Consider the following 55,227-nt stretch of genomic DNA (forward strand, 5'->3'; position numbering starts at 1 on the left):
AAGGTGAGGGCATCCGCCGTCCACATCGTGCCGTAGGTGTGGAATCCCTGGGACAGGTCGATGCCCGCGGAGACGGAGCGCGTGTCGTAGGCGTGGTCGCCGTTCGCGTCGGACCAGTGAGCTCCGACATAGTATGTGGAGGGGTCGTTCCCGAGCAGTTCCAGCACGTCGATCTCCGGTGGCCAGTTGCCGCTCTGCGGCAGCAGCCAGAAGGCGGGCCAGAGACCCTGGCCGGCAGGGACCTTCGCGGAGATTTCGAAATAGCCGTAGGTCTGCGAGAAGGTCCCGTAGGTGTTGATGAGCCCCGACACATAGGGCAGACCGTCGGTCAGCTTCGGGTTAGGGGAGACGTTCGCCGTGATGGTCAGGATGCCGTCCCCGGACTCCATCGGATCCGCCGTGATGCGGAACGGGTCGAGGTATGGGTACTTCTGGATGACGGTCGTCGAGCGATCGGCGAAATACTGCATCTCACCGTTGCTCGCGAGGCTGCGCCCGCCCCACCAGTATTTCGTGCCCCAGACCGAGGTGTCGAGGTAGCTGCCGTTGAACTCGTCCGAGAAGGTGAGTGAGTAGCCGTCGAGATTGAGTGTCATGTGCGCCCCCGCGTGGACGGCCGCGAGGCCGCCGAGGGCAGGATCCACGTCCTAAGGTTAAGGACATCCTTCAGGGCGACCGGCCCAATTGTCGCATGGCTCGCTCATTGCTGCGGGCCCCGGAGATCCGACCTCAATCAGCGAGGGCGGCGTCCGGTGAAGCCCGGTGCCGTTGGCGCTTGGCCTCGCTGCAGCGCCTCGAAGGCATCCTTGTTGGCCCGGCCCTCCGCAATCGCCTTTTCCCAGCTGCCGTTGCGCTGCATGGCTTCTACCTTGCGAAGGACTTCGTCCCGGTCGGTGCCCGACCCCTTCTCGGCCATGGCCGGTCCCGACAGGGACACGAGGCCGAGGACCACGAGCAGAATCTTGCGCACATCAATCTCCATGGGCGTTCTGGCGACACTTTCGAAGAGAATTTAGTGATTGCGCGTGAAACTTTTTAGGAGCGATGCAGGCACACTTTCCTGTGAGTGCGCCTGCGCATATCCGACAATGCGTCGGGTTCATCCGGCGCATGGCGAACTTCAAATCGGGCCCCGATTTGGTCTAGAATGGCAGGAGGCGTCCCTGCCCGGGGAGGAGGCCATGACCGAGGCTTTCGACTGGCGGCCGGTCTATCGCTTCTGGTTCCCGCCCGATGTGCGCTCGACCGACATCGCGGACCATTGGCGGCTGCTGCAATGGTGGATGGGCGGCGGCGCGAATGGGGAGCTCGCACGCTTCGCGCCGGTGCTCGAGGCCGCAAAGGCGGGCCGTCTCGGCCAGTGGCTTGCGGAGCCGGAAGGTCGATTGTCCCTGATCATCGTTCTCGACCAGTTCACGCGCGGCCTGCTCGCGGACACGCGAGAGGCCTTCGCGTCCGATGCGGAAGCGCTCGGGATCTCCCGGGAGGGACTTGAGAACGGGCACTACAAAGCGCTCGCGGGCCCGTGGGAGAGATTCTTCTTCCTCCTGCCCTTGGCGCATGCGGAGGGCCCGGATCACAGCGACCGGATGGAGCGCGTCGTCGCCATGTCGGAAGAGGCGCTGGCGAGGGCTCCCGCCTTTCTGCGGCCGGTCTTCGCGTTCTCGCTGAGCCAGGCCCGCGCCCATCGCGACGTGATCGCCCGCTTCGGCCGTTTCCCGCATCGCAATGCGGTCCTCGGGCGCGTCTCCACCCCCGAGGAGCTGGCCTATCTGGAGAAGGGCGATTTCGTCTACAACCGCCGTCCGCCCGTTTCCTGAAGCGTCCTACTCCGCCGCCTGTTTCGGCCCGTAGCCGAGACGGGTGTTCAGCTCGTCGATCAGGTTCACGGCCGCGTCCGCAATCACGGTGCCGGGCGGGAAGATCGCCGACGCGCCGGCCCGGATCAGGGCATCGAAATCCTGCGGCGGGATCACGCCGCCGACCACGATCATGATGTCCTCGCGACCATACTTGGCGAGTTCGGCGCGCAGCTCCGGCACGAGGGTGAGGTGGCCGGCCGCGAGCGACGACACGCCGATGATGTGCACGTCGTTCTCGATGGCCTGGCGGGCCGCTTCCGCGGGCGTGGCGAAGAGCGGGCCGATATCGACGTCGAAGCCCAGATCCGCGAAAGCCGAGGCGATCACCTTCTGGCCGCGGTCGTGCCCGTCCTGGCCCATCTTGGCCACGAGGATGCGCGGGCGGCGCCCGTCGTCATGCTCGAACTGCTCGACGAGGCGACGAATCTTCTCGACCGCCGGCGATTCCATGCCGACCTCCCGCTTGTAAACGCCCGAAATGGCCTTGATCTCCGCCCGGTGGCGGCCCCACACCTTCTCCAGCGCGTCGGAGATCTCGCCCACGGTTGCCTTGGCGCGGGCGGCCTTCACGGCGAGGTCGAGCAGGTTGCCTTCGCCCGAGGCCGCGCCCTTCGAGAGAGCGTCGAGCGCCGCATCGACGTCGACTTGGTTGCGCTCGGCGCGCAGCTTCTTGAGCTTCTCGATCTGCTGTGCGCGAACGGCGGCGTTGTCGACCTTGAGGATGTCGATGGACGCCTCGTCCGTCGGCCTGAACGCGTTCACGCCGATGATCTTCTGGTGGCCCGAATCGATGCGCGCCTGCGTGCGGGCGGCCGCCTCCTCGATCTTGAGCTTCGGGATGCCGGCCTCGATGGCCTTCGCCATCCCGCCCAGCGCCTCGACCTCCTGGATGTGGCCCCACGCCTTTTCGGCCAGCTCCTGTGTCAGGCGCTCGACATAGTAGGAGCCGCCCCACGGGTCGATGATGCGCGTGGTGCCGCTCTCCTGCTGCAGGAAGAGTTGCGTGTTGCGGGCGATGCGGGCCGAGAAGTCGGTCGGCAGCGCCAGCGCCTCGTCGAGGGCGTTGGTGTGGAGCGACTGGGTGTGGCCTTGCGTCGCCGCCATCGCCTCGATGCAGGTGCGCGCCACGTTGTTGAACACGTCCTGCGCGGTGAGCGACCAGCCCGAGGTCTGGGAGTGCGTGCGCAGGGGCAGCGACTTGTCGCTCTGCGGGTTGAAGCCCTTCACGAGCTTCGCCCAGAGCAGGCGCGCGGCGCGCATCTTGGCGACTTCCATGAAGAAGTTCATGCCGATCGCCCAGAAGAACGACAGGCGCGGCGCGAACTGGTCGATGGTGAGGCCCGCCTGGAGGCCGGCGCGGATGTACTCGACGCCGTCCGCCAGGGTGTAGGCGAGTTCGAGATCCTGCGTCGCTCCCGCCTCCTGCATGTGGTAGCCGGAGATCGAGATCGAGTTGAACTTCGGCATGTTCGCGGACGTGTAGGCGAAGATGTCCGAGATGATGCGCATCGATCCCTTTGGGGGATAGATGTAGGTGTTGCGCACCATGAACTCTTTGAGGATGTCGTTCTGGATCGTGCCCGAGAGCTTGCTCGCCGGCACGCCCTGCTCCTCGGCGGCCACGATGTAGAGGGCGAGAACGGGGAGCACCGCGCCGTTCATCGTCATCGACACGCTCATCTGGTCGAGCGGAATGCCGGCGAAGAGGGTGCGCATGTCGTAGATCGAGTCGATCGCGACGCCCGCCATGCCGACGTCGCCCGCCACGCGCGGATGGTCGGAATCGTAGCCGCGATGGGTGGCGAGGTCGAAGGCCACCGACAGGCCCTTCTGGCCGGCCGCGAGGTTGCGCCGGTAGAAGGCGTTGGAATCCTCGGCCGTCGAGAAGCCCGCATACTGGCGAACCGTCCAGGGCTGGTTCACGTACATGGTCGGGTAGGGGCCGCGGACGTAAGGCGCGATGCCCGGATAGGTGTCCACGAAGGCGAGGCCCGCCCTGTCCTCCGGGCGGTACGATGCCTTGACGGCAATGCCTTCCGGGGTCAGCCACGGCTCGGCCTTCGGCGTCCCTTGAGCGAAGGGAGACGCGGTTTCAGCCCAGGTGACGCTGGAAAAGTCCGGGATGCGTGTCATGGTCGAGACGGGTGCTCTCAAAGGCCTGCAACGGTTCGATGATGCCTTATTCTAGGACATCCGGCCGGATGCGGCTATCGGAGCTTAGTCGCGGCTCACCCCCGCTTCTCCGCGTTCCAGTTGCCCGAGCACACGCGCCCGCCCGAGGTGCTCCAGGTGCCGGAGCCGAAATTGCCCGACAGGCGGCCACGCACGTTCGCCCGGTCCTGTCCACGGGAGATGCTGGCCGAGACCGTGCCGTTGGACTGCACCTGTCCCCGGATGTCGAAATTCTCCGGGCCGCCGTAGCGGGCCCGGCCGTTCTCCACGATCACGCGATAGCGATAGGCGCGGTCGCAGGCGCCCTGCTCGGTGACGACCTCCACGCTCCAGGTGCCGTCGAACCGTCTTGTCTGAGCCAGGGCAGGGGGCGCCAGAAGGGATCCGAGGATCGCCGCTGCGGCGAGGCAGGAAAGGGCACGCATCGGATGCTCCACCATCGTTATCGAAAGGCGTGGTTCAACGTGGGGTCTTTCGCCGGAGTTCCGGCGCGTCCGGTCAGCTTCCCGTGAGCACGAAAAAGCCGCCGCATGGGTATGCGACGGCGAAAGGGAATTGTTGTTGTTTATGGTTCCTGGTCGCAGGCGGGTGCGTTAGGCGCGCTTCTGCGCGTTCCAGCGCCCCGAACAGCCGAGCATGCCGAGCGTCCAAGTGCCCGAACCGGACTTGCCGTTGAGGCGTCCCTGGGCATCGACCTTCGCAATGCTGCGGCGGATGTCGAGATCGACGTTCCCGTCCAGGCCGATCCGGCCGGACACGGTGGTCGGCGAGTCGCCCGGCGCCTGGAGGTAGCGGACGTTGCCGTTCTCAATCGCGATCGAATAATTGTAGCTGGCGTCGCAGACGCCCGAATCCGTCACCATGCTGACGCTCCAGGTGCCCTCGTGCCGTGCGGCCGGAGCCGCCCAGGCGCTGCCGATCAGGGTCATGCCAAGGCCCAGCGCCGTGGCGGTTCGTGCTGCAAGCTTCATGCGGTGCTATCCTCCCGGCGTCGCACCGGGAGAAACCGCTCGGCTCAGGCGCAGGCCGCGTCGAGGGCTTCGCTCAGAACCTTGAGGGTGTCGCACCCGGCATAGATGAATGTGGTGATGCCCGCCGCGGTGAGCGTCGTCTCATTGTCTCCCGCGCGGCCTGCCAGGAAGATGGGGGATGATCCGGCCTCCCGCAAGGTCCTGGCGGCGTCGATGGCATGTTTTTCGTAGATTTCATCTGTCGAGCAGATGCAGGAAAGCTTGGCTTTGCTTGAAACGAATGCTTCACGAAGCTTGTCCGGATCGGAAAACCCGTCGTTCGTTGCAGCTTCTATTCCTGCGGCCTCGAAGAAGTTCTTCGCGAAGGTCGAGCGTGCCGTGAAGGCCGATATGGGCCCCAGATTGGCCAGGAAGACCTTCGGGCGCGAGCCGGTCTTCGCCATGTAGGCATCGGACAGGTCGCGCAGGCGCTCGAAGGGTTCGGCCATGCGGGTCGAGGGCAGGGGGGCGACAGCGACCGGCGCAGGGCCGGCGGCCGTGCCGGCCAGCCGGGACAGGTCGGCTCCGTCGGCGGCCATCGTCACCACCTTGGCGAACGAGGTCTCCACGGCCGCAGCGGGAACAGGCTGCTGTGTCGTTGCGGCGTCGGGCTTCGGGGCGGGCATCGGCAGCAGCACTGCCACGTCCGCCTCGTTGATGTTCGGGAACTCGCTCGTGCCGGTGATCGGCTCCTTTCGGGTGGCGACGGCCTTGTCCCGCTGCGCCCGCACGACGGCGATGCGGTCCTGCAGGGCGCTTCGCTTCAGGCTCTCCAGGATACCGCCCTCTCGCTCGATCTCCTGGAAGAGGCTCCAGGCCTTCTCGCACAGGGCGTCGGTGAGCGCCTCGAAGCCGCCCGCGCCGGCGGCCGGATCGGCGACGCGCCAAAGGTTGGATTCGTCGAGGAGGATCAGCTGCGCGTTGCGCGCGACCCGCCGCGCGAAGGCGTCGGGCAGGCCCAGCGCCGTCGTGAAGGGCAGGGCCGTGATCGCGTCCGCGCCGCCGATGCCGGCCGAGAAGGCCGCGACCGTCGTGCGCAGCATGTTGACCCACGGGTCGCGCCGCGTGGTCATGCGCCAGGCGGTCTCGGCATGGAGGCGGATCGGCTTGGGATCGAGCCCGCAGGCCTGCTCGACCTTCGCCCAGAGGCGGCGCAGGGCACGGAACTTGGCCACGGTGAGGAACTCGTCCGCATCGGCCACGAGCAGGAACGCGAGGGCATCGCGTGCCGCATCGAGCGAATGGCCATGCGTTTCCAGGGCGCGCAGATAGGCGAGGCCCGTGGCGAGCACGGCGGCCAGTTCCTGCGCCTCGCTGGCCCCTGCCTCGTGGTAGACCCGCCCGTCGGCCAGGAAGGTCCGGCCGCCGAAGCCGCGGCCGGACAGATCCGCCAGGGTGTCGCCCATGCGGTGCGCGACCGCGTCCCAGGCGGCCGACATCCGGCCCATGCCGGCCATGGCGCCGATCGGGTCGAGCCCGAGGTCGAGGGACAGAGCCGACAGGTCGTGGCCGCGGCGCTGGGCGAGCGCCAGCAGCATCGCGGCCATCTGCCGGCCGTGGCCGCCGGCATCGAGGCGCAGGTGGATGAGGTCGAGCATCACGCCGGAAAGCGCCCGGTCGAGACCGTCGAGGCTCTCGATGCGGACCCCGAAGCCGCGGGCGGCGGGCGCCTTGCGGGTCACGAGGGTGAGGGCATCGGCGCCGCCTTCGAGGTCGAGGAGGGCGAGCTCGCTGGCCTTCTCCGGATCGGGATGGTCGACGCGCTGCGACACCCGCCAGCGGCCGCTCTCGGCGCGGGCGATCCGGGGCGCATCCTCGGCCTTCGGGTAAAGCGGCTGGATCTCGATCCCGTCATGGGTGCGGGAGACGAGCTTCTTCTGGAAGTCAGCGCCCTTCAGCACGCCCTCGACCAGCTTGAGCCATTGCTCGCGGGTCGGAGCCGGAAAATCGGCGGCGAAGTTCAGATCGTCCATGGGGTAAGCCTCACCCGAAGCAGCCTGCGGTCTCTTGCGCCGGGTATACCGGCTTCGTCGGGCTCTGGGAACGCCGACCATCGTCGGCGGGCCGAAAAGCCGGAGCGCGTCGCCGGCCCTTTGCGGGCCCGTGCCTCCCTGGAATCGAGCGGCGGGATGAAGGGGGGCGAACGGCTGGTCCGTGATGATTTAGAGGACTCAACCCGGCGTGGCGTTCATAAGGTGAAAACCAACTTGTGCGAAGATGTTCCTCTCAACAGAGGGGCTGTTTACGCAAATGACCGAAGACGAAGTGGAAGCAATCGCCGAACTCCTCGCGAAGGTGAGCGGCAATTGGTACCCGGAACGCACGCGCCCCGCCCTTCGAACGATCAACAAGCGTCATCGGGATGTGGCCCAGCTCATCCTGACCGAGCTCGAGCAGCTCAAGGGCGCGGACGAGGATGGCGGGTCGACGGCAGGCCCGGCCGAGGAACGTCCCGACGACGCGAACGCCTTCAACTTCGCGGGCGACGACCAGCTCTATGTCGGTGCCGCCGTCGTGTATCGGCCTCCGGGCGAGAAGCGGGCGATCACCTGCTGGATCGAGAAGATGGAGAAAGGCCGCGCCTTCCTGGTTCCGGCGCAGCGGGAGATCGGCTGGGTGTCCACCAAGACGCTCTCGCTTCCGAAGCCCGGATCGTCCGGACATTAGATTAGTCAACAAGCCTGAATGGAGCCGAGGCGAAGGGCTTGGCGGGCTGCGAGGGAACGCGAATTGACCGAAGAAGAAATCAAACTTGTGGCAGAGGTGCTCGCCAAGATCGGCGGCAATTGGTACCCGGAGCGGGCAGGATCAGCCCCGAAAGCGGTCAGCAATCGCCACCGCGAGGTCGCCAGGGTCATCGTCGGGGCCGTCGAGCGCCTCAAGGAGGCCAACCGGAGCGCCGCGGACGACGCGTCCGCTGCCGAAGGCTCCCTGGAAGACCAATCCCTCGACGGCGCCGGAGAGGACGAGCTCCATGTCGGGGCGAGCGTCCTGTACCGTCCGCCCAACGACAAGAGAACGCTCGCCTGCCGCATCGAGGAACTGGAGGACGGTCGGGCCTATGTGGTTCCTGAGCTTCAGGAGATCGGTTGGGTGTCGACCCACTCGCTCCTCCCGCTCAACAAGGCCAGCCGGGACAACGGACCAGGGGCCTCGCGCCCGGCCGCTCCCGCAGTCTCGGCAGATGGCACGGGCGCGCAGCCGCAGGCTGCGCCGCAACCCCTGATCCTGCCCGAGCGAAGCCTGGAGATCGTGGACCTCTCCGCGAAGGTGAAGCATTACTACAGCTCGTCCGGGGAGTGGATCGCGTTCCGCCGTTCGGAAACCGACCGCTACCTGTTCGACCGGAAGGGAAACTGGATCGGCTGGTTTCCTTGGGACGACAAGGACATCGTCGACATCGAAGGCAAGTATCTGGGCACCGTGCTCTATGGCGAGCGCATCTACCGGAAGAAGGAGCCGGCGCCGGACCGGCGCGAAGCAGGGTTCGTGATGGATCCGGGCCCCGCGAAATATGTCGGTTATCCGGGCTTTGCGGCGCATCTTGCGCCGCCCTACGGCTTCAAGGATGTCGACATGGCGCAGATCCTGACCAGGAGGCGCTCCTGGCTGACGGCCCGCGACCCGGCCTCTGCTTCGGGCGCACCGAGCGCATTCCAGGTCTGGATGGCGAAGATCGGCCTCGGCGGCGTGGCGCGCGCCATCGAGGGCATGATCCGGACCGGAAAGTAGGTCGGGCACCGGCCCGCAGGCTCATGAGGACCGCAACGACTTGCAATCCTCACCGACTCGGCCGCCCCGTCCCTTGACCCTGCAAGGGACGGGGCGGGCGACTGCACTCACACGAACTGCGACAGGCCGGGAATCGAGCCGACGATCGGGCCCATCACGTCCTCGCCGGCCTTCTCACGGCCATAGGCGAAGAGCTCGCGGCCGAGCGGCTGCATCTGGCCCATGGAGACGCCTGCGCCCATGAGCTGGCCGCCGAGCGCCATCACGCCGCCGCCCATGGCGCCCATCATGCCCATGATGCCGCCGCCGCTGCCGCCGCCCTGCGCGTTGGCGATGGCTTCGTCGGCGCCCGGCAACGCTGCGATGAGCTGGTTCACCTCGTTGGCCGGCCCCTCCTTCTGGAGATAAGCCAGAATGAGCCCGATGGCCTTGCGGGCCACGGAGGCCTCGAGGCCGGTCTTCTGCGTCACGCGAGCGATGAGCTCATCCATGTGATTCTCCTGACATGGGTTGGAACGGATAGTTCATATATAAACTGTTAAATCGAGAAACCTAGAGTGGAAACTGCCGAAAGCCTGTCTAAGATCCTTGGAGGATTCTGGAGAGACACGATGCTCGAAGACGGAAAGATCTTCCTCGGCAAAAGCACCAAGCCCGAATATCTCGACCTGCGCCTCGCCAACCGGCACGGCCTGATCACGGGCGCGACCGGCACCGGCAAGACCGTGTCGCTCCAGGTGCTCGCGGAAGGCTTCTCCAATGCGGGCGTGCCGGTCTTCGCGGCCGACATCAAGGGTGACCTCTCGGGCGTCGCGGCGCCCGGCACAGGCAAGGAGGCGCTGGTCAAGCGCGCCAAGGAAATCGGGATCGAATACGCGCCGGACAAGTTTCCGGTGGTGTTCTGGGACCTTTTCGGCGAGCAGGGGCACCGGGTGCGCGCGACCGTGTCCGAGATGGGACCGCTCTTGCTCTCGCGCCTGCTCGACCTCAACGACACGCAGGAAGGGGTGCTCAACATCGCATTCCGCATCGCGGATGAGCAGGGGCTGCTTCTCCTCGACCTGAAGGACCTGCGCGCGCTGCTGCAGCTCGTCGCCGACAACGCGAAGGAGCTCACCACGGCCTACGGCAACGTGTCGAAGGCGACCATCGGGACGATCCAGCGCCAGCTTCTCGTGCTGGAGAACCAGAAGGGCGACGAGTTCCTGGGCGAGCCCGCGCTCGCCATCAAGGACCTGATGCGCACCGACCGCGACGGCCGCGGCGTGATCAACATCCTCGCCGCCGACAAGCTCATGAACAACCCGCGTCTCTACGCCACCTTCCTGCTGTGGCTGATGTCGGAGCTGTTCGAGGAGCTGCCTGAGGTGGGCGACCTCGACCAGCCCAAGCTCGTGTTCTTCTTCGACGAGGCGCATCTTCTGTTCAGTGATGCGCCCAAGCCCCTCGTGGACACGGTGGAGCGCGTGGTGCGGCTCATCCGCTCGAAGGGCGTCGGCGTCTACTTCATCACCCAGAACCCGGTCGACGTGCCGGAGACCGTGCTCGCCCAGCTCGGCAACCGGGTGCAGCATGCGCTGCGCGCCTACACCCCGCGCGAGCAGAAGGCGGTGCGTGTCGCGGCCCAGACCTTCCGCCAGAACCCCGCCTTCGACACCGAGAAGGCGATCACCGAACTCGGCGTCGGCGAGGCGCTCGTCTCGACCCTCGAAGGCAAGGGCTCGCCCTCCATGGTGGAGCGCACGCTGATCGCGCCGCCGATGGCGCAGGTCGGGCCGATCGACGCGGAGGAGCGGCGGCAAATCGTGGCCGCGAGCCCTCTGCGCGGTAAATACGACCAGGCGATCGATTCCGAATCCGCCTACGAGATGCTGGCCAAGCGCGCCGAGCAGGCCGCCGCCGAAGCGAAGGCGGCGGAGGAGGGGAGCGGCGGCATTCTCGACATGCTGGGAGGCCTGTTCGGCACCGGCGGCCCGCAGCGCAAGGGCACCATGACCACGACGCAGCGGGTCACCCGCGAGGTCACCCGAACCATCGTCAACCAGACGGTCGGCAACATCGCGGCCGAGATCGGCAAGTCGATCGGCGGCCGCCAGGGCAGCTCCATCGGCCGCGCCATCGTGCGCGGGACATTAGGCGGATTGCTGCGGCGGTAATGAGCAGGCGCTGGTTCTCGATGAGGTAAGAACCCGCCCGGCATGCGGGCGGGTTCGTGCATGGCAGGCGCGGACCTTCACTCCGCGCCCATCACGAGGCCTTCGATGTCGTGCTTCTGGGTGACCGGCACGAGCTTCTCGACCACGCGGCAGACCAGATGGTCGCGCACGGATTGCGGCAGGGCGTCGTAGTAGTCCTGCGTGACCATCATGTCGTGGAGCGCCGCGTGGCCCGCGCCGGGCGCGTCGACGCCGAGCACCATCACGGGACGCGCGATGGGCGACGGATGGGCGGTGCCGCGGTGCACCGTCAGGGCAGAACGGCAGGAGATGTCGCCCATCTGCGGGTACTTGCGCACGCCGCGCTCGGCGAAGCGGGGCCAGAGCTCTTCAGCCGGGAACATCTCGTGCTTCCACTCGCGGCCGTCGTCCCACTGGGTGCCGGGCGCGACCTCGAAGGGGCCCATGTCGGAGGTCACGTCGACGCCCGTCAGGTTGAAGGCGAGCGACGTGATGCGGTGCTGCTCGTACGACTCGGGCGGGGAGGGGAAGTCCCGGTGCCAGGGCTGGTACTTGGCGCCCTGGAACGGCGTGTCGAAGCCGATCTCGACGATCTCGTATTTAGGGCCGCACACGGCCTCGCACATGGACACCACCCACGGATGGGTGACGAGGTCGACGAAGCCGCGGAAGTCCTGCGGGTGGATCTCCACGTACCAGCGCCGTGGGCCGCGGCCCACGGCGCCGCCGGGACGCTGGATCGCGTCCCAGAAGGCCGTCATCATGTCCTCGCGCATGGCCTCCGCCCATTCGCGCGAGAAGGCCCCTTTGAGGGCGGTGATGCCGTCGCGGTAGAGCGTCTCCACATGCTCGGTGACGTCATAGGGCAGCTTGTCGACATCGGCGGCGAACTTGGCCTGGGCAGTCATGGGTGTCTCCTTCCAGCGTGGTGGTGTTTGTCGTTGGCTCGGCCGACACGTCGACCGGCTTGCTTTGCGGCGGCGATGATCGGCACGAGGCCGGCCCGCCGCGATACGCAACTCGAAGACTCGCACATCCTCCCGGTCGGAGCGGCCCGCGGCCGCTCTCTCACGCCGGGCTCGGAATATCCTGAACCAGGCTGCTCCATGAGAAGGCCCGGTGAACCGGTTTCGACGTCGGACCATGGAAGATCCGCTCGGAGGCCCGCGCCACGACGGCTTCGAGGTCGGGGCAGGGCGCGCTTACGGACCGGCGCGGAACCAGCGGGCAGTCCATCTTGAGCTGGATCGGCCGCCTGCCGCCGCTCGCCACCGTGTCGATGAGGGTCTCGGCGGCCCAGCGGCCCATGTCGTAGTTGGGCAGGACGCAGGTGGAGAGGGCGGGCCGCGTGTAGCGCGCCAGCTCCTGGTCGTCGTAGCCCATGATCGAGATCTCACCCGGCACGTCAATGCCGAGCTCGGCCAGCGCCTCCATGGCGCCCACCGCCATGAGGTCGTTGGCGCAGAAGATCGCGGTGGGCGGCTGCCTGAGGCGCAGGAGCTCGTAGGTGCGGCGGTAGCCGGCGTCCGGCATCCAGTCGCCGTTGCGCACGAGTTCCGCATCGAAGGGAATGTCGGCGGTCGCAAGGGCCTGGCGGTAGCCTTTCAGGCGGTCGCGGGAGGCGTCCATCCAGGGCTCGCCGTTGATCAGGCCGATGCGGCGGTGGCCGTGCTGGAGCAGGAACTCGGTCGCCGTGAAGCCGCCAGCGATCTCGCTCGGAATGACGGAGGGTTGCCGGCGGTGCGCCGTGTAGCAGTTGAGGAGCACGGTCGGCACGTTGTCCAGCTCCGGCGGCAGCTCGACCTTGCGGGTGAAGATCGTCGAATAGATCACGCCGAGAAGCGCCGTGTCGGCGAGGCAGGCCCGCAGGGTCGCAGCTTCCAGCTCGCGGTTGGCCCGCGTCACGTGGACGGATATCAGGTGGCCGGCCTCCCAGGCGGCATCGCGCGCGCCGTCGACGCTGACGACCGGATGCGGGCTCGTGGAAATCTCGTCCACCAGATAGGCGATGATCTTGGGCTGCGCCTCGTCGCCGTCGAGGCGCCGGCGCGGCAGCCGGTAGCCGATGGCTTGCGCGGCCTCCAGCACGCGGCGGCGCGTGCTCTCGGCGATGCGCGCGCCCGACATGTTGTTGAGCACCAGCGACACGCTCGACTGCGACACGCCCGCGAGGCGCGCCACGTCGGTCATGGTCGGACGACGTCCGCCCTGGCGAGGCCTGCGCTCGCGCTTGGGATCGGGGCGGTCGTCCTGCCTCATGGTCACCTCTCAATTGCCCGTGACGGCAGATATATCATGACTTGACTAATAAAATTAGCAAGCGTTCAATCCTGCGTAGTGAGGTGACACAGAAGCACCCCTGTCAAAACCCGGAGGAATCGATGCTCAGAAGAACGTTTCTCATGCTCGCGGCCGGTGTCGCGACCCTTGGCGTCAGCGCCGCCGCCGTGTCGGCGCAGGAGCTTCCCAAGCTGAAGCAGAAGGACAAGTACAAGGTCGGCTTCGCGCAGACCGAGTCCAACAATCCTTGGCGCATCGCGCAGACCGAGAGCATGAAGGCGGAAGCCGCGAAGCTCGGCTATCAGCTCGTCTACACCGATGCCGCTGGCTCCGCCGCCAAGCAGGTCGCCGACGTCAACTCGATGATCGCTCAGGGCGTCGATCTCATCTTCCTCGCGCCGCGCGAGGAGAAGCCGCTGATCCCGGCCGTCATGGCCGCCAAGAAGGCCGGCATTCCGGTGATCCTGCTCGACCGCAACGTGGACCAAAGCCTCGCCAAGGCCGGTAAGGACTACGTGACCTTCATCGGCTCCGACTTCGTCGAGGAGGGCCGCCGCGCGGCGGAAGCGCTCGACAAGGCGACCAACGGCACCGCGAAGATCATCCAGCTCGAGGGCACCACCGGATCCTCGCCGGCCAACGACCGCCGCAAGGGCTTCGAGGACTACATCAAGAACAAGCCCGGCATGAAGATCATCGCGTCCCAGTCCGGCGACTTCGCCCGCGACAAGGGCCGCCAGGTCGCCGAGACGCTGCTGCAGGCCCACCCGGACGCGACCGCGATCTACGCCCACAACGACGAGATGGCGATCGGCGCGATCTCGGCGCTCGAAGCGGCCGGCAAGAAGCCCGGGCAGGACGTGCAGATCGTCTCGATCGACGGCACCCGCGATGCGCTCCAGGCGATCATCGACGGCAAGATGCTGGCGACGGTGGAGTGCAATCCGAAGTTCGGCCCGAAGGCCTTCGAGACCATGGCCCGCTACGCCAAGGGCGAGCAGATCGAGCCGTGGGTGGTGAACACCGACCGCTTCTTCGACAAGTCGAACGCCAAGCAGCTCATCGCCGACGCCTATTGATCCGCGACGGCGCCGCTCCACGACGGGGCGGCGCCGCATTGCTGGCCGGGCTCCTCTCAGCCTCGATAGGCGGGTGACGCGTCATGACCCTGCTTCTCTCCATGCGCGAGATCGACAAGCGCTTCGCGGGCGTGCCGGCGCTCGCCTCCGCTTCGCTCGAGGTCGAGCCGGGCGAGGTCCATGCGCTCATCGGGCAGAACGGCGCCGGCAAGTCGACCATGATCAAGATCCTGACCGGCTACTACGCCAAGGATGCCGGCGAGATCCTGTTCGACGGAACGCCGGTGGAGTTCTCCTCGCCGCAGGAGGCGCAGCGCTCCGGCATCAGCACGATTTACCAGGAGATCAACCTCGTTCCCTATCGGTCCGTGACCGAGAACATCTGCCTCGGCCGCGAACGGCGCCGTTTCGGGCTCCTCGACTGGTCCGCCATGCATGCGGAGGCGCAAGCCCTGCTGTCGCGCTTCAACATCCATATCGACGTGCGCCGGTCGCTGATGACCTATCCGACCGCGATCCAGCAGATGGTCGCCATCGCGCGGGCGATCGGCTTCGAGGCCAAGCTCGTGATCATGGACGAGCCGACCTCCTCCCTCGACGAGAAGGAAGTCGAGGTCCTGTTCGACGTGATCCGCCAGCTGAAGGCCGCCGGCGTCTCGGTCATCTTCGTGAGCCACAAGCTCGACGAGCTCTACGCGGTGTGCGACCGGGTCACGGTCATGCGCGACGGACGCACCGTTCGCGTCGCCCGGATGAGCGAGCTTTCCAAGCTCGATCTCGTCACCGCCATGCTCGGGCGGGAACTCAGCCGCGTGCTGCACGACGAGGGCGCCCACCATGCGCAGGCGGCGTCGCGCGAGGCCCTCCTGACCGTGGAGCATCTGGCCGTCGGCCGCAGGGTCCGCGACGTGAGCTTCGACATCCGTCCCGGCGAAATCGTGGGGCTGGCCGGACTCCTGGGCTCGGGCCGCACGGAGACCGCGCGCGTGGTCTTCGGCGCCGACCGCGCGGAGGCCGGACGCGTCGCCTTCGGCGACATCGCCGAGCCTGCGGCAGAGCCGGCGGAGGCGATCCGGGCCGGCATGGGCTTCTGCTCGGAGGACCGCAAGTTCGAGGGCATCATCCCCGACATGTCCGTGCGCGAGAACCTGACGCTGGCGCTCATGCCGCAGCTCGCCCGGCGCGGCGTCGTCGACGAGGCGCGCAGCCGCGAGATCGTGGACCGCTTCATCCAGCGCCTCGGCATCCGCTGTGCCGGCCCGGAGCAGCCCATCCGCGAATTGTCCGGCGGCAACCAGCAGAAGGTCCTGCTCGCCCGCTGGCTCTGTATGAACCCGCGCCTGCTGATCCTCGACGAGCCGACCCGCGGCATCGACGTGGGCGCGAAGGCGGAGATCCTGAGCCTCGTGCGGGAGCTGGCGGGGCAGGGGCTCGGGGTGCTGATGATCTCGTCGGAGCTGGAGGAGGTGGTGGAGGCCGCGAGCCGCATCTTCGTCCTGCGCGACGGCCGCAGCGTCGCGGAGCTCGACGGCGATGAGGTGAGCGAGGAGGCCGTCATGGCCGCCATGGCGCACGGGCACGAGCCGGTTCAGGAGGGGGCCGATGGCTGACACCGCCACGACGCATCCGCCGGCCCCGGCCCGCAGCACGGCGCGGCCGGACCTGCGCATGTTCCTGACCCGTCACGGCGCCTGGGTGGCGCTGGCGCTGCTCGTCCTGTTCAACCTCGCGGTCACGCCGAACTTCGCCACCTGGCAGACGCTCAACGTCAATCTCACCCAGGTCTGCGCCATCGTGATCGTCGCCGTCGGCATGACCCTGGTGATCGCCACCGGCGGCATCGATCTCTCGGTCGGCTCCCTCATGGCCATCGCCGGCGCGCTGGCGCCGCTCATCTTCATGGGCAAGCTGTTTCCCCTGCCGCACCTTTATGTCGGCATCGCGCTCGCCTTCGTGGTGCCGGTCCTGGTGGCAGGCGCCTTCGGCTGGTTCAACGGCTTCCTCATTACGCGCCTGCGCATCCAGCCGATCATCGCGACGCTCGTGCTCTTCATCGCCGGACGGGGCATCGCCCAGGTGATGACGAACGGCAACCTTCAGGTCTTCAAGGTTCCGGAGTTCCAGTATATCGGCCTCGGCCGCCTGTTCGGCGTTCCGTTCCAGGCGCTGCTGATGCTCGTCATCGTGCTCGCGGCCGCCTGGATGCTCCGGCGCACGGTGTTCGGGCGCCAGATCCTCGCGGTCGGCGGCAACGAGCGCGCGGCGCGGCTTTCGGGCATTCCGGTCGTGTCGGTGAAGCGGCGCGTCTATCTCATCAGCGGGCTCCTGTCGGGCATCGCCGGGCTCATCGTGATCGCGCGCAACTCGGCCGCGGACGCGAACCTCGTCGGGCTCGGCATGGAGCTCGACGCCATCGCGGCCGTCGCGGTCGGCGGAACCCTGCTCACCGGCGGGCGCGCCACCATCATCGGCACGCTTGTCGGCGCGCTCATCATCCAGCTCGTGCGCTACACGCTGCTGGCCAACGGCGTGCCGGATGCCGCGGCCCTCATCGCCAAGGCGGCGATCATCGTGCTGGCGGTCTGGCTGCAGCGGCAGGCGAGGAGCTGACGACGATGGGACGTCTCGACACCGCACGGCTCGTCCGCGCCATCGGCCGCTACGGCGTGCTGCTCGCTCTCGTCGTGCTGATCCTGTTCGGCTGGCTGCGCTACGAGAACTTCCTCGGCAGCTACAACGTGCTCTCGGTGCTGCGCTACAACAGCATGTTCGCCCTCGTGGCGCTCGGCATGTGCTTCGTGATCATCACCGGCGGGATCGACCTCTCGGTCGGCTCGACGGCGGCCTTGGGCAGCGTGGTGGCGGCGCTCCTGTCGCCCTACGGCGTTCTTCCGGGCCTGCTCGGCGGGCTCGCGGCGGGCTTCGCGGTCGGGGCGATCAACGCCTTCGTGATCATCCGCCTCAATATCCTGCCCTTCATCGCCACGCTCGCCACCATGCTGGCCGCGAGCGGCTGCGCGCTGCTGCTCGCCAACAACCAGTCGGTCTCGGTCTCCTACGAATCGGGCTTCACCGAGCTGGGGCAGGGCGACTTCCTGGGCTTCCCGATCCCGGCCTGGATCGGCCTCGTCGCCTACCTGGCCGGCTCCCTCGTCCTCAACCTCACCGCCTTCGGGCGCACGGTGCTGGCGGTCGGCGGCAACGAGGACGCCACGCGCCTCATGGGCCTGCCGACGACCCGCGTGAAGGCGGCGGTCTACATCCTGAGCGGAGCGCTCGCCGGGCTCGCGGGCGTGATCCTGGCGGCGCAGTTCGGCGCGGGCCAGCCCATCGAGGGCGTCGGCTGGGAGCTCTTCGCCATCGCGTCCGTGGTCGTGGGCGGCACGCTGCTCACCGGCGGCGTCGGCTCGGTGGGCTCGACGCTGGCCGGCGTGCTCCTTCTCGGGCTGATCTTCAACATCCTCAATTTCGAGAACGGCCTCGGCTGGATCAGCCTGTCGGCCTATTGGCAATCGGTGATCCGCGGCGCGCTGCTTCTCGTCGTGGTGGCGATCCAGGCGCGCCTCGTCGCCCGGTCCGACGACGTGCATGCCTGACGAGTTCCGTTGCATTGGGCGCCGATGCGGCTCATCCTTGGGCGATGTTCCATATCCGTCTCGCGAATCCCGGGGAGCGGGCGGCGGTCGAGGCCGTCGTCGAATCCGCCTACGCGCCCTACGTCGCGCGCCTCGGCCGCAAGCCCGGTCCGATGCTCGAGGATTACGGGGCGCTGATCGCCGGCCGGGACGTGCATGTCCTGCTGGATGAAAGCCGCGTCGTCGGCATCCTGGTGCTGATTCCCGAAAAGCACGAGATGCTGCTCGACAACGTCGCCGTGCTGCCGGCGAGCCAGGGGCGGGGATATGGGCGCGCCCTGATCGCCTTCGCCGAGGAGGCCGCGCGGGCGAGGGGCCTGCATGCGATCCGGCTCTACACCAACGAGGCCATGACGGAGAACATCGCCTTCTACCGGCGGCTGGGTTTCGTCGAAACCCACCGGGCCGAGGAGAAGGGGTTCAGGCGGGTCTACATGGCCAAGCCGCTGGATGCGGCCCGATCCTGAGGCCCTTGTCCCATTCTCGGTTCAGGCATTCCGCCCGGTGATCCGCGCTCCCTACAGCGCTTTGGCCGGGGCTTCCGCCTCGCGGGGGAACCGGATGCGGCAGATCACGCCGCCGTGGCAGAAATCCCGGTGGAACGAACCGTTGAGCTCGCGCACGATCGTCGCCTCGATCAGGCGGGAGCCGAATCCGATCCGCTCGCCCGGAAGGATGGGGCTGCGGCCCGTCTCCCGCCATTCGATCGCAATGCAGTCCTGGCTGCCATGGGGCTCCACGCTCCAGCGGACGTCGAGCCGGCCGCCGGGATGGGAGAGGGACCCGTATTTCACGCAGTTGGTCGCAAGCTCGTGCACGGTCAGCGCCAGGGCCATGACCTCGCGCCCGGTCAGGAAGACGCTCGGGCCATGGAGCGACGACGAGCCCTCGTGCTGGACTGCGCTCAGTTCCGACCGGAGGAGGTCCTCCAGCTCGGCACCTTCCCAGCGCGTTCGGGTGAGCAGGTCGTGCGTGGCGCTCATGGACGCGAGCCTGGCCTCGAAACGGGCGGTGAAGTCCTGCAGGTCTTCCGCCTCGCGTACGGTCTGCCGCGCCACGGCCTGAACCCGCGCGATGGCGTTCTTGATGCGATGCTTCATCTCCTGCAGGAGGAGGGTCTTCTCGCGGTCGGCCTGGCGCATGGCTCGGGCCTGCCGCTCGGCGGCGGTGCGCGCCAGCGCCTGCTGATAGGTTAGGAAGGAGAGCGCGAGCACGAGCATCACCCCGAGGCCGGCCACCGGAACGAGCAGGAAGCCGCCGGAGGACTGGCTCGAATAGCCGGGTGCGGTTCTGTGCTCGACGATCCAGGTGCGGCCCGCCACCTCCAGCGGGCGCACCGCCGTGAAGGCGGCATCGGCGTCCTCGGGGTTGCCGCTGCGGGCCGAGGAGAACAGCAGCCGCTCGGGCGCGACGGTTCCGTCGTAGACCCGGATCGAAACCCGGGGGGCGAGGTCGCGCACGGCCGCTTCGAAGAAGTTGCGCGCCCGGAACGGCGCATAGGCGAAACCCATCAGCGCCTCCCGCCGCGCCTCCAGGTCGTCGAGGCTGGCTCCCTCAGCGTAGACCGGCAGGTAGATCAGGAAGCCGGGCTGCTTGTCGGCATCGATCTCCTGGACGAGCTCGACGATGCCGCTGAGGGCCGGCACCAGGCTGTTGCGGGCGCGCGCCATCGCCTCACGACGGGTCGGCTCCGTGTACATGTCGTAGCCCAGCGCCACCTGGTTGCGATGGTCCATGGGCTCGAGGAGCACGATCGGGAAGGCCTCGGGCTGGCCGACACGCGGCCAGACCTTGAATTCCGGCCCGTGGATCGCCCGATAGGTGCGCTCCGCCTCGTCCAGGGTCGGCCCCTCGAGCCGGCGCGCGAAGCCGATCCCCTGAACCCCCTGGAACCGGTCGGCGACGTCGAGCTGCCTGATGAACGACGCGTAGCTCGCGCGGGTCACCGGCTGCGGCATCGTCGCGACGAACCCGGCGACGCTGTAGATCAGGGACAGGTGGGCGTCGACCTGACGGGAGATCCGGGCCTCGACCCCTCTGACGAGAGCCTCGAACCGCGCCTGCTCCGCCTCCTGCACGGCCTGCCGCAGGAGACCGACCACGACCCCGACTGTCAGCAGTCCTACGAAGAGCACGACCGCAGGCCACAGCAGGGCGGAGCGGCGCACCTTCGCAGAACGACGGACCCCGCTCTCGTGATGGGCAGGCGCGTCAAGCATCGGCAAAGGCTGCGATCATGAAGGTCCCTGTCCGAGGGCTGAGGCTACAAGTTGCGGAGCCACCGGTATAGACATGTTTGCAGTCAACGCGATAGATCCGGCATTGTTACGGGCACTCATTCCCTTGGGTTCTCGTGGTCGCTCCGCAGCCGGTCGGCCATGCAACCCTTGATGGCGGGCACCGCCGGGGCGTCCAATCCATCTGGCGGATCATCATTTCCTTGCGGCCCTGGCCCATTCGGAGCACCTTGTCGCCCGCATCCGACGAATCGTCCAATAGAGCGAAAGTTCATGTCCCACCTCGACCAAGTCCTCTCGAAGATCGACGCCGACCTCGACGGTTCCCTGGAGCGCCTGTTCCAGTGGCTCAAGGTTCCGTCGATCTCCACCGATCCCGCCTTCAAGGAGCATTGCCGCAAGGCCGGCCAGTGGCTCGTGGACGAGCTGAAGGGAATCGGCGTCGATGCCTCGCTTCGCGAGACCGGCGGGCATCCGGCCGTGGTCGGCCACGCCAAGGACGGGCAGGGCAAGCCGCACGTGCTGTTCTACGGCCATTACGACGTGCAGCCGGTTGACCCGCTCGACCTTTGGGACACGCCGCCCTTCGAGCCGAAGCTCGCGACCCTGCCGGACGGCCGAAAGGTCATCAGCGCCCGCGGCGCCGCCGACGACAAGGGCCAGGTGCTCACCTTCGTGGAGGCCTGCCGGGCCTGGAAGGCCGTGACCGGCTCCTTGCCCATCAACATCACCTTCCTGGTCGAGGGCGCCGAGGAGGACGGCTCGAAGTTCCTGCCTGAGTTCATCGCGGCCAACAAGGACGAGCTGAAGGCGGACGTGGCGCTGGTCTGCGACACGGGCATGTGGGACCAGGACACGCCCGCGATCACGTCGTCGCTGCGCGGCATGGTCTACGAGGAGGTGATCGTGCGCTGCGCCGATCGCGATCTCCATTCGGGCCAGTTCGGCGGCGCGGCCCGCAACCCGATCCATGTGCTGTCGAAGATCATCGCGGCGATCCACGACGAGAACGGCCGGATCACCATCAAAGACTTCTACGACGGCGTGCACGAGACGCCGACGCAGGTCCTGGAGCAGTGGAAGAAACTGAACCTCACCGAGGAGGAGTTCCTCGGCCAGATCGGCTTGAAGGAATCTGCCGGCGAGAAGGGCCGCATGCTCATCGAGCAGATCCAGTCGCGCCCCACCTGCGACGTGAACGGCATCATCGGCGGCTATACGGGCGAGGGCACCAAGACGGTGATCGCGGCGGAAGCGCGCTGCAAGGTCTCGTTCCGCCTCGTGGGCGATCAGGACCCGGAGAAGATTTCCGCCAACTTCCAGGCCTTCGTGCGCGAGCGCATTCCGTCAGATTGCTCGGTGGAGTTCATCAAGCACAAGGGCTCCCGCGCGCTGGCCCTGCCGCACGATTTCGCGGCCCTCACCGCCGCGAAGGCTGCGCTCCACGATGAATGGAAGAAGGACCCGATCGTCATCGGCATGGGCGGCTCGATCCCGGTCGGCGGCGACTTCAAGCGCACGCTGGGCCTCGACACGCTCTTCGTCGGCTTCGGCCTCGACGACGACCGCATCCACTCGCCGAATGAGAAGTACGACGTGAAGAGCTTCCACAAGGGCACACGCTCCTGGGCCAGGATCCTCGCGGCTTTGGCGAAGTAAGCGTCAGAGCAGCCCGTCGAGGGACGACACCACGGCGCGGGGCGGAAGCTCCGCGTATTCGTCCGGCAGACCGAGGCGATTGACCCAGACCGGCGCGAATCCGAAGGCGGCCGCCCCCGCGATGTCCCAGCGGTTCGACGACACGAACACCACCTCCGCGGCCGTCACCGAAAGGGCGTCGAGCACAAGATCATAGGTGCGCGGGCTCGTCTTGAACACGCCCGCCGCATCGACCGACAGCACCGGGTCGAGAAGGCTGCCGAGCCCCGCCGAGGTCACGGCCGCATGCAGCATCGCCGGATCGCCGTTCGACAGGATGCCGGTGCGAAGGCCGCGCGCCCGCAGGGCTTCCAGGGTGGGGCGCACCTCCGCGTAGGCGTCGAGGCTGCGATAGGCGTCGAGCAGGAGGGGACGCAAAGCCCGGTCCACCCCCGGATGGCGGGCGAGCGCGTGGTCGAGGGCCTTTTCCGTCAGCCGCCAGAACGGCTCGTAGCGGCCTGCGAGCGACAGGACCCAGGAATATTCGAGCTGCTTCGCCCGCCAGATCTCGGACAGGCGCGCCGCGTCGGGTCCGACGCTGGCCGCATGGCGCGCCACTGCGGAATGGACATCGAAGAGGGTGCCATAGGCGTCGAAGATGACGGCCTTGGCAGCAGGCGGAATGATCGATGAAGCTGGCATGGCCTGAGCTTTGCACCGGCTGATCCTGGAGACAACAGGGCAATTGATCAGCCGCCCTCATGGGTTCCATCACAAGTCTTCATGCCTCATGGGAGAGCCGGGCGATTGACGGGAGGTCACCCAGGGGATTCGATAGGGCGCACCTTTACAGGCTAGGGAAACAACACAGTGGCTTGGTATTCGCATACGTGGAACTGGTTCAACGGGGAATGGCATGAGGGCAATCCGCCGCTCATCGGGCCCCGGTCGCATGTATCCTGGCTCGGTTCCTCCGTGTTCGACGGCGCCCGCGTCTTCGAGGGCGTGATGCCCGACATCGACCTCCACTGCGCCCGCGTGAACCGCTCCGCCAAGACCATCGGCCTCGAGCCCACCATGGCGCCGGACGCCATCGTCGAGCTCGTCCGCGAGGGCGTGAAGAAGTTCGCGCCCGGCACGGCGCTCTACGTGAAGCCCATGTACTGGGGCGAGGCCGAGGGCATCGCCACCATCGCGCCGGATCCGGCCTCCACCCAGTTCTGCCTGTCGCTCTTCGAGGCGCCCATGCCGGTGCCGGGCGGCCTTTCGGTCATGAAGTCGAGCTTCCGCCGCCCGACGCTCGAATCCATGCCGACGGACTCCAAGGCCGGGGCCCTCTACCCCAACAATGCCCGCGTCATCCGCGAGGCGCGGGAGAAGGGCTTCGACAACGCGCTCGTGTGCGACGCGCTCGGCAACATCGCCGAGACGGGCACGTCGAACGTGTTCATGGCCAAGGACGGGGTCGTCTATACGCCGTATCCGAACGGCACCTTCCTCAACGGGATCACCCGCCAGCGCGTGATCCGGCTCCTGCGCGACGACGGCGTCGAGGTGGTCGAGGGCACCCTGCGCTACGAGGACTTCGCGGCTGCCGACGAGATCTTCATCTCGGGCAACTATTCCAAGGTCATGCCCGTGCTGCGCATCGATTCCCGCGACCTCCAGCCCGGCCCGTTCTACCGCCGCGCCCGCGAGCTCTACTGGGCCTACGCGCACGGCAAGAGCGTCAGCAAGGCGGCGTGAGGCCGCCTGTTCTTCCCTCCCCCTTGCGGGGAGGGACCGACTTATCAACGAAGTTGTGAAGCGGCTTCCTCGGCGCTTCGCCCCACGAATGCCCTAGATGGCTTCATCGTGTGCCTTCGAGCCTGCGATGGAGCCCTTCGATGCGCCTTGTCCTCACAAGCCTTCTCGCCCTCGGCCTCATGACGGCCTCCGTCCGGGCGGAGCCGGTCGATCTGGAACTGGTCTTCGCGGCGGACGGGTCCGGCTCCATCGACGACGAGGAACTGCGGCTCCAGCGCCAGGGCTGGGCCGACGCTCTCACCAGCAAGGACGTGCTCGACGGGGTCAAGGACGGGCCGCTGGGCGCCATCGCGGTTGCCTTCATGGAATGGGGTGGTCCGAGCTCGCAGGTGCTCATCGTCGATTGGCACGTGATCCGCGACGCCGCGAGCGCGAAGGTCTTCGCCGACAAGCTGGTCAGCGCGCCGCGCGGGGCCTACGGCTACAATTCCATCTCCAACGCGATCGACTTCTCCGTGCGCCTCGTGGAGACGAACGCCCATGAGGGCACGCGCAAGGTGATCGACGTGTCGGGTGACGGGCCCAACATGAACGGCCGCTCGCTTGAAGCCGCTCGCGGCGACGCTCTCGCCAAGGGCTTCACCATCAACGCGCTCGCGATCCGCCGTCCCGGCAGCGGCCGTCCAGGCGGCCCCGGCGGCATGCCGCTCGAGGACTATTACGGCCAGAACGTCATCGGCGGCCCCGGCTCCTTCGTGGAGATCGCCGACGAGAAACGGCCCTTCGCCGTGGCGGCGCGGCGCAAGCTCCTCACCGAGATCGCCGGCACCGGCGGCGCGACGAGGCATGCCAGCCGGTAGGGGCGCGCACCGGCACAGGATGGGCGCAGATTCCTCAGGTCGATGATAAGCTTCGCCCATGACGAATCTCGAAGACTGGATCATCGATCAGGGGCTGCGCGGAGCCGACGTTGCGTCCCTGCTGGCAGGATTTTCCGAGCGGCTGGTCGCGGAGGGGATCCCGCTGGCGCGGGCCTATATCGCTCTCCCGACCGTGAACCCGACGGTGCGGGTGTTCAACCACACCTGGACCCGCGCGGCCGGCATCGTGGTCGAGGGCGTCTCCCACGAGCGCAACGAGAACGCCTTCGAGGCCAGTCCCTTCGGGTTCATGCTGCGCAACGGCGTCACCGAGCGCCACTGGCGCTTCGACGGGGAGGAGAGCGAGACCTTCAGCATCTTCGAAGATGTCGGACGTGAGGGCGGCAAGGACTATCTCGCCCGCCTGATCCGGTTCGAAAACGCCACCGCGCCGGACCTGCGCGGCATCGCGGCCGCCTTCTCGGCGGACCGGGAGGGCGGCTTTGTGTCGAAGGAGGTCGAGCGGATCGATCTGCTCCTGCCGCTCCTCGCGCTCGCCGCCTACCGCATGACCCTGCTCGACCTCACGGTCGCGATGCTCGACACCTATGTGGGCCTCTCGGCGGGCCGGCGGGTCCTGAGCGGAGAGATCCGCCGCGGCACCGGCGCGCCCCTCACGGCGGCCCTGTTCTTCGCGGATCTGCGCGGCTTCACGGCCATGGTCGACAAGGCCGACGCGTCGATCATCGCGCGGCTCGACGAGCATCTCGAAGCCATGGCCGACCCGGTGGCGGAGGAGGGCGGCGAGGTGCTGAAGTTCATGGGCGACGGCGTGCTGGCTGCGTTCCCGATCTCGAAGGAGAGGCCGCAGGAGGCGGCCTGCGCGGCGGCCCTGCGCGCCGCCTGCGCTGCGCTCCGGCGCAACGAGGCGGTGAACGAACGCCATGGGGGCGAGGCGCTCAGCCTCGACGTCGCCCTTCACTACGGCAAGGTCTACTACGGCAATATCGGGGCTGCGGGCCGGCTCGACTTCACGGTGATCGGCCCGGTCGTGAACGAGGCGAGCCGCATGGAGGCGCTCTGCCAGGAGCTCGGCTACCCGCTCGTGATGTCCGGGCCCGTCGCGTCCGCGTGCTCCGTGCCGGTGCGCTCGCTGGGCCTTCACCGGCTGCGCGGCATCGCCCGCAAGCGCGAGCTCTTCACGCTCGAATCCTTCAGCGACGCTGAAGCCTGACCCCCAGCGCCCTCAGCATGACCAGCAGCGCCGCGCCGTAAACAAGCGCGCCGCCCGTGCTGAGGAGGCCGAGCAGGATCTGGTTGCGCCAGGCGGGAAGCGTGCTGGTCCAGGCCGCGAGCGGCGACGGCGCGAACCACGCAAAGGCCCCGAGCAGCAGGCTCGCGACGACGACCGCCGCGAGCGTGCGCCCGAGGCCGCCGTTCGGCGCCATCCAGTCCCGGCGCCAGGCGAGGAACACGAGAAGGCCGAAATTGATCCAGATGCCGACGGCTGTGCCGAGCGCCAGGCCGACCACGCCGAGGCGGTCCATGAGCAGGATCTTCGTCGCCACGTTGACGGCGACCGCCGAAAGGGACGCGATGAGCGGCGTCACCGTGTCGGAGCGCGAGTAGAAGCTCGCCACCGCCGAACGGATCAGCACGGCAGGCGGCAGCGCCAGCGCATAGGCCGCCAGCACCGCGCCGGAGCGCGCCGCCGCCGAGGCGTCGAAGGCGCCGCGCTGGAACAGGGCCGACATGATCAGCTCGGGCAACGTGATGAACGCCACCAGGAAGGGCGCCGCGAGCGCCACCGTCATGCCCATGGCCCGGTTCTGCGCCGCATGCGCGCCCGCCACGTCGCCGGTGGCGATGCGGCGGCTCATCTCGGGCAGCACCACCGTGCCGGCCGCGATGCCGATCACACCGAGAGGCAGCTGATACAGGCGGTCCGCATAGTAGAGCGACGCGACCGCGCCGGTCGGCAGGAACGATGCGATGATCGTGTCGGCGAACATGGCGAGCTGCACCCCCGCCGACCCGATCACGGCCGGGCCCAGGGTCTTGAAGAACTTCGTCATGGCCGGATCGAGGCGCGGGGTCTCGATGCCCGGCGTCACCTTGATGCGCCGTGCGGCGAACCAGACGAGCGCCAGCTCCATCACGCCCGCCGCCGCCACGCCCCAGGCGGCCGCATGGCCTGCGCTCGGGAACAGGAACGTGAGGCCGAGCGCCGCCACGATGGCCACGTTGAGCAGGACCGGCGCGGCAGCCGCCGCCGCGAACTTCTCGTGGGCGTTGAGAATGCCGGAGAGGATCGTCACCAGGGTGATGAAGAGGAGATACGGAAAGGTGATCCGCGTCAGCGTCACGGCAAGGTCGAACTTCGCGGGATCCTCCGAGAAGCCGGGCGCCAACATCGTCACGACCACGGGCATGCCGATGAAGGCCGCGATCAGCACCAGGACCTGCACGATCAGCATCAGGGTGGTGATGCGGCTCGCGAACGACCGGGCGGGCGCGATGCCGTCCTTCTCCAGCACCTGGGCATAGGTCGGCAGGAACGCGCTGTTGAACGCTCCCTCGCTGAAGATGGCGCGGAAGTGGTTCGGGATGCGAAGCGCCACCAGGAACGCGTCCGCCACGAAGCCCGCGCCCATCACGGCGGCGATCACCACGTCGCGGATGAAGCCGGTGAGGCGGGAGACGAGCGTCCATCCGCCCACGGAAAGAATTTTTCTGAACATGGATCAGGCCCGGCGGTAGCGGAAATCGTCCGACACGAGGCTCGTGCTGACCTCCGCGGCGCCGCCGATGCGCTCCGCCACGACGTAGAGCGGGCGACGCTTCACCTCGGCGAAGATGCGGCCTACGTACTCGCCGATGATGCCGAGCGACATGAGCTGGATGCCGGAGAAGAACATCACCGACACGATGAGGCTCGGGAAGCCCGGAAGGTCGGTGCCGAAGAGCAGCGTGCGCACCATGAAGTAGATGGCGGTGGCGATCGACATGAACGAAATCACGAAGCCCAGATAGGTCCAGACCCGCAGCGGCGCCGTCGAGAAGGCGGCAATGCCGTCGAAGGCGAAGCGGAAGAGCTTGCGGAAGCTCCATTTCGTGGTGCCGAAGCGTCGCTCCTCGACCACGAAGGGCACGCCCGTGTCCTTGAAGCCGATCCAGGCATAGAGGCCCTTCGAGAAGCGCGCCTTCTCGCCAAGCGCCCGCAGCACCTCGACGCCCTTGCGGTCGATGAGGCGGAAGTCGCCGGCGCCCGGCGGCAGCTCGATCTCGCCGAAGCGCGCGAAGAGGCGGTAGAACAGATGCGCGAAGCCGCGCTTGACCCGGGTCTCGTCCGAGCGGTCGGTGCGCTGGCCGTAGACCATGTCGTAGCCTTCCTTCCAGCGTTCCACGAAGGTCTCGATCATCTCGGGGGGATGCTGCAGGTCCGCGTCCATGATCACGACCGCTTCCCCACGGGCATGGTCGAGGCCGGCCGCGATGGCGGTCTCCTTGCCGAAGTTCCGGCTGAAGGACACGGCGCCGATGCGCGGCTCCGTCCGGCTGACCGCCCTGATCCGTTCCAGCGTGTCGTCGCGGCTGCCGTCATCCACGAAGATGACCTCCCACATCGACGTGATCCGGTTGAGGACCGGCAGGAGACGTTCGCACAGGGGCGCGATGTTGGCGCTCTCGTTGTGGACGGGAATGATGACGCTGAGCTTGGGCGACGCCACGCAATGATCCTTCGTTGTCGCGCGCATTGAGAGACGAGTTTGCGGCTTTGCTCAAGAGGGATAGCGCATCGTGCGGAAAAGTGGACCCGGTTTTCCGCTCGAACGATGCGCCCATTTGTCGGGTGAGCATCGGATAAATTCCAAAAGTGGTCTCCACTTTTGGGTCCGATGCTCTACGGTGCGGCAAAGCTGAATTTGGGGATATCCATGGTGTCGAAGCGTTCCGTCGTGCTCTGCGCCGATGATTTCGGCCTCACCGACGGGGTCAGCCGGGGCATCCTGGAACTCGCCGAAGCGGGACGACTCTCCGCCACCGGCGCCATGACCAACATGCCGGGCTGGCGGCGCAATGCTCCGGGATTGCGGCCACTCGAAGGCAGGATCGGCGTCGGCCTGCACCTGAACCTCACGACGGGAGCGCCCCTCGGACCCGTGCCTGGTTTCGCGGACGAGGCATTCCCGCCTCTCAAGGAAGTGCTGCGCCGTACCTTGGCGCGGCGGCTCGCCCCCGATGCGATCCGCGGCGAGATCGCCCGCCAGCTCGACGCCTTCGAGGAGGTCCGCGGCGCCCCGCCGGATTTCGTCGACGGGCACCAGCACGTCCACGTGCTGCCGGTCGTCCGGCAGGCGCTTCTGGCCGAGCTGAAGGGCAGGGGCTATGCGGGCCGCCTGTGGCTGCGCGACCCCTCCGACCGGATCGGCGCGATCCGCAGGCGCCGGATCGGCCGCGGCAAGGCCCTCGTCGTAAAGGCGCTCGCCCGCGGCTTCCGTCGCAGCGCCCACAGGGCCGGGTTCGCGACGAACGACGGCTTTTCCGGCTTTGCGCCGTTCGACCTGTCGGTGCAGGCCGGTGTCATCTTCGCGGATGCCCTGACGGCCCTCGGGTCGCACCCGGTCGTCATGTGCCACCCCGGCCACGTGGACGAGGAACTCCGCAGCCTCGATCCGGCGGTGGAAAGCCGGGAGGCGGAGCTGGCCTATCTGGCGTCGGATGCGTTTGGGGCGGTGCTGGAGGAGAGGGAAGTGAAGCTGGCGCCTCATCCTCACGCTGCCTCATCCTGAGGAGCGGCGAAGCCGCGTCTCGAAGGATAATCCAGAGAGCGCTGGAAACGCCCTCGTGCTTCGAGACGGACCTAACGGTCCTCCTCAGCATGAGGGCTTCGGGGGATACGCCACGGACGAACATGGCCGGGACGAGCCCGGCCATGACGCAAAAATCGGTCGCAGCTCGGATTACCGCGTGGCGGTCTCGAACATCTCCTCGACGTGCTCCCAGTTCACCAGGTTGTCGAGGAAGGCCTTGAGGTAGTCGGGACGGCGGTTGCGGTAGTCGATGTAGTAGGAGTGCTCCCACACGTCGCAGCCCAGGATCGGCTGGGCGCCGTGCACGAGCGGGTTCTCCCCGTTGGGGGTCTTCATGACGGTGATCTTGCCGTCCTTGACCGCGAGCCAAGCCCAGCCGGAGCCGAACTGGCCGACGCCGGCCTGGATGAAGTCCTCCTTCATCTTGTCGACGGAGCCGAGGTCCTCGACGATCTTCTTCTCGAGCTTGCCGGGAAGCGCGCCGCCGCCATTGGGCTTCATCCACATCCAGAAGTGGATGTGGTTGTAGTGCTGGCCGGCATTGTTGAAGAGCGCCTGGTTCTTCCCGTAGGAGCCCTTCACGACCTCCTCTACGCTCTTGCCCTCGAACTCCGTGCCCTTGAGCAGGTTGTTGCCGGTGTTCACGTAGGCGGCATGATGCTTGTCGTGGTGAAACTCGAGCGTCTCCTTCGACATGTAGGGCTGCAGCGCATCGTAGGCATAGGGAAGTTCGGGCAGGGTGAACGACATCGGCGTCTCCTTTGGGTTGAGCGACCTGAGGACATTCCAGGGACGCGGAATGATCCCTCGTCTTCTCGTGCCGCATTATCTCGACGAACCGGTTCGCGATCGTCGAAGAATGCTCCGGGGCTTAGTTAAAGCGCCACAGGCCCAAGAGCAACGGCCAAGCTACCGACTTTTTTCCGGCCAAGCTTCCCATGATATTGCCTTTGGCCTATAGAGCCATAGCTTTGCCTTGGGATTAGCTTACGTTGCGTAATGGAGACCGCATGAACATCGCCCTTTTCGCCATCGCTGCTGCGATGATTGTTGGCGGATTGCTGGCGACGTTTCTCGGATGGGACATTGTTCTGGTCGAGCGCGGCTGGACCATGGTGATCGCCGGCAGCGTCTTCGCTGCGAGCGGCGCGCTGCTGCTCGGAATCGCGGCGGCCGTTTCCCGCCTCACGCAGATCCAGGCGGAGCTCAACCGTCTTCACGCGAGCCTCAGCGAGGAGGAGACGCTGACCCGCCAGCCTGCGCCGGACCTGTCGAGCGCCGCGCTCGCCGGCGGCCTTCTCGGCGGCGCGGCCGGAGCCGGCGCGGCGACCTTGGCGGAACCCGAGCAGCCTCCGCTTCCGCTCTTTCCCGAAGCCGCCGCGCCCGAGCATGAGCGCGAGGAGCCGGAAACGCTTCGCCGCGAGGAGCCGGCGCCCGAGCCCGTCGTGCCGCCGGAGCCGAGGATCTATCCCGAGCCGGTTCGCGAAGCGGAGCAGGCCCGCGAAGAGGAAGAGGCGCCCGAGGTCCGCCTGCCGGATTTCCTGATCGCCGGCCGCTATCGCGAGACCCGCGAGGAGATCGAGGAAAGCGAGATCGACGAGGGCCTCTACGCGCCCGGCCCGATCGACGAGAAGGTCGACCTCGCGGCGACGCCTGCGGAGTCCGGCCCGGTTGCTGGCACCGAGGAGGAGGAGCCGCGCGGCGAGGAGCTTCGCGAGCCCGAGACGCCGCCCGAGCCGATCGTCGAACCTGCCGAGGAGCGGGAGCCCGAGCAGGAGCCCGAGGCTTCGCCGGAGCCGGAAAGGGCCGAGGAGCCGACGACGGCCAGAGCGGTCATCGGCACCTACAATTCCGGCGACAACCATTACGTGATGTATTCCGACGGCTCGATCGAGGCCGAGACGCCTCAGGGCCTGTTCCACTTCAACTCGCTAGACGAGCTGAAGGAGTTCATCGCGTCCGGCGGCGAGAGCAACCAGGGATCGTCGGCTACTTGATCAGCGCCGACAGGGCGCGGAACTCGTCGGTGCCCGCCTTTTCCAGCCACTCGAACAGGACCATCTCGGTCGTCACCCAGTGACATCCGGCATGAAGAAGCCGTGCGCAGGCCGCGCTGACGCTCGCGGGCGCGCGGCTCGACACCGCATCGGCCACCACGAAGACGTTCAATCCGGCCGCCCTGAGCCCGAGCGCCGTCTGCAGCACGCACACATGGGACTCGACCCCGCAGAGCACCGCCTGGTCCCTGCCTTCGCCGCGTAGTCCGGCCACCCGCTCCATCGTGGCGGCATCGCGTGCGGCGGAGAACGCCGTCTTGGGCAGCACGACGGGATCGGAGGGGCGTGCCGCCTCCAGGATCTCCGGAACCGTGGGGCCGAGGCCCTTCGGATACTGCTCGGTGACCGTCACGGGCACGCCGAGGCGCTGGGCCGCCGCGAGCAGGATCTTGGCGCGGGGCACGATCTGGTCCCCGTCATGGATCGCCGGCATGAGGCGCGCCTGCATGTCGACGACCATCAGGTGGGAGCGGGCGGCGTTCAGCAGCATGGCGGCTCACTGGTCCGGGTTGAAGAGCGGCGGGTCGCCGGGGATCGGCAGCTCCATGGTAAAACGGAAGCCGTCCTCCGGGAACTCCATCTTGACCTCGGCCTGGAGCTGGGCGGCGAGCACCCGCTGCAGCAGCCGCGAGCCGAAGCCCTGGCGGGTCGGCATGGAGACGCGGGGGCCGCCCCGCTCCGCCCAGGAGAAGCGCAGCCGCGGCCGGGGCTCGCCCGGCTCGATCCGCCACGTCACCTCGACCTGTCCACCGAAGGTGGAGAGGGCTCCGTGCTTGGCCGCGTTGGTGGTGAGCTCGTGGATCGCCATGCCGATCGGCACCGCGGCCTCGGATGGCAGCTCGACGGAGGGACCCTCCACGATGACGCGGTTGCGCGCCTCGTCCTCGTAGGGGCCGAGCTCCGTCTGGACCAGCTCCTCGAGGGAGGCCTTCTGCCAGAGGTCCTCCGTGAGCAGGTTGTGCGTGCGGGCAAGCGACACGATGCGGCCGACGAAACCCTGATAGAACTCGTCGATGCTCGACGCGGTGCGCGCCGTGGAGCCGACGATCGCCTGCACGGTGGCGAGCGTGTTCTTCACCCGGTGGTGCAGCTCGCGGATCAGCAGGTGCTGGCGTTCCTCCGCGTGCTTGCGGTCCGTGATGTCCTGCACGACGCCCGTCATGCCGCTCAGGATTCCGCTCTCGTTGAGCGTGGTCTGGCCTTGCGCCGCAACCCAGGCCCGGGCGCCGTCGCTCGCGCGCCGGATCCGGTACTCCACATCGTAAGGCACCTGGGTTTCCATGGAGCGCAGCATCGCGGCGGTCGCGCGCTCCATGTCGGCCGGGTGGAGCAGGTTGCGCAGCTCCGTCCAGGTGATGGGCGTGGCCGGATCGACGCCGAAGATCTCCGCCGCCCGCGGCGACAGGGTCATGGCGTCGCTCGCCATGTCCCAGCTCCAGTCGCCCATCTTGGCGGCCCTGAGCGCGATGCGGAGCTGCTCCTCGCTCCGGCGCAGGGCGTGCTCGGTCTCCTTGAGGTCGTGGATGTCGACGCTGGTCCCGCACCAGCCCCGGAAGGCGCCCTTGGCGTCGTAGACCGGCCCCATCTGGATCAGGTGCCAGCGATAGGCCCCGCTCTGCGTGCGGTAGCGCATCTCCGTCACGAAGGACGACCGGGCCTCCCGGGCCGGCCTGACCTCCTCCAGCACCCGGGCGAGGTCGTCCGGGTTGACCCAGCTCATCCAGCTGTCGCCGAGGGACTGTTCCACGGGAAGCCCCGAGAACTCGCGCCAGCGGTCGTTCGCGTAGACCAGGTGCAGGTTCTCGTCGATGATCCAGACCAGCGCCGGAAGGGCTTCGGCGATGAGGCGGAAGCGCGCCTCGCTCTGCCGCAGCGCCGCCTCGGCCCGGGCGCGCTCCACCGCGATCCAGGTGCGCTCCGCCACGTCCTCGATGAGCGCGGCGTCGTTCGCGGACCAGGTGCGGGGCTCGGCGGCGTTGAGGTAGAGCAGGGCCGTCAGGCGGCGGTTCTTGAGAAGCGGCACCGCGATCGCCGCCCGGGCGTTTACGGCGCTGAAGACGCCGCGGATGGCCGAGGCGCTCCAGCGGGGCTCGTTCTGCACGTCCTCGATCGCGAGCACATGTCCCTGCCTCAGCTCCGCCAGCATGTCGGGCACGAAGTCCTCGAGGCGGTAGTGGCGCCCCTCGTTGCTGATGGCGCCGCGCGACCATTCCCGTTCCACCAGGACCATGCCGCGCTCCTCGTCGACCTCGCCGTAGCCGACGCAATCGACCTTGAGGAACTGCGCGAGGCCGCGGGCGGTGGCTTCCATGATCTGCGAGGGATCGTCGATCTCCCTCAGGCGGTCGTTCAGCCCGAGGAGGAATTCCTGGCGGCGCTGGGCGAGGTTGATCTCCTCCTTCACCCGTTCGCGCTCGGTCACGTCCTGCAGGACCCCGAAGACGCGCACGGGCCGGTCGTGATCGTAGACGGCGCCGCCGCGGACCAGGATGCGGCCGATCCGGCCGTCGGGACGGATGATCCGATGCTCGATGTTGAAGTCGGTCTTCGTCGACAGGGCGTAGGATATCGCCTGCGCGATCCGCTCCGCGTCGCCCGGATGATAGAGGGCCTCGATCTGCGCATGGGTGACGGGACCGTCGGGCTTCAGCCCGAGGATGGACTTGGCGGTTGCGTCGATCGTGAGGGCGTTCGTCTCGACGTCCCGCTCCCAGGAGCCGAACCGTCCGATGTCGAGGGCCATCCGCAGGGCTCCGCGGCTTCGGCGCAGCTCGGCCTCGGCCGCGGCCAGGCGAGCCTCCAAATCCCCCGTCCGGCCGGGGGATTCCGCCGCCGTCGCGGCCGCCTCCCCGTCGGAGAGCATCTCCTGCTGCTTGGTCATGAACGCATACCTGACAAAACCCCGATCGCCTCGTTCAGCCCCTTCGCCGGCCCCGCCTTCCTTCGAGAACCCGGGGACATAGGGCTCCGATCAGTTCTGGAAACCATCGACCGCCTGAATCGCGAACGTATAGGCGAGGGCCACCTCCTCGAGCCGGTCGAAGCGGCCGGAGGCGCCCCCGTGGCCGGCATCCATGTTGAGCTTGAGCAGGACCGGACCGCCCCCCGTCATGGCGGCGCGCAGCCGCGCCACCCACTTGGCGGGCTCCCAGTAGGTCACGCGGGGGTCGGTGAGGCCGGCCAGCGCCAGGATGGCGGGGTAGCGCTGGGGTTTCACGTTGTCATAGGGCGAGTAGGACAGGATCGTCCGGAAGGCGGCCTCGTCCGTTCCCGGATTGCCCCATTCCGGCCATTCCGGCGGGGTGAGGGGCAGGTCGGCGTCCAGCATGGTGTTGAGCACGTCCACGAAGGGCACCTCCGCCACGATCCCGGCGAAGAGGTCCGGCGCCATGTTGGCGACCGCGCCCATGAGCATGCCGCCCGCGCTGCCGCCATGGGCCACGATCCGCCCGCGCGACGTATAGCCGGCCGCCGCGAGCGCCTCGCCGCAGGCGATGAAGTCCGTGAAGGTGTTGGTCTTCTTCTCGCGCTTGCCGTCGAGATACCAGCGCCAGCCCTTCTCGGTGCCGCCGCGGATATGCGCGATGGCGTAGACGAAGCCCCGGTCCACCAGCGACAGGATGCTCGTGCGGAAGCTCGCCGACATGGAGATGCCGTAGGAGCCGTAGCCGTACAGCATCAGCGGCGCGGAGCCGTCGAGAGCCACTTCCCGGCGGTGAACGATCGAGATCGGCACCTGCTCCCCGTCCGGCGCGGTCGCGAAGATGCGGCGCGTGACGTAATCGGCCGGGTTGTGGCCGCTCGGCACCTCCTGGCGCTTGCGCAAGGTCCGCTCGGCCGTCCGCAGGTCGTAGTCGTAGACCTCCGTCGGCGTGGTGAGCGAGGAATAGCGGTAGCGGATGACGTCGGTGTCGAACTCGTAGCCTGCATCGACGCCGAGCGAGTAAGCATCCTCCTCGAGCGCGATCGTCTCCTCACGGCCGGTCGCGATCTCGCGCAGCACGATGCGGGGCTTGGCGTCCTCGCGCTCCAGGCGCACGAGATAGCGTGCGAGCGCCGTCACGAAGAGGATCATCACGCCGGGGCGGTACGGGACGAGATCGCGCCAATGCGCACGGTCCGGCGTGGCGACCGGAGCCGTCATGATCTTGAAGTCCTCGGCGCCGTCCGCATTGGTGAGGATGATGAGGCTGTCGCCGTGGTGCTCTACGTCGTATTGCAGCTTCGGCGTGCGCGGTTCAATCAGGCGTGGCGCCGCCGAGGGATCGTCGCGGTCGAGCAGGTAGACTTCCGAGGTCTCGTGGTCGCTCGCCTCGATCAGCACGAACGCGTCCGACTGGGTTACGCCGAGCTTCACGAAGAAGCCGGGGTCCTTCTCCTCGTAGATCACCTCGTCCCGCGCGGCCTCCGTGCCGATCCGGTGGCGCCTGACGCGCACGGGGCGGTGGTTCTCGTCGAGCTCCACATAGTAGAAGCCCGAGGAATCGTTGAGCCACACGGCGCCGCCGGAGGTCTGCGGGACCTCGTCGGAGAGTTCGATGCCGGTCCCGAGATCGCGCACCCGCAGGGTGAAGTATTCGGAGCCCTTCAGGTCCGCGCCCCAGACCATCAGGCGATGATCGGGCGAGTGGTCGGCTCCCCCGAGATCGAAGAAGGCGTGTCCCTCGGCCTCCCTGTCGCCGTCGAGCATGATGGTCTCGTCGCCGCCGTCGCGGGGCATCCGGCAGACGAGGGGGTGCTGCCCGCCCTCGCGGTAGCGGGTGAAGTAGGCGAACGGCCCATCGGGCTGGGGAACGGAGGCATCGTCCTCCTTGATGCGTCCGCGCATCTCGGCGACCAGGCGCTGCTGAAAAGATTCCGTTCCCGCGAAGGCGGCGGCCGCATAAGCGTTCTCGCGCTCCAAACATTCGCGAATCGCCGGGTCGAGTGTTTCCGGGTTTTTGAGCACTTCCTTCCAGTTTTCGGCCTTCAGCCAAGCGTAATCGTCACGAATCGTCGTGCCGTGGATCTCGAAATCGTGAGATCTGGCAGGGGTGACGGGCGCAGGCGGCAGGGGCGATGAGGGAAGGCGCTCGAGCTTCATGGAGGGGTCCCGTTCCTTACGTTACGGAGGGAGGGGTGGGCACTGCTGTATAACTCCCGTTCGCCGGGACAGGTCCGCAGGTCGACGCGCATGTCCAATTCAGGAGGAGAAATAGACACTTTATAGCTACTTCTTCTGCTTCGACGCGAAAATTCAGCTTGGCCGACCATGACCTATGGTTAAAGCCATCCGCTGTAAACACGAAATTTTTATTGCCTTCGTGAAGATGATACACAGTTTTCCAAAGTTTTCCTTTTGAACATCTTGTAATCCGCCCGATTTTGCCATACTTGACCCGTCAGGCGCGTCATCGCGCGATTACGGTGCGGTTCGATGAAGAGGCAAGCAAAGCCTCGGAAAAGACTGCTCAAAGAATGGGCTGAAATGCTCATTTGAGTTGTTCTAAAGAGCCGGAAAGGAACAAAATCAAAATGAGCGACAACATCGCTACATCAAACTATATCGAGCTGGCGGCAGATATCGTCTCGGCTTATGTGAGCAACAACTCGGTTCCGTCGGGTGATCTCCCTAGCCTGATCAACGATATCCACTCGGCTCTTCTGCGTGTCGGGGGCGGCACGGTCGAGGCGCCTGCGGAGGCGCCCAAGCCCGCCGTTCCGGTCAAGAAGTCCGTGACTCCGGACTACATCGTCTGCCTGGAAGACGGCAAGAAGTTCAAGTCGCTGAAGCGTCATCTTCGGACGCAATACAACATGACGCCCGAGCAATACCGCGAGAAGTGGGGCCTGCCCGTCGATTATCCGATGGTTGCTCCCAATTACGCGAAGGCTCGCTCGGAGCTGGCGAAGGAAATGGGTCTCGGCCAGCAGCGCCGCAAGCGCCGTTCGTCCCGCGGCTGATCCTTCACGAATACTTCGTAAATCAGCCGCCCCCCGGGGCGGCTTTTTGCTGCGCGAAGCGGCCGCGATAGGCGGCGGGGCTCGTGCCGAGGCGGGCGCGGAAGTGATGACGCAGGGTCGCGGGCGATCCGAACCCCGTCGCGGCCGCGATGTCGTCGACCGAATGCATCGTCGTCTCGAGCAGCTCGCGGGCGCGCAGCAGCCGCTCCGCCAGAAGCCATTCGCCGGGCGGCATGCCGGTCGCGGCCTTGAAGCGGCGGAGGAAGGTGCGCCGGCTCATCCCGGCCTCGGCCGCCAGCGCGTCGACCGGCTGCTCCTCGGCCAGTCTTGCACGCATGCGGTCGAACAGTGGGCCGAAACGCAGGCCCTCGCGGGGAGGGGGAACCGGACGCTCGACGAACTGCGCCTGCCCGCCTTCCCGATGGGGAGGCACCACGAGGCGGCGCGCGATGCAGTTGGCGATCTCCGCGCCGAAATCGTGCCGCACCACATGCAGGCAGAGATCGATGCCCGCCGCGCTGCCGGCGGAGCTCAGCACGCTTCCCTCGTCGACGTAGAGCACGTTCGGCTCCACGCGGACGCCCGGATAGGCCTCGGACAGCTGCTCGACATAGCGCCAGTGCGTCGTCGCCCGCTTGCCCGCGAGCAGTCCCGCGGCCGCGAGCACGAAGACACCGGAGCAGATCGACATCAGCCGCGCCCCGCGGGCATGCGCCTTTCGCAGCGCCGCAACCAGGGCCGGCGGCACGGGCTCGGACAGGGCGCCGCGCCAGCCGGGAATCACGATGGTGCCGGCCTCCTCGAGCAGGTCGAGCCCGCCATCCGCCATGATCCGGAAGCCGCCCGTCGCCCGTAGCGGGCCGGGCTCCACGGCGCAGACGGCGAAGCGATACCAGTCCGGCCCCATCTCAGGACGCGGCAGGCCGAACACTTCCGTGACGATGCCGAATTCGAAGGTGCACAGCCGGTCATAGGCAAGGGCGACGACGAGTCGGTTTGGCATGATCTGAACGCTCATTGGCATGCGTGCCACTTTCGACCTTAGTCTCCGGGCGCGATGCTCGCAGCGTCTTATCCACAGGAGACTTCCATGCCGTCCAGCTCCGTCGCGTCCATTCCGGCCGCCGCTCCGGACATCGCCGTCGCTCACTTCGCCCATCGTCTGTCGGTCGAGACCGACTGCGCCGACGTGCACGAATCGCTCGCCGCAGGCGCAGTCGATTTCGTGCTGCTCGACGTGCGCGGCCCGAACGCCTATGCGCGCTCGCACGTGCCGGGCGCGCTCAGCCTGCCGCATCGCGAGATCACGCGGGACCGCATGGCGGCGTGGTCCGCCGACACGCTGTTCGTGGTGTATTGCGCCGGTCCGCACTGCAACGGCGCCGACCGGGCAGCGCTGAAGCTCGCAACGTTGCGGCGCCCGGTGAAGATCATGCTCGGCGGCATGAGCGGCTGGGCCGACGAGGGCTTCGCCTTCGCGCAAGGCGCGGAGCCGGGGCCGCTCGCGGCGGCCTCCGCAGCCTGATCCTGCGTCGAACCGTCGAGAACCCCGCGACGACCCGGAAGGACAGTCGAATACTCGCATTGTGCGTGCGAAGACTTATCCTCAGAGTTATCAACACGCGTGAATTGCCGTTGACTCCCGCGGGCCGTGGCCCAGTATCAGGAGCGGAGGGACTCGTCCCTCCGTTTAATTTATTGCAGGAACAAATCATGAACAAAAACCAAAATGATTGCGAAGACCACGAGGGCTCCAAGGGTCGGAAACTCTCGCGTCGACAGGAGCGTACCCGCGGGAGTGGGCGCGGGGGCCGCGAGCCGTCCAATCTCAGGCGCAATGACCCCCTGGCCCGGGAGGCGCAGCGGCTGCTGGCGGCCCTCGGCCTGCCGGAGGCGCAGGCGCTTCTCGACCCGACCGACCAGAACGACGTGATCGTCCACCGCCGGACGACCGGCGTGTCCCTGGGGGCCGGCCGCTTCTCCCGGGCCGCGGCCGAAGCGCTCCAGCGGCACGACCTCGCCGCGTGGCGCCAGATGGAAACGGGGCAGCGGGTGCTGAAGCTCACGGAGGCCGGCCACGCCCGCCTGCGCCGGGAGGATGCGCCCACCCGGGACACAGCCTTCTTCCACCAGCACCGGGAGACGGTGGAGGCGACGGTCGAGACGGAGACAGGGATGCAGCGGGTGCGCGTCGACGCGGAGGAGAGCCCCCTCGACTGGCTGCGTCGTCGGAAAGGAAAGGACGGACAGCCCCTGATCGACGAGGCCTCCTACCAGGCCGGCGAGCGCCTGCGGACCGACATCATGCTGGCGGGGCTGCTGCCGGGCGTGACCGCGCGCTGGGACCAGACGCCCCGCGGCAGCGGCCCTGCCTCGCCCTCGGATGCGACCGACCGCATGGTGGCCGCGCGTCAGCGCCTGCGCCACGCCTTCGATGCGGTCGGGGCTGATTTCGCCGACCTCCTCACCGATCTCTGCGGCTTCCTGAAGGGCTTGGAGACGATCGAGCGCGAGCGCCAGTGGCCGCCGCGCTCGGCCAAGATCGTGGTGCGCCTCGCCCTGGCACGGCTCGCGCAGCATTACGGCATCGAGGCCGCCGCCCACGGTCCCGCGGCTTCCCGCGGCATCCGGACATGGCAGGCGGTCGTGATCGAGGGCGGGCGGAGCTAGAGGCGAGCCGGGGCAGGGCGGTCGGCCACCGGCCGCCGGCCGCCCTGCGCGCCTTCCGCCACAGAAGGGCTCAAGAGGCGGCGAGCGCCGTCTGGGCGTCGTGGCGGATGCGCTCGACCATCGAGCGCACGCCGTTCGAGCGCTGCGGCGTCAGGTGCTCGGAGAGGCCGAGCTCCTTGAACAGGGCGAGCGCATCGGTGGACAGGGCCTCGGACGGGGTCTTGCCCCGGTAGAGCGAAATCAGCAGGGCCACGAGGCCGCGCACGATATGAGCGTCGCTGTCGCCGACGAGGTGCATCACCGGCCGGCCGCCCGCGGGCTCGAGCTTCGTCACGAGCCAGACCTGGCTGGCGCAGCCCCGCACCTTGTTGGCGTCCGTATGGGCCTCGTCAGGGAGCGGCTCCATCTGGCGGCCGAGCTCGATGAGGTAGCGGTAGCGCTCCTCCCAGTCGTCCAGCAGCTCGAAATTGGAAACGATCTCGTCGATTGACGGCAGCATGGGATCCCTAAAGCATCGGACCCGAAAGTGGATTGGCACTTTCGGGATTGATCCGATGCATTCTCCTGAAATGAGAGCATCGCGTTGCCGTCCATATAGGTGCCCGTTGCGGCTTTGGCGACAGGAGAGGCGCGTCAGGTGCGCGGTTTCTGGCCGTCGCGCCAGCCCGGATCGCGGTCGCCGGGCAGGAGCGTGTCGGCGGCCTTGGCTCCGCCGAGGCCCGACGTGGTCATGATCTTGTCGACGATCGCCTGCTTGGCGCTCTCGGGAAGGGCCTGCCACACGGCCTCGAGCCGCTGCGGCGATGCGGCCTCGGCCGTCGCCTTCGCGGCGGCGTCGCCCTTCGCCCAACCGAGGACCGACTCGACGGACGCGGGTGCGTCGCCGCGCTGCCGGACGGGCGAGTAGTAGAAGATCGCCCCGACGATCAGGATGAAGCGCAGGATGGAGAACATGCGGCGGAAGCGGGCCCTGTCCGGTGGATGACGTGCAGCATCATAACGGGCCGTGTCCCCGTTGCGGAGAACGCCGCCGGAGAACCTGCAAACAGGATGAACAAAGGGTTTCCGCCGCAAGTGCCGCGTTAAGCTCTTGAAACGCAAGGCAGAAGGGAGGGGGATTTCATCCTCTGCCGCGCTCCCGGGGCACAACCGCCTGGACGCCGGCCCTTCAGCAGTTCCTGCCTTTAGGTTCGCTTAAGCCGCCTCTGTCACGGTCCCGCTCGTATGAAGACGGGGAGCGGCGGTGCGTCGTCGCAGGGACCACGTGCAGAGAGAACTCACAGGCCACTGGATCGATGAATGGCTCGTCGGGCTCGTCCATCGCTCGGTCCTGGACAAGCCCGCCGAGCGCCTTTGCCAGGAGCGCTTCGTGGCCGGCCGCCTCGCCACCTCCCTGGTGGCCCTGGTGGGGCTGCCCCTGTCCCTGCTGGGCGACGTGGCGCCGGAGCTGCTCGCCTCCTGGAGCCTCCTGGTCCTCGCGCCGCTCGCGGCCGTCTTCGTCCTGTCGCGCTGGGGCAGCCTCGCCGTCGCGCAGGCGCTGGTCTCGCTCGTGCTCGCGGGCTTCATCGCCCGGGACATGGCCGGTGCCGGAGCCTCGCTGCCCCTGATGGGGCTGGCTCTGGCGCTCGTGCCCCTGGAGGCGCTCTCGTCCGGGTCACGGGGCGGCGTGCTGCTCGCCGCCATCCTGGCCCTCGTAGGGCTCGGGGCGGGCGTCCTGCTCCAGGCCGAAGGCATGGCGGGCGCGAGCCTGCCGGTCGAGGGGGCTCTCGCCATCGCGGGCGCGGTGGCGTTCGGCCATGCCCTGTCCCGCGCCGTCGCAGACCGGCGGATCGGGGCGCTTCTCGGCGACGATTCCGAGTCCGGCCTCGGCCGCGATGCCCTCGCGCTCGCGGCCATCGACGACCTCGTCACCTGGCACGACGGCAACGGCGTGGTCCTGCGCTCGAACGGCGGCTGCGCGCCGCTGCTCGGCGCTGCGCCAGCCTCCATCAACGGCAACGGCCTGTTCACGCGCATCCACGTCTCCGACCGCCCGGCCTTCCTGAAGGCGATCAGCGATGCGGCGAACGGCGCCGGGTTTGCGGTCGCGCGCTTCCGCGTCCATGCGGGCGAGGGACCGTCGCAGACGACGCTCTGGGTCGAGATGCGGGCGCACCGCCTCGTCCTGCCCGGCGACGAGGGCTGCGCGGCGGTCGCGGTCACCCGCGACATCACCGATCACATGGCACGCGTGGAGGAGCTCGACGCCATGCGCCGCGAGGCGGTGGACGCGAGCGAGGCGCGGGCCCAGATGCTCGCGACCGTCAGCCACGAGCTGCGCACGCCCCTCAACGCCATCATCGGCTATTCCGAGATCCTGATGGGGAAGGGCGGCCCGAGCCTCGTCGACAAGCGGGAAGGCTATGCGCAGATCATCCACCAGTCGGGCGAGCACATGCTCGGCGTGGTGAGCTCCCTGCTCGACCTCTCGGCCATCGAGGCCGGCCACTACAACCTGGACTTCGAGCCAATCGACCTCGCGGACCTCGTCGGCGAATGCTGCACGTTCATGGCGCTGCCGGCGGACGAGGGTGGGCTCACGCTGAAGCAGGAGCTCGCGCCCGGCCTGCCGGCGCTCGTGGCCGACCGCCGCGCCTGCCGCCAGATCCTGCTCAACCTGCTCTCGAATGCCGTGAAGTTCACGCCGCGGGGCGGCGAGGTGGCGGTCGAGGTCCGTCACGAGGCTGACAGCATCCACCTCGCGGTCCGCGACACGGGCGTGGGCGTGGCGCAGGACGAGCTTTCGCGCCTCGGCATGCCATTCTACCAGGCCTCCTCGCCGGCACGGCCCCAGAAGGGCAACGGCCTCGGCCTCTCGGTGGTGCGCGGGCTCGTGACTCTGCATCAGGGCCGCCTGCGGATCTCCAGCACGTCGGGCAGCGGCACCTGCGTGCGCATCAGCCTGCCGGCCGATGCTTACCGTGCCGCCGCCGCCAAGGGTCTTGTGCCCGCGCCCCGGCGTACCGATTCTTCCGATGTAGTCCTTCTCAAGACGGGATGACCTCCTTGCGTGAAGCTCTAGCCGCCCGCCCCGACGACGATTTCACGATCTCCGCCCCCGTGCGGCGTCGCTCGGCGGTGAAGAAGAAGCCGAAGGCGCCGAGCCTCGGCATGCGTGTGCTGTCGCTGGCGCTCCAGCATCCGCGGCGCATCGCCGGAACGCTCGTGCTGGCGGGATGCGGCGGGTACATCGCTTGGAACGCGCTCGCGCTCCAGACGGTCCATCACCCGGCGCCGCTCTTCAGCCCGCACGGCTCCTCGAACGCCGCACCGCAGATCGCGCAGCCGATGCCGCCGACGCGCCCGGCTGCTCCCGTGCCCGCGGCCGAGGCGACGAGCCCATTTGCGGCCCAGCCCATCGCCCAGGCTCCGGCGCCCGCCGCGGCCCCTGCGGCTGCGCCCCCGAAGCTTCCCTCGCGCAGCGCCATCGCGGAGCTGATCCGCAACGGCGAGCCCGGCGCCATCACTCAGCCGACGTCGCGGACCGCATCCGCACCGGCGGCGCCCGCTCCGGCCCCCGTGGCCGCGCGGGCTCCCACCGTGCGCGATCCCATCGGCGAGATGATCCGCATGGGCGGTCCCGTGCCAGTGCCGCCTGCGAATGTGGGCCGCTCCGATTCCGGGGACGTCGTGCTCGCGGGCCAGAGGGCGCTCGCCAAGCTCGGCTACGGCATCAAGGCGGATGGCATCATGGGCTCCGGTACGCGCCAGGCCATCGAGCGCTTCGAGCAGGATCACAAGCTGCCGGTCACGGGCGAGTTCAACGCGCGCACCCTGCGCGAGCTCGCGGCGGCCTCCGGCATCGCGGTGCCGTAAGTGGCGCGCCTGCGCTCCGACTTCTGGGTCTCGGCCTATCTGCGCCGCTGCGGCGTCGAGGGCGTCGAGGCGGTGCTGCGCCGGCGCGGCGCCGCGGAGGCCGGCGCGATCTTCGTCAAGGTCGATCACCTCGACGGGACCGCGAGCCTCTACGGCCCGGCCCCGCAGCTCTTCGTGGACGATTCCGGCGAGCGCCTGTTCGCCGTCGTGCTGCAGGGTGTGACGCCGCTCGACGTCGAGGAAAAGGTGCAGCGCGAGCTGCGCTTCGACACGGACCTGTGGCTCGTCGAGGTCGACGACCGCGAGGGTCGCCACTTCCTTGATCTCGCCGCGGAGGAATGAGCCCGCGCAGGCTGCGATGGGGCCTTGTCGCAGCCGTCACCCTGTGGCTTGCTCACTCTCTACGAGGGAGGAGACCTATGCCCGATCCGACATTGTGGGGCCTGTTCATCATGGCGTCCGTTGTGCTGCTGCTGACGCCCGGTCCGGCCGTGCTCTACATCGTTGCGCGCTCCATCGAGCAGGGGCGCTCGGCCGGTTTCGTATCGGTGCTCGGCATCCACTTAGGGACCATCGTACACATCACGGCGGCGGCGGTCGGATTGTCGGCGCTTCTCGTGTCCTCGGCGCTCGCCTTCGCGATCGTGAAATATCTCGGGGCGGCCTACCTGGTCTGGATCGGCATCCGCACCCTGATGGCCAAAGACCCGGATCCCGAAGCGCCCGCTATTCCCGCCGAGCCGCTGCGCCGGGTCTTCCGCGACGGCTTCGTGGTCAACCTGTTCAATCCCAAAACCGCGATCTTCTTCCTCGCCTTCCTGCCGCAGTTCGTCGATCCCGGCCGCGGCGCGGTGCACTGGCAGATCCTCGCCCTCGGGCTCACCTTCATGGGGCTCGGCATCCTGAGCGACGGCATGTTCGCGTTGGTGGCAGGCGCCGCGGGCGACTTCCTTCGCCGCAACCGCCGCTTCCTGCGCCTGCAGCGCTGGTTCGCCGGCACGTCCTTCATCGGGCTCGGGGTCACCGCCGCGCTGGCGACGCGCAAGTGAGCGCGCCGCGCCGTCTGAGTCAGACGCTCGCGCTCGCCGGCCTGTAGACGATCACGTCGCCGTCCTCGGACAGGCACGGAGGTCCGCTGCGACCCGACAGCGCCTGCACGCCGAGAATGGCCTCGACGAGCGCGAGGGCGACGGCGCTCGGCACGTCGCGGACCGTGCGCACCAGCTCCTTGACGGTCGAGAGGGGACGGCAGAGGACCGGGTGCAGCGTGAGGAAGATGCGCGTCGCCTCTTTGTCGCAGAGGCCCAGCGCCCTGAGCGCGAGGGCGAGAAGCTCGTAGCGTCCCGCCTGCAGGATGCGCCACTCCGCCGCGGCCGGAAAACCGAGCGCGCCGGTCAGCATCGCCTCGAACTGGCCCACGTCGCCGTGCCGTGCCGCCGCGAAGAACGCGGCGACGTCATGCTCGGTCAGCATGAAGGCCAAGCGCGCCCGCCGGTGGGGCAGGGCGGACTCGATCTTCGCCCGGATCCGCGCGCGGTGCTCGCGCGAGGCCGCGAGATACAGCGCTGCCTCGTCGGCGAGCGAAAGGTCGGTGCGCGAGAGCAGGATCGCTGCGAGCGGCGCCCGGTCCTGAGCCCGCCGCACGAGGTCCGCGAAGGCAGGCTCCGTCGGCACGAAGGCGGGATTGGCCGCAAGATGATCCTCGACGTCGGCCTCGCGCAGCGCGAGGAGGCGTTCGACGATGATGCGGTCCAGCGCGGAGCAGGAGGCGAGCCGAAGCCGTCCCTCCGGCGTTCCGAGACAGGTGTCGCTGCAGGAGACCGGCAGGCGCGCGGCGCTTTTCAGAACGATCTCGCGCGCTTCGGGCGAGTGTCGCGACAGGTGGTCGAGCACGGAATCCGGCGTGTCCTCGCAGGGCGCGAGGATGCGGGCGATCTCCGCAAGGGATGCGCGGTCGACCGCAGGCAGGAAGCCGAGCGCCAGAGTCTCGAAGGTCTCGATGATCTCGCGGTCGCGGGCAGGTGCGGCAACGAACATCTCCGCATTGACCTTCAGGAGCGACGCCCGCGCATCCCTGCCATTTGCTTCCGTATCGTCAATGCTCGACAGGTCCGGCCATCGATCCGGCTTCGCAGGGAACGCCATCTCAACCTCACGCAACGCAACTGCGTGAAAACCTTACTGACCTTACGTTAGCGCATCTTTAACCAGCCGGGAAATGAAGCGGATGTGATCGCCCGGGCGTGGAACATAAGCGCGGCCGTTCGTGTTGGTCTTGCATCAGGCGAGGGACATTCGTGAAGGCCCGCCCTCCCGGAAACGGACTGTTAACCATAGGGCTATTTGTTGAGGTCGGTTGAAGCAGATTTTGTCCCGCTGAAAGGAGGACGCCCATGCGTGAGGTTGCGACGAGACCACCCGGCGTGGTCATCAAGTTTCCCGATGCCGCCTCTCGACCCCTGCGTCCGCACCTGGCCGCCGACGAGAAGCGGGGCGAGATCCTTCTCTTCACCGGCGTGCGCTACGAGCATCCCGCTCCGACGCCCGGTCCCTCGAAGCCGTTCGCATCGGATGGTCCCGGCCGCCGTCGCCGCTTCTGATCCGTCACGACCCGGATCGACGCGCCCGCGCGATGCGGTCGCCTGCCTCCGCCAGATCGCGCGCCATCAGGACCGCATCTGACCCGTAGCTGAGAAGCTTCGTCGCAAGGCCCGGAACGGCCTTTGTCCGGAAGCCCAGCCTCTCCCAAAATGATTGAGACCCGTTGACCGCCACCAGGGACATGGTGGCGAAGCCGTTCGCTGTCGCGCCGGCGGCGAGCAGGTCGCCGATCCGCGCGGCATGACCGCGCCCACGGGCGGCGGGCAAAAGCGCCACGTCGTGAACGTAATAGGTGTTCGCGTCGGCCGGGATCGCACGAAGCCGCGTGTTGAGCGGCGGCGGCTCCGCGAAGCGCCAGGGATGGGTGATCGCGTAGCCGAGCACGCGTCCGTCCTCGACGAGCACATGGCAGCCGCCGGGATGGAGGCGCAGCCTCTCCTCGAAGATCTCCCGGTCCTCGGGATGGTCCACGTGGACCTCGTCCGCGACGGCCAGCACGTCGTCGAGGTCCTCCGACGTCATCGGACGCCAGGACATCACGGCTCCTCGTCGACGGTGCAGGAGACGGCCTTGGCGGCTTCCTCGGCCTGGGCGCGCAGGCTGGGCGTCGGGGCCGCGACGCGCACGATCACGAACCCGCGCCGCTCGGGCGCCACGACGCGCACGTCGCGCGAGGGATCGTTCTCGTCCTCCGCGGCACGGGCCTCGTCGAGCTGGCGTGCCGTCATGATGACGATTTCGAGATCGCCGCGCACGGCGGCGCGGTCGGTCACCGCGAAGAACACGCCGTCCGTCTTGGTGTGGAACGAGAACGACAGGAACGGCGCCCCGGTCTTCGCGGAGATCCGCGATGGGCCGTCCTCCAGATCGAACGCGCAGGCCGCGACCGCGACGGACGGGTCGGGCAGGGGGAGCCAGGTATTGCCGCCGCCGGGCGCGCTGATGATCTGGGCCTGCTCGGCGCTGAGCGTCGGCAGGATCTTCTCGAAGGCATCCTGCTGGGCGAAGTGCGGTGCGGCGAGGATGGCAGCGATGTGGACGCCCCCGGCCAGGACGAGGCCGACGAGAGTGGCGAGGAGGAAGCGGTTGCGCAACTTCATGAGCCGCATCCCACGCGTTCGATCACCGGGAAGTTTCCGGCCACGAGATTGGTGCCCGCGGCGCCGGGCATGTCGTAGAGCCGGAGAACGACCGAGAAGGGCCCGTTGGGCGGCAGCTGCAGCCAGTTTCCGGCGCTCAAGGTGCGGGCCAGGGTGATCGTGAAGGTGTCGTCCTGATTGCGGAGAATCTCCGACGAGGTGAAGCTCGCCCGGCCGAGATCGGATGCGGGCAGGCGTCCGTCCCCGTCGTAGAGCGTCAGGGTCCACAGCCGCGCGGGCGGCGTGACGGAACCGATCCGGTAGGTGCAGCCCGATTCGAGGCGGCGCCCCTCGTTGTCCGTCTTGGCGGTGAGCGACAGGCCCTCGCCGGTGGCGAGCGGGACCTGGCCGCGCTTGGCGACGATCGCCCGCATATACGGATCCGCATCCGCCGAGCCGAGCTTCGGCCAAGTCTCCCAGGGGCCGAGCCGCAGGCCGCCGAAGGGCGGGTCGCCCTTCAGGACCCAATAGGCCGAGCCCAGCCCGAGCCCCAGCGCGAGCAGGAAGGCATAGACGATCAGGAGGGCTGTCGGGTTGAAACGGAAGGACACGGCTGCCGGTCGGATGGAGGTGGCGCGCGCCGGGGCGCGCGCGGATGAGTCCGTCAATATCGCGTGGTGGTCCATGAGGCTAGGGCATCGCCACCCGACGGGCCGGGACGGGCGATCCGCCTGTGGATGCGGACTGCTGCGGCGTTTCCGGCGAGGTCGCCGGGGCCGCCGCGCGGTCGGCCGCCCGGAACAGGTTCCCGATCACGCCCAGCACCTCGTAGGACTGACGCGACAGGGTGCCGGCCAGGTAGGCCTGCTGCGAGGCCTGCTGCTCGGGCGACATGCCACCCTTCGAGGAGGCCACGCGGGAGGCGTCGGTATCGACGCCCAGCAGCGGACGGATCTCCAGGTTCTGGTGCGCCGCCGTCATGACCTCCTTCCAGGTCATGGCCGGAAGGGTGCCGCCGGTCATCTCGTTCATGGTGCTGTGGTCGTCGTTGCCGTACCACACGGCGGCCGCGAGGTTGCCCGTGTAGCCGACGAACCAGGCGTCGCGGTAGGCGTTGGTCGTGCCGGTCTTGCCGGCGGTCTTGATGCCATCGAGCGCCGCCCGCTTGCCGGTGCCTTCCTCGACCACCTTGTTGAGCATGAAGTTCATGTCCTGCACGACGCGGGTCTCCAGGACCTGCTTCGGCTGCACGTCGCGCTCGTGGCGGTAGATCACGTTGCCGGAGGAGTTGCGCACCTCCCAGGCCGCGTAGGGGTCGGCGCGCCGGCCGCCATTGGCGAAGACCGCGTAGGACGCCGCCATGTCAATGACGGTGACCTCGGCGGCGCCGATCGGCAGGGAGCTCGAATCCGTCAGCGGATGGGTGAGGCCCATGCGCTTGGCCGTATCGATGATGATCGCGCGGCCGGCCTTGGCGTTGCCCTTGCCGATCTCGAGGGACATCCGCACCGGGATCGAGTTGATGGACCGCGCGATGGCGGACACGAGCGGCATGGAGCCGGAGAACTTGCGGCCGTAGTTCTGCGGGCACCAGTTGCCGAGGCAGATCGGCGCATCGACCACGGTCGAGCTCGGCTTCAGCTTCGGGTTCACGGTAAGCGCCGCCGCATAGACGAAGGGCTTGAAGGACGAGCCCGGCTGGCGCAGGGCCCCGACGGCGCGGTTGAACTGGCTCTGGCCGTAATCGCGTCCGCCCACGATGGCGCGGACGGCCCCGTCCACGTCCATGACTACGAGGGCGCCCTGGCCGACCTTGTACTGGCGGCCGTGCTGCCGGAGCATGTTCTCAAGGGTCTGCTCCGAATGCTTCTGGAGAGACGTGTCGAGCGGCGTCTTCACGACCAGGACGCGCTCGTTGCCGAACTTCTTCTGGGCGGCGAGCTGCTTCACCTGGTCGAAGGCCCAGTCGAGGTAGAAGTCCGGCGTCGTCTCGCGCTCGCGGTTGACCGGGGTCGCCGGGTTGCGCCGGGCGGTCTGGATCTGGCCTTCCGTCAGGAAGCCCGCCTCGACCATGTTGCGCAGGACCTCGTTGGCGCGGGCGCGGGCGGCCGGCAGGTTGATGTGCGGGGCGTACTTGGTCGGGGCCTTGAACAGGCCGGCCAGCATGGCGGATTCCGCGAGGGTCAGGTCCTTGGCCGACTTGCCGAAATAGTAATCCGCCGCCGCCACGACGCCGTGGGCGCCGCCGCCCATATAGGCGCGGTCGAGATAGAGCTTGAGGATCTCGTCCTTGGTCAGGTGGAATTCGAGCCAGATCGCCAGGAACGCTTCCTTGATCTTGCGCTCGAGGGAGCGCTCGTTGGTGAGGAAGAGGTTCTTGGCGAGCTGCTGCGTGATCGAGGAGCCGCCCTGGACCACGCCGCCGCCCTGGGCGTTCACCACGAGCGCCCGGAAGGTGCCGATCGGGTCGATGCCCCAGTGGTCGTAAAAGCGCCGGTCCTCGGTCGAGAGCGCCGCCTTGACCATGTAGTCGGGGAAATCCTCAAGCTTGTAGGAATCGTCAAGGTGCAGGCCACGGCGGCCGACCTCCTGCCCGTAACGGTCGAGGAAGGTGACCGCGAGGTCCTGCGTCTTGAGCCAGTCGTCCTCGGTTTCGCGGAAGGCCGGGAGGGCCAGCGCCAGCATCACGACGGCGCCGGCGGCCCCGAGGGTCGTCGCCTCGCTCGTGAGGTCCAGGATCAGGCGGGGGACGCCGCGGAAGCGCAGGCACTTGGCCTTCTCGGAATAGGCTTCCCAGGCGGCGCCGAGCCCGCGCCCGCTCTGGAACAGGAACGAGTTCAGCCATGCGTCGAATGCCAGGGCCGCGCGCTTCAACCGTGTGGACAGAGGGGTGGGATTCTGGGAGCGCACGGTGGTCCTCGAGGCAGGTCAGGCAACCTGGTGCCTGTTATATGATCGTTGACTCTCGTCACGGCAACGCTTCCAGGTCGCCGCGATCTTCTATCAACAACTCACGAACAGGTTTATCGGTTCATACGGCTTCTACTCCTTCTGGAGAAATTGCCGCAGAGCCAATAAAGCCGCACCCCGCGACAGATTCTCCCTCAAACCGCCGCAAAGGAGGCGCCATGGCTCCCGCCATGACGAACGCACACACCCTCATCGCCGATCCGCAGGACGCCTCTACGGGGGAACGTCCCTTCTGGCTCACCAAGACCCTCGACGCCATGACGTCCGAGGAGTGGGAGAGCCTGTGCGACGGCTGCGGGCGCTGCTGCCTCGTCAAGCTCGAGGACGAGGATACGGGCGAGGTCGCCTACACGGATGTCGGCTGCACCCTCCTGGACGGCCAGACCTGCCGCTGCCGGGACTATCCCGACCGCCAGTCCAAGGTGCCGGATTGCGTGCGCCTGACCCCCGAGGCCGTCCGCACCCTGTCCTGGCTGCCCCAGACCTGCGCCTACCGGCTGCTCGCCGAGGGGCGGGATCTCTACTGGTGGCACCCGCTCGTTTCTGGAGACCCGGACAGCGTGCACGCGGCCGGGGTATCGGTGCGAGACCGGGTCGCGGGGCCCGAGGAGGACTTCACGGTTCGCGAATTGTTGAACCGGCTCGTGGACTGGCCCACCGAGGAGCCCGCTTGACGGGCTCTGCTTCCCCCGGAAAGCCTCCGGCGAGGCGACGATGACGCAGGGGTTCAGCCGTCTGGCCGAACCCCTTTTTCGTCGAGGCCGGGCCCCATGTTTCAACACCTGGGTCCCGAAAGCCGTTCAGGTGTTGAAACCTACCCCTCCGTCTCTCCCGGCTTCGCCTCGCCGGGGATCGGGGTCTCCTCGCCGAGGGTCTCCCGGACGTAGAGCTTCTTCACCAGCACGTAGGTGACGACCGCGAGCGGGAAGCCGAAGACCAGCCCGAAGGTGCCGAACAGGATGCTGCCGGCCACGATCGCGAAGAGGGCGAGTGCGGCCGGAATGCTCACGAGCTTGCGGGCCGCGAGCGGGAAGATCACGTTGCCTTCGATTTGCTGGATCGCGAAGACTGCCAGGATCGTCCAGGCCGCCGCGTTGCCTTCGACCGTGAAGGCGATGAGGACCGCAGGCACGGCTCCCAGGATCGGGCCGAGGAACGGGATGAAGTCCACGAGACCGGCGATGAGACCAAGGGCATAGGGGTAGGGCAGGCCGATCATCCAGAAGGCCAGGGTGGAGAGAACGCCCACGCAGGTCATGGCGATGAGCTGCGCCGTGAGCCAGAGCCTCAGGGCCTTGCCGGAGGCATGAAGGGAGCTTCGCACCCGGTGATGATGCCGTTCGGGGAAGAGCTTCACCGCGCCCTCGATATAGGTTCGAGGCGAGGTGGCGATGTAGAGACCGGCGACGACCACGAGGGCGAAGTCCCCGAGCCCTCCCAGGATGGTGCCGCCGATTCCCGCCAGGCGCCCGGCCAGCCCGCCCGCGGTCTGGGCGTCGATCATCTCGGTCAGGTCGTCGCTCACAGTCCCGAGCCCGAGGGATTGGCTGAAGTTGTCGACCGCCTGGGGCAGCCGTTGGATCACGTCCGACAGCTGGGTCCGGATCTGGGTGCCGAAGAGGACCAGGAGGCCCACGAAGATGCACAGGATGATGACGCTCGCCAGCGCGAGGCTCCAGCGCTCCGGCACGCGCAGGTAGCGCACCAGCGTCTCGGCCAGGGCGCGAAAGATGATGGCGACGAGGATCGCCCCGAAGGCCAGCAGCAGGACGCTGGAGAGCTTCCAGAGCAGCAGGGCGACGATGATGATCCCGAGCCCGATGAGGAATTTCCGGATGAACTCGACATCGCTGATCACGGTCGAGGAAGGGCGTCGTTCGTCGTTCATCTCTCACCGGTCGGTAGGTCTCTCGCTGGACAATGGAAACGGCGAAGCTCGGTTCCGACGAGGTGCTCCGGAAGAATCCTGCATTTCGTCGGTTGCAGAAGTATTCGTGCCCGAAGATATGCCGATTTGAGGGAACGCTTTCCAGATTCGGGCGGTTGTTCCGGCGAAGGAGGGTTGTCCCATGACGTCCGGTGTTATTTGTTTTTTGCTTGGAACTGTTTTCCCTTTGGCGATGGTAAGCTGGCTGCTCGTTCAGGGATGATGTTTTCTCGTTTTTATTGAGATTTTGCATGACCGGGCGGCCAAGCTGCCGCCCGGATTGTTTTTTTGTGCGTCGACCGGACTAAAAAAATCCCGCCCAGGTGACCCAGGCGGGATTTTTCGGAAGATGAGGTCTTTAGCGGACGACGTCCTGGCAGACCCGCTGGCCGTAGGCGTCCTCGACGCAGGTTCGCTGATGGACCGAGCCGGTCGTCACGGTGCTGTCCGGAACGACCACCACGCCGGCCGGGGCCTGCGTCTTAGCGTTCTGCTCGGCAAGGCCGCCGGCCACGCCGCCGACGCCGGCGCCGATGGCGGCGCCCACCGGTCCGCCCACGATGGCGCCGGTCACGGCGCCGGTGGCAACGCCGGCCGCAGTGCCTTCCTGAGCAGAGGCAAGATTAGGTATAATAAAAAGGGCCGCGGCGGAAGCCGCCATGATGATCTTACGCATTGGATTGTCCTTACGCTTAAGTTGTTCGGGAGTTGAACGCGCTCAAGCGAGGCCGGTTCCGGCGTAGTTTTCAGCTTTATTCGGGAATCGCTGCTGCACTCGGGGCGCGCCTGACCAGCTGTCTACGCAACGCCTGCGGGATCTCCAGCCCCGTGACACGCCAGGTGAAGCCGCTGAGTCGCATCGTGACCCGGAACTGCTTGTCCTTCTCGAGATCCGGCGGGAGGGGGATCGTCACGCTGCGGAAGCCTTGCCCCTCCGAGGTGATGAAGAGCCTCCAGGCCTGCGATAAGGAATCGAACCCGACCTTGAAGGGCTGCGCAGCTCCGTCGTTCGCACTAGTGCCTCGGGGGCGGCCCGACACGCCTTGCGGCCAGCCATCCTCGAGCAGATCGATCAGGGCCTCGGGCGTCACGAGCTTCTCGACAATGGGATTGACGATGAGAGCGCCCGCATTGGTGGCGGCGCGCCGGTCGAGCTCGCCGAATTCCTTCGCGGCCGGGGTCTGAAGGTAGGCGCCGGCAATCTGCTGCGAAAGGGAGGTCCTCAGGGCGCGAAAGTTCACCCGCTCCGTGACTCGCCCTACATCCTTGGCCTCCACGGCTTGCGACAGATCATAGAGCGCGATGAACGGCGATATTAGAAACGCCAGCCAGGCGATGAACAGCAGAACGGTGATGCGGAGCGTCCAGACCATGTGGTGTTCTTAGTCCTTCCAGGGGCCGACCGGAGCGGCAATCACCCCATATGGGGATCGATCTCCCTTTCACAGCGTCCGGCGCGATGTCGCAACAAAAAAGGGCGATCGTCGATCGCCCTTCTGGAGGTCGTGAAGGTCGCGATCAGCCGCGGGCGCGGGCGCGGATCATGAACGTATCGTAGGCGTACTCGGCCACTTGGAACCAGAGGTATTCCTCGTTGCGGAAGCCGCGGACGCTCTCATAGACCTTCTTGAAGTCGGGGTTCTTGGCCGAGACCTCGTCGTAGACCTCGTTGGCGGCCTTGTAGGCGGCCTCGAGGATCTCCTGCGAGAACGGACGCAGCTGCGTGCCGGCGCCGAGCAGGCGGCGCAGAGCCGCCGGGTTGCGGGCGTCGTACTTGGCCAGCATGTCCTGGTTGGCATAGCCGGCGGCCGCGGTCAGGATCGCCTGATAGGCCTTCGGCAGCTCCTTCCACTTCCCCTGGTTGATGAAGAGGTGGATGGAGGGACCGCCTTCCCAGAAGCCCGGGTAGTAGTAGTACGGAGCGACCTTCGAGAAGCCGAGCTTCTCGTCGTCGTAGGGGCCGACCCACTCGGCCGAGTCGATGGTGCCGCGCTCGAGCGCCGGGTAGATGTCGCCGCCCGGGATCTGCTGCGGCACGACGCCGAGCTTCGCCATGACCTGGCCGGCGAGGCCGGCGATGCGCATCTTGAGGCCCTTCAGGTCGTCGACGGTCTTGATCTCCTTGCGGAACCAGCCACCCATCTGCACGCCCGTGTTGCCCGCGGGCATGCCGTACATGTTGTGCTTGGCGTAGAACTCGTTCAGCAGGTCGTTGCCCGTGCCGTGATAGAGCCAGGCGTTCTGCTGGCGGGCATTGAGCCCGAAGGGCAGGGCGGTGCCGATGGCGAAGGTCGGGTCCTTGCCGAAGTAGTAGTAGGAGCAGGTATGGCCCATCTCGATGGTGCCGTTGCCGACCGCATCGGCCACCTGCGGCGTGCCGACGATCTCACCGGCCGCGAAGGGCTGGATCTGGAACTTGCCGTCGGTGGCTTCCGACACGAACTTGGAGATCACCTCGGCCGCGCCGTAGATGGTGTCGAGGGATTTCGGGAATCCGGATTGCAGGCGCCACTTCAGTTCGGGCATCGACTGGGCGATGGCCGGGGCGGCGACGGCCGTGGAGGCTGCGCCGATTGTGGCGGCCTGGAGAAATTGACGACGTTTCATTGAGCGGGTTCCTCCCTCTTATCGTGACTACGTAACATCATGACCGGTCACTTGTCCCTCTTATCGTGACTCTGTCACTCGGCGCTTATTGACACCAAATCTCCGCCCCCCTGCAAGGCGCTTTTCTCGCAGTATCGACCAATGGCTGAGATGCCTGAGGACATCTCGCGGGGAATTGCTCATCAAACCGGCACGTCGATGGTGCAGACGACCCCTGCCGTCTCGTAGGCGATCGCGACCTGCCCGTTGAGCTCCCGCGCCAGGCCGCCCTCGATG

General features: G+C 67.6%; 54 protein-coding genes (2 of these 54 cut by a window edge). 24 read left to right on the forward strand and 30 right to left on the reverse strand.

Annotated features, from left to right (window positions below; genetic code table 11):
- Both DES45_RS25735 and DES45_RS14080 read right to left on the reverse strand, forming a co-directional pair.
- A protein-coding gene (locus tag DES45_RS25735; RefSeq protein WP_147282412.1) for a family 16 glycosylhydrolase crosses the window boundary here: on the reverse strand, positions 1-596 show its 5' portion. Its footprint begins 586 nt before the window's first position; 596 of the gene's 1,182 nt are visible here — the first part of the coding sequence; the start codon lies at positions 594-596; its stop codon lies off the left edge, out of view.
- 137 nt (positions 597-733) lie between these two features.
- A complete protein-coding gene (locus DES45_RS14080; RefSeq protein ID WP_147282413.1) occupies positions 734-970 on the reverse strand; it encodes a hypothetical protein in 237 nt (78 codons plus the stop codon).
- Between the two features lie 211 nt (positions 971-1,181).
- Here DES45_RS14080 and DES45_RS14085 point away from each other — a divergent pair, with 211 nt between their 5' ends.
- A complete protein-coding gene (locus tag DES45_RS14085) occupies positions 1,182-1,820 on the forward strand; it encodes a DUF924 family protein (RefSeq protein WP_114770660.1) in 639 nt (212 codons plus the stop codon).
- A gap of 6 nt (positions 1,821-1,826) precedes the next feature.
- Here the strand turns inward: DES45_RS14085 and scpA are convergent, their stop codons facing one another.
- The 4 genes from scpA to DES45_RS14105 all read right to left on the reverse strand — a co-directional run bounded on the left by scpA (position 1,827) and on the right by DES45_RS14105 (position 7,017).
- Positions 1,827-3,995 (reverse strand): methylmalonyl-CoA mutase, encoded by a 2,169-nt coding sequence (gene scpA / locus DES45_RS14090; RefSeq protein ID WP_114770661.1) that lies wholly within the window; start codon positions 3,993-3,995, stop codon positions 1,827-1,829.
- A gap of 95 nt (positions 3,996-4,090) precedes the next feature.
- Positions 4,091-4,459 (reverse strand): hypothetical protein, encoded by a 369-nt coding sequence (locus DES45_RS14095; RefSeq protein WP_114770905.1) that lies wholly within the window; start codon positions 4,457-4,459, stop codon positions 4,091-4,093.
- Positions 4,460-4,627: 168 nt separating this feature from the next.
- Positions 4,628-5,005, reverse strand: coding sequence for a hypothetical protein (locus DES45_RS14100; RefSeq protein WP_114770662.1), 378 nt, complete (start codon positions 5,003-5,005; stop codon positions 4,628-4,630).
- Positions 5,006-5,049: 44 nt separating this feature from the next.
- Entirely contained in the window at positions 5,050-7,017 is a 1,968-nt protein-coding gene (locus DES45_RS14105; RefSeq protein ID WP_114770663.1) for a methylmalonyl-CoA mutase family protein, read from the reverse strand.
- A gap of 277 nt (positions 7,018-7,294) precedes the next feature.
- Here DES45_RS14105 and DES45_RS14110 point away from each other — a divergent pair, with 277 nt between their 5' ends.
- Both DES45_RS14110 and DES45_RS14115 read left to right on the forward strand, forming a co-directional pair.
- On the forward strand, positions 7,295-7,711 hold the full coding sequence (locus DES45_RS14110; protein ID WP_114770664.1) for a hypothetical protein: 417 nt from the start codon (positions 7,295-7,297) through the stop codon (positions 7,709-7,711).
- A gap of 63 nt (positions 7,712-7,774) precedes the next feature.
- Positions 7,775-8,776, forward strand: coding sequence for a hypothetical protein (locus DES45_RS14115; RefSeq protein ID WP_114770665.1), 1,002 nt, complete (start codon positions 7,775-7,777; stop codon positions 8,774-8,776).
- 107 nt (positions 8,777-8,883) lie between these two features.
- Here the strand turns inward: DES45_RS14115 and DES45_RS14120 are convergent, their stop codons facing one another.
- On the reverse strand, positions 8,884-9,267 hold the full coding sequence (locus DES45_RS14120; protein ID WP_114770666.1) for a DUF2267 domain-containing protein: 384 nt from the start codon (positions 9,265-9,267) through the stop codon (positions 8,884-8,886).
- A 120-nt stretch (positions 9,268-9,387) separates the two neighbouring features.
- On the opposite strand from DES45_RS14120, the gene DES45_RS14125 reads away from it, so the two are divergent.
- A complete protein-coding gene (locus tag DES45_RS14125) occupies positions 9,388-10,932 on the forward strand; it encodes a helicase HerA-like domain-containing protein (RefSeq protein ID WP_114770667.1) in 1,545 nt (514 codons plus the stop codon).
- A gap of 77 nt (positions 10,933-11,009) precedes the next feature.
- Here the strand turns inward: DES45_RS14125 and DES45_RS14130 are convergent, their stop codons facing one another.
- Entirely contained in the window at positions 11,010-11,861 is an 852-nt protein-coding gene (locus DES45_RS14130) for a phytanoyl-CoA dioxygenase family protein (protein ID WP_114770668.1), read from the reverse strand.
- Between the two features lie 160 nt (positions 11,862-12,021).
- Positions 12,022-13,212 carry a LacI family DNA-binding transcriptional regulator gene (locus DES45_RS14135; RefSeq protein WP_245571719.1) on the reverse strand — a complete coding sequence of 397 codons (1,191 nt, stop codon included), beginning with the start codon at positions 13,210-13,212 and terminating at the stop codon, positions 12,022-12,024.
- Positions 13,213-13,334: 122 nt separating this feature from the next.
- On the opposite strand from DES45_RS14135, the gene DES45_RS14140 reads away from it, so the two are divergent.
- The 5 genes from DES45_RS14140 (at position 13,335) to DES45_RS14160 (ending at position 18,414) form a co-directional block, all read left to right on the forward strand.
- The gene (locus tag DES45_RS14140) at positions 13,335-14,312 is read left to right on the forward strand and encodes an ABC transporter substrate-binding protein (RefSeq protein WP_114770669.1); all 978 of its coding nucleotides are present in this window, start codon (positions 13,335-13,337) and stop codon (positions 14,310-14,312) included.
- An 83-nt stretch (positions 14,313-14,395) separates the two neighbouring features.
- Positions 14,396-15,922: a sugar ABC transporter ATP-binding protein gene (locus DES45_RS14145; RefSeq protein ID WP_114770670.1), complete on the forward strand. Its 1,527-nt coding sequence runs from the start codon at positions 14,396-14,398 to the stop codon at positions 15,920-15,922.
- Positions 15,915-16,922 (forward strand): ABC transporter permease, encoded by a 1,008-nt coding sequence (locus DES45_RS14150; protein ID WP_114770671.1) that lies wholly within the window; start codon positions 15,915-15,917, stop codon positions 16,920-16,922. The genes DES45_RS14145 and DES45_RS14150 overlap by 8 nt, the downstream gene beginning before the upstream one ends.
- A gap of 5 nt (positions 16,923-16,927) precedes the next feature.
- Positions 16,928-17,908, forward strand: a complete 981-nt coding sequence (locus DES45_RS14155; RefSeq protein ID WP_114770672.1) for an ABC transporter permease — start codon at positions 16,928-16,930, stop codon at positions 17,906-17,908.
- A gap of 44 nt (positions 17,909-17,952) precedes the next feature.
- On the forward strand, positions 17,953-18,414 hold the full coding sequence (locus DES45_RS14160) for a GNAT family N-acetyltransferase (RefSeq protein WP_114770907.1): 462 nt from the start codon (positions 17,953-17,955) through the stop codon (positions 18,412-18,414).
- 51 nt (positions 18,415-18,465) lie between these two features.
- Here the strand turns inward: DES45_RS14160 and DES45_RS14165 are convergent, their stop codons facing one another.
- A complete protein-coding gene (locus tag DES45_RS14165; RefSeq protein ID WP_114770673.1) occupies positions 18,466-20,166 on the reverse strand; it encodes a CHASE domain-containing protein in 1,701 nt (566 codons plus the stop codon).
- A gap of 291 nt (positions 20,167-20,457) precedes the next feature.
- Between DES45_RS14165 and DES45_RS14170 the strand changes: the two genes are divergently transcribed.
- Positions 20,458-21,843: a M20/M25/M40 family metallo-hydrolase gene (locus DES45_RS14170; RefSeq protein ID WP_114770674.1), complete on the forward strand. Its 1,386-nt coding sequence runs from the start codon at positions 20,458-20,460 to the stop codon at positions 21,841-21,843.
- A 3-nt stretch (positions 21,844-21,846) separates the two neighbouring features.
- On the opposite strand, the gene DES45_RS14175 is transcribed toward DES45_RS14170, so the two are convergent.
- Positions 21,847-22,524 (reverse strand): haloacid dehalogenase type II, encoded by a 678-nt coding sequence (locus DES45_RS14175; RefSeq protein WP_114770675.1) that lies wholly within the window; start codon positions 22,522-22,524, stop codon positions 21,847-21,849.
- 168 nt (positions 22,525-22,692) lie between these two features.
- On the opposite strand from DES45_RS14175, the gene DES45_RS14180 reads away from it, so the two are divergent.
- From DES45_RS14180 to DES45_RS14190, 3 genes are all read left to right on the forward strand, one after another.
- Positions 22,693-23,568, forward strand: coding sequence for a branched-chain amino acid aminotransferase (locus DES45_RS14180; protein WP_114770676.1), 876 nt, complete (start codon positions 22,693-22,695; stop codon positions 23,566-23,568).
- Positions 23,569-23,708: 140 nt separating this feature from the next.
- Entirely contained in the window at positions 23,709-24,428 is a 720-nt protein-coding gene (locus DES45_RS14185) for a DUF1194 domain-containing protein (RefSeq protein ID WP_114770677.1), read from the forward strand.
- 58 nt (positions 24,429-24,486) lie between these two features.
- On the forward strand, positions 24,487-25,662 hold the full coding sequence (locus DES45_RS14190; RefSeq protein WP_114770678.1) for an adenylate/guanylate cyclase domain-containing protein: 1,176 nt from the start codon (positions 24,487-24,489) through the stop codon (positions 25,660-25,662).
- Here the strand turns inward: DES45_RS14190 and murJ are convergent.
- Together murJ and DES45_RS14200 are read right to left on the reverse strand one after the other, a co-directional pair.
- Positions 25,643-27,169 carry a murein biosynthesis integral membrane protein MurJ gene (murJ, locus tag DES45_RS14195; RefSeq protein ID WP_114770679.1) on the reverse strand — a complete coding sequence of 509 codons (1,527 nt, stop codon included), beginning with the start codon at positions 27,167-27,169 and terminating at the stop codon, positions 25,643-25,645. The two genes, DES45_RS14190 and murJ, sit on opposite strands and share 20 nt — an antisense overlap.
- 3 nt (positions 27,170-27,172) lie before the next feature.
- Positions 27,173-28,159 (reverse strand): glycosyltransferase family 2 protein, encoded by a 987-nt coding sequence (locus tag DES45_RS14200; protein ID WP_245571720.1) that lies wholly within the window; start codon positions 28,157-28,159, stop codon positions 27,173-27,175.
- A gap of 207 nt (positions 28,160-28,366) precedes the next feature.
- On the opposite strand from DES45_RS14200, the gene DES45_RS14205 reads away from it, so the two are divergent.
- Positions 28,367-29,221 (forward strand): ChbG/HpnK family deacetylase, encoded by an 855-nt coding sequence (locus DES45_RS14205; protein ID WP_114770908.1) that lies wholly within the window; start codon positions 28,367-28,369, stop codon positions 29,219-29,221.
- A gap of 171 nt (positions 29,222-29,392) precedes the next feature.
- Here the strand turns inward: DES45_RS14205 and DES45_RS14210 are convergent, their stop codons facing one another.
- Positions 29,393-29,992 carry a superoxide dismutase gene (locus DES45_RS14210; protein WP_114770681.1) on the reverse strand — a complete coding sequence of 200 codons (600 nt, stop codon included), beginning with the start codon at positions 29,990-29,992 and terminating at the stop codon, positions 29,393-29,395.
- A gap of 260 nt (positions 29,993-30,252) precedes the next feature.
- On the opposite strand from DES45_RS14210, the gene DES45_RS14215 reads away from it, so the two are divergent.
- Positions 30,253-31,239, forward strand: a complete 987-nt coding sequence (locus tag DES45_RS14215; RefSeq protein WP_114770682.1) for a hypothetical protein — start codon at positions 30,253-30,255, stop codon at positions 31,237-31,239.
- Here DES45_RS14215 and DES45_RS14220 read toward each other — a convergent pair.
- From DES45_RS14220 to DES45_RS14230, 3 genes are all read right to left on the reverse strand, one after another.
- A complete protein-coding gene (locus DES45_RS14220) occupies positions 31,232-31,789 on the reverse strand; it encodes a hydrolase (RefSeq protein ID WP_114770683.1) in 558 nt (185 codons plus the stop codon). The genes DES45_RS14215 and DES45_RS14220 overlap by 8 nt on opposite strands.
- 6 nt (positions 31,790-31,795) lie before the next feature.
- A complete protein-coding gene (locus DES45_RS14225) occupies positions 31,796-34,180 on the reverse strand; it encodes a PAS domain-containing protein (RefSeq protein ID WP_114770684.1) in 2,385 nt (794 codons plus the stop codon).
- Positions 34,181-34,270: 90 nt separating this feature from the next.
- A complete protein-coding gene (locus DES45_RS14230) occupies positions 34,271-36,382 on the reverse strand; it encodes a S9 family peptidase (RefSeq protein ID WP_114770685.1) in 2,112 nt (703 codons plus the stop codon).
- 431 nt (positions 36,383-36,813) lie between these two features.
- Here DES45_RS14230 and DES45_RS14235 point away from each other — a divergent pair, with 431 nt between their 5' ends.
- Positions 36,814-37,242 (forward strand): Ros/MucR family transcriptional regulator, encoded by a 429-nt coding sequence (locus tag DES45_RS14235; protein WP_173949873.1) that lies wholly within the window; start codon positions 36,814-36,816, stop codon positions 37,240-37,242.
- A 22-nt stretch (positions 37,243-37,264) separates the two neighbouring features.
- Here the strand turns inward: DES45_RS14235 and ftrA are convergent, their stop codons facing one another.
- Positions 37,265-38,266, reverse strand: a complete 1,002-nt coding sequence (ftrA, locus tag DES45_RS14240) for a transcriptional regulator FtrA (protein ID WP_114770686.1) — start codon at positions 38,264-38,266, stop codon at positions 37,265-37,267.
- A gap of 66 nt (positions 38,267-38,332) precedes the next feature.
- Between ftrA and DES45_RS14245 the strand changes: the two genes are divergently transcribed.
- A complete protein-coding gene (locus tag DES45_RS14245) occupies positions 38,333-38,767 on the forward strand; it encodes a rhodanese-like domain-containing protein (RefSeq protein ID WP_114770687.1) in 435 nt (144 codons plus the stop codon).
- A 188-nt stretch (positions 38,768-38,955) separates the two neighbouring features.
- Positions 38,956-39,912 (forward strand): DUF6456 domain-containing protein, encoded by a 957-nt coding sequence (locus DES45_RS14250; RefSeq protein WP_245571721.1) that lies wholly within the window; start codon positions 38,956-38,958, stop codon positions 39,910-39,912.
- Positions 39,913-39,982: 70 nt separating this feature from the next.
- Here DES45_RS14250 and DES45_RS14255 read toward each other — a convergent pair whose 3' ends face one another.
- Positions 39,983-40,411 (reverse strand): SufE family protein, encoded by a 429-nt coding sequence (locus DES45_RS14255; RefSeq protein WP_114770688.1) that lies wholly within the window; start codon positions 40,409-40,411, stop codon positions 39,983-39,985.
- 134 nt (positions 40,412-40,545) lie between these two features.
- Entirely contained in the window at positions 40,546-40,866 is a 321-nt protein-coding gene (locus DES45_RS14260) for a hypothetical protein (protein ID WP_114770689.1), read from the reverse strand.
- A gap of 310 nt (positions 40,867-41,176) precedes the next feature.
- Here DES45_RS14260 and DES45_RS14265 point away from each other — a divergent pair, with 310 nt between their 5' ends.
- The 4 genes from DES45_RS14265 (at position 41,177) to DES45_RS14280 (ending at position 44,816) form a co-directional block, all read left to right on the forward strand.
- The gene (locus DES45_RS14265) at positions 41,177-42,952 is read left to right on the forward strand and encodes a sensor histidine kinase (RefSeq protein ID WP_114770690.1); all 1,776 of its coding nucleotides are present in this window, start codon (positions 41,177-41,179) and stop codon (positions 42,950-42,952) included.
- A 5-nt stretch (positions 42,953-42,957) separates the two neighbouring features.
- On the forward strand, positions 42,958-43,767 hold the full coding sequence (locus tag DES45_RS14270; protein ID WP_147282414.1) for a peptidoglycan-binding domain-containing protein: 810 nt from the start codon (positions 42,958-42,960) through the stop codon (positions 43,765-43,767).
- Complete coding sequence (locus tag DES45_RS14275; RefSeq protein ID WP_114770692.1) at positions 43,768-44,109, forward strand: DUF1491 family protein; 342 nt, start codon at positions 43,768-43,770, stop codon at positions 44,107-44,109.
- Positions 44,110-44,186: 77 nt separating this feature from the next.
- A complete protein-coding gene (locus tag DES45_RS14280; RefSeq protein WP_114770693.1) occupies positions 44,187-44,816 on the forward strand; it encodes a LysE family translocator in 630 nt (209 codons plus the stop codon).
- A 19-nt stretch (positions 44,817-44,835) separates the two neighbouring features.
- Here DES45_RS14280 and DES45_RS14285 read toward each other — a convergent pair whose 3' ends face one another.
- On the reverse strand, positions 44,836-45,912 hold the full coding sequence (locus tag DES45_RS14285; RefSeq protein ID WP_114770694.1) for a hypothetical protein: 1,077 nt from the start codon (positions 45,910-45,912) through the stop codon (positions 44,836-44,838).
- Between the two features lie 248 nt (positions 45,913-46,160).
- Here DES45_RS14285 and DES45_RS14290 point away from each other — a divergent pair, with 248 nt between their 5' ends.
- Positions 46,161-46,367 carry a hypothetical protein gene (locus tag DES45_RS14290; RefSeq protein ID WP_114770695.1) on the forward strand — a complete coding sequence of 69 codons (207 nt, stop codon included), beginning with the start codon at positions 46,161-46,163 and terminating at the stop codon, positions 46,365-46,367.
- 4 nt (positions 46,368-46,371) lie between these two features.
- Here the strand turns inward: DES45_RS14290 and DES45_RS14295 are convergent, their stop codons facing one another.
- From DES45_RS14295 to DES45_RS14310, 4 genes are all read right to left on the reverse strand, one after another.
- Positions 46,372-46,905 (reverse strand): GNAT family N-acetyltransferase, encoded by a 534-nt coding sequence (locus DES45_RS14295; protein ID WP_114770696.1) that lies wholly within the window; start codon positions 46,903-46,905, stop codon positions 46,372-46,374.
- Entirely contained in the window at positions 46,905-47,468 is a 564-nt protein-coding gene (locus DES45_RS14300) for a DUF1254 domain-containing protein (RefSeq protein WP_114770911.1), read from the reverse strand. The genes DES45_RS14295 and DES45_RS14300 overlap by 1 nt, the downstream gene beginning before the upstream one ends.
- Positions 47,465-48,058, reverse strand: a complete 594-nt coding sequence (locus tag DES45_RS14305) for a DUF1214 domain-containing protein (protein WP_210210219.1) — start codon at positions 48,056-48,058, stop codon at positions 47,465-47,467. Before DES45_RS14305 ends, DES45_RS14300 begins: the two co-directional genes overlap by 4 nt.
- A gap of 79 nt (positions 48,059-48,137) precedes the next feature.
- The gene (locus DES45_RS14310) at positions 48,138-50,357 is read right to left on the reverse strand and encodes a transglycosylase domain-containing protein (protein ID WP_114770698.1); all 2,220 of its coding nucleotides are present in this window, start codon (positions 50,355-50,357) and stop codon (positions 48,138-48,140) included.
- A gap of 230 nt (positions 50,358-50,587) precedes the next feature.
- On the opposite strand from DES45_RS14310, the gene DES45_RS14315 reads away from it, so the two are divergent.
- Complete coding sequence (locus DES45_RS14315) at positions 50,588-51,091, forward strand: YcgN family cysteine cluster protein (RefSeq protein WP_114770912.1); 504 nt, start codon at positions 50,588-50,590, stop codon at positions 51,089-51,091.
- A 140-nt stretch (positions 51,092-51,231) separates the two neighbouring features.
- Here DES45_RS14315 and DES45_RS14320 read toward each other — a convergent pair whose 3' ends face one another.
- The 5 genes from DES45_RS14320 to DES45_RS14340 form a co-directional block, all read right to left on the reverse strand.
- Positions 51,232-52,305: an AI-2E family transporter gene (locus DES45_RS14320; RefSeq protein WP_114770699.1), complete on the reverse strand. Its 1,074-nt coding sequence runs from the start codon at positions 52,303-52,305 to the stop codon at positions 51,232-51,234.
- Between the two features lie 397 nt (positions 52,306-52,702).
- Positions 52,703-53,020: a YMGG-like glycine zipper-containing protein gene (locus DES45_RS14325; RefSeq protein WP_210210220.1), complete on the reverse strand. Its 318-nt coding sequence runs from the start codon at positions 53,018-53,020 to the stop codon at positions 52,703-52,705.
- A 76-nt stretch (positions 53,021-53,096) separates the two neighbouring features.
- Positions 53,097-53,717, reverse strand: coding sequence for a DUF2939 domain-containing protein (locus DES45_RS14330; protein WP_114770700.1), 621 nt, complete (start codon positions 53,715-53,717; stop codon positions 53,097-53,099).
- Between the two features lie 145 nt (positions 53,718-53,862).
- Entirely contained in the window at positions 53,863-54,951 is a 1,089-nt protein-coding gene (locus DES45_RS14335) for a TRAP transporter substrate-binding protein (RefSeq protein ID WP_114770701.1), read from the reverse strand.
- 182 nt (positions 54,952-55,133) lie between these two features.
- A protein-coding gene (locus DES45_RS14340; protein ID WP_114770702.1) for a sensor histidine kinase crosses the window boundary here: on the reverse strand, positions 55,134-55,227 show its end. It continues 1,385 nt past the right edge of the window; only the last 94 of its 1,479 coding nucleotides appear in the window; its start codon lies beyond the right edge, outside the window; the stop codon is at positions 55,134-55,136.

Source organism: Microvirga subterranea (assembly GCF_003350535.1).
Taxonomy (GTDB): Bacteria; Pseudomonadota; Alphaproteobacteria; order Rhizobiales; family Beijerinckiaceae; genus Microvirga; species Microvirga subterranea.

Bases quoted from the DNA above. Each gene is read 5' to 3' on its own strand.
- DES45_RS14085 (WP_114770660.1), top strand. From the start codon at position 1,182: ATGACCGAGGCTTTCGACTGGCGGCCGGTCTATCGCTTCTGGTTCCCG.
- scpA (WP_114770661.1), bottom strand. From the start codon at position 3,995: ATGACACGCATCCCGGACTTTTCCAGCGTCACCTGGGCTGAAACCGCG.
- DES45_RS14095 (WP_114770905.1), bottom strand. From the start codon at position 4,459: ATGCGTGCCCTTTCCTGCCTCGCCGCAGCGGCGATCCTCGGATCCCTT.
- DES45_RS14100 (WP_114770662.1), bottom strand. From the start codon at position 5,005: ATGAAGCTTGCAGCACGAACCGCCACGGCGCTGGGCCTTGGCATGACC.
- DES45_RS14105 (WP_114770663.1), bottom strand. From the start codon at position 7,017: ATGGACGATCTGAACTTCGCCGCCGATTTTCCGGCTCCGACCCGCGAG.
- DES45_RS14110 (WP_114770664.1), top strand. From the start codon at position 7,295: ATGACCGAAGACGAAGTGGAAGCAATCGCCGAACTCCTCGCGAAGGTG.
- DES45_RS14120 (WP_114770666.1), bottom strand. From the start codon at position 9,267: ATGGATGAGCTCATCGCTCGCGTGACGCAGAAGACCGGCCTCGAGGCC.
- DES45_RS14125 (WP_114770667.1), top strand. From the start codon at position 9,388: ATGCTCGAAGACGGAAAGATCTTCCTCGGCAAAAGCACCAAGCCCGAA.
- DES45_RS14130 (WP_114770668.1), bottom strand. From the start codon at position 11,861: ATGACTGCCCAGGCCAAGTTCGCCGCCGATGTCGACAAGCTGCCCTAT.
- DES45_RS14135 (WP_245571719.1), bottom strand. From the start codon at position 13,212: ATGAGGCAGGACGACCGCCCCGATCCCAAGCGCGAGCGCAGGCCTCGC.
- DES45_RS14140 (WP_114770669.1), top strand. From the start codon at position 13,335: ATGCTCAGAAGAACGTTTCTCATGCTCGCGGCCGGTGTCGCGACCCTT.
- DES45_RS14145 (WP_114770670.1), top strand. From the start codon at position 14,396: ATGACCCTGCTTCTCTCCATGCGCGAGATCGACAAGCGCTTCGCGGGC.
- DES45_RS14150 (WP_114770671.1), top strand. From the start codon at position 15,915: ATGGCTGACACCGCCACGACGCATCCGCCGGCCCCGGCCCGCAGCACG.
- DES45_RS14155 (WP_114770672.1), top strand. From the start codon at position 16,928: ATGGGACGTCTCGACACCGCACGGCTCGTCCGCGCCATCGGCCGCTAC.
- DES45_RS14160 (WP_114770907.1), top strand. From the start codon at position 17,953: ATGTTCCATATCCGTCTCGCGAATCCCGGGGAGCGGGCGGCGGTCGAG.
- DES45_RS14165 (WP_114770673.1), bottom strand. From the start codon at position 20,166: ATGCTTGACGCGCCTGCCCATCACGAGAGCGGGGTCCGTCGTTCTGCG.
- DES45_RS14170 (WP_114770674.1), top strand. From the start codon at position 20,458: ATGTCCCACCTCGACCAAGTCCTCTCGAAGATCGACGCCGACCTCGAC.
- DES45_RS14175 (WP_114770675.1), bottom strand. From the start codon at position 22,524: ATGCCAGCTTCATCGATCATTCCGCCTGCTGCCAAGGCCGTCATCTTC.
- DES45_RS14185 (WP_114770677.1), top strand. From the start codon at position 23,709: ATGCGCCTTGTCCTCACAAGCCTTCTCGCCCTCGGCCTCATGACGGCC.
- DES45_RS14190 (WP_114770678.1), top strand. From the start codon at position 24,487: ATGACGAATCTCGAAGACTGGATCATCGATCAGGGGCTGCGCGGAGCC.
- murJ (WP_114770679.1), bottom strand. From the start codon at position 27,169: ATGTTCAGAAAAATTCTTTCCGTGGGCGGATGGACGCTCGTCTCCCGC.
- DES45_RS14205 (WP_114770908.1), top strand. From the start codon at position 28,367: ATGGTGTCGAAGCGTTCCGTCGTGCTCTGCGCCGATGATTTCGGCCTC.
- DES45_RS14210 (WP_114770681.1), bottom strand. From the start codon at position 29,992: ATGTCGTTCACCCTGCCCGAACTTCCCTATGCCTACGATGCGCTGCAG.
- DES45_RS14215 (WP_114770682.1), top strand. From the start codon at position 30,253: ATGAACATCGCCCTTTTCGCCATCGCTGCTGCGATGATTGTTGGCGGA.
- DES45_RS14220 (WP_114770683.1), bottom strand. From the start codon at position 31,789: ATGCTGCTGAACGCCGCCCGCTCCCACCTGATGGTCGTCGACATGCAG.
- DES45_RS14225 (WP_114770684.1), bottom strand. From the start codon at position 34,180: ATGACCAAGCAGCAGGAGATGCTCTCCGACGGGGAGGCGGCCGCGACG.
- DES45_RS14230 (WP_114770685.1), bottom strand. From the start codon at position 36,382: ATGAAGCTCGAGCGCCTTCCCTCATCGCCCCTGCCGCCTGCGCCCGTC.
- DES45_RS14235 (WP_173949873.1), top strand. From the start codon at position 36,814: ATGAGCGACAACATCGCTACATCAAACTATATCGAGCTGGCGGCAGAT.
- ftrA (WP_114770686.1), bottom strand. From the start codon at position 38,266: ATGCCAATGAGCGTTCAGATCATGCCAAACCGACTCGTCGTCGCCCTT.
- DES45_RS14245 (WP_114770687.1), top strand. From the start codon at position 38,333: ATGCCGTCCAGCTCCGTCGCGTCCATTCCGGCCGCCGCTCCGGACATC.
- DES45_RS14250 (WP_245571721.1), top strand. From the start codon at position 38,956: ATGAACAAAAACCAAAATGATTGCGAAGACCACGAGGGCTCCAAGGGT.
- DES45_RS14255 (WP_114770688.1), bottom strand. From the start codon at position 40,411: ATGCTGCCGTCAATCGACGAGATCGTTTCCAATTTCGAGCTGCTGGAC.
- DES45_RS14260 (WP_114770689.1), bottom strand. From the start codon at position 40,866: ATGTTCTCCATCCTGCGCTTCATCCTGATCGTCGGGGCGATCTTCTAC.
- DES45_RS14280 (WP_114770693.1), top strand. From the start codon at position 44,187: ATGCCCGATCCGACATTGTGGGGCCTGTTCATCATGGCGTCCGTTGTG.
- DES45_RS14285 (WP_114770694.1), bottom strand. From the start codon at position 45,912: ATGGCGTTCCCTGCGAAGCCGGATCGATGGCCGGACCTGTCGAGCATT.
- DES45_RS14290 (WP_114770695.1), top strand. From the start codon at position 46,161: ATGCGTGAGGTTGCGACGAGACCACCCGGCGTGGTCATCAAGTTTCCC.
- DES45_RS14295 (WP_114770696.1), bottom strand. From the start codon at position 46,905: ATGTCCTGGCGTCCGATGACGTCGGAGGACCTCGACGACGTGCTGGCC.
- DES45_RS14300 (WP_114770911.1), bottom strand. From the start codon at position 47,468: ATGAAGTTGCGCAACCGCTTCCTCCTCGCCACTCTCGTCGGCCTCGTC.
- DES45_RS14315 (WP_114770912.1), top strand. From the start codon at position 50,588: ATGACGAACGCACACACCCTCATCGCCGATCCGCAGGACGCCTCTACG.
- DES45_RS14320 (WP_114770699.1), bottom strand. From the start codon at position 52,305: ATGAACGACGAACGACGCCCTTCCTCGACCGTGATCAGCGATGTCGAG.
- DES45_RS14325 (WP_210210220.1), bottom strand. From the start codon at position 53,020: ATGCGTAAGATCATCATGGCGGCTTCCGCCGCGGCCCTTTTTATTATA.
- DES45_RS14330 (WP_114770700.1), bottom strand. From the start codon at position 53,717: ATGGTCTGGACGCTCCGCATCACCGTTCTGCTGTTCATCGCCTGGCTG.
- DES45_RS14335 (WP_114770701.1), bottom strand. From the start codon at position 54,951: ATGAAACGTCGTCAATTTCTCCAGGCCGCCACAATCGGCGCAGCCTCC.